The sequence below is a fragment of the Candidatus Schmidhempelia bombi str. Bimp genome (assembly GCF_000471645.3).
Taxonomy (GTDB): Bacteria; Pseudomonadota; Gammaproteobacteria; order Enterobacterales; family Orbaceae; genus Utexia; species Utexia bombi.
Window position 1 is genome coordinate 1 of record NZ_AWGA01000006.1, and the last position, 57,671, is coordinate 57,671.

Annotated in this window: 46 protein-coding genes (1 of these 46 running past the window's edge); 21 read left to right on the forward strand and 25 right to left on the reverse strand. The window is 37.1% G+C overall.

Features of this window, described 5'->3' with window-relative positions:
- The 3 genes from O970_RS00110 to fdhF all read left to right on the forward strand — a co-directional run.
- Positions 1-1,604: FAD-dependent oxidoreductase (locus tag O970_RS00110; RefSeq protein WP_024495163.1), on the forward strand; the 1,604-nt coding region annotated here is incomplete at its 5' end.
- Positions 1,601-2,152, forward strand: a complete 552-nt coding sequence (locus tag O970_RS00115; RefSeq protein ID WP_024495164.1) for a 4Fe-4S binding protein — start codon at positions 1,601-1,603, stop codon at positions 2,150-2,152. The genes O970_RS00110 and O970_RS00115, both read left to right, overlap by 4 nt.
- A 46-nt stretch (positions 2,153-2,198) precedes the next feature.
- Positions 2,199-4,346, forward strand: a complete 2,148-nt coding sequence (gene fdhF, locus O970_RS00120) for a formate dehydrogenase subunit alpha (protein WP_024495165.1) — start codon at positions 2,199-2,201, stop codon at positions 4,344-4,346.
- 377 nt (positions 4,347-4,723) lie between these two features.
- Here the strand turns inward: fdhF and O970_RS00125 are convergent, their stop codons facing one another.
- From O970_RS00125 to hutW, 5 genes are all read right to left on the reverse strand, one after another.
- Positions 4,724-5,494, reverse strand: a complete 771-nt coding sequence (locus O970_RS00125; RefSeq protein WP_024495166.1) for a heme ABC transporter ATP-binding protein — start codon at positions 5,492-5,494, stop codon at positions 4,724-4,726.
- Entirely contained in the window at positions 5,488-6,498 is a 1,011-nt protein-coding gene (locus O970_RS00130) for a FecCD family ABC transporter permease (RefSeq protein ID WP_024495167.1), read from the reverse strand. The genes O970_RS00125 and O970_RS00130 overlap by 7 nt, the downstream gene beginning before the upstream one ends.
- A 36-nt stretch (positions 6,499-6,534) precedes the next feature.
- Positions 6,535-7,164, reverse strand: a complete 630-nt coding sequence (locus tag O970_RS00135; protein ID WP_024495168.1) for an SDR family oxidoreductase — start codon at positions 7,162-7,164, stop codon at positions 6,535-6,537.
- On the reverse strand, positions 7,164-7,664 hold the full coding sequence (gene hutX / locus O970_RS00140) for a heme utilization cystosolic carrier protein HutX (protein ID WP_024495169.1): 501 nt from the start codon (positions 7,662-7,664) through the stop codon (positions 7,164-7,166). Before hutX ends, O970_RS00135 begins: the two co-directional genes overlap by 1 nt.
- An 84-nt stretch (positions 7,665-7,748) precedes the next feature.
- Positions 7,749-9,110: a heme anaerobic degradation radical SAM methyltransferase ChuW/HutW gene (gene hutW, locus O970_RS00145; protein ID WP_024495170.1), complete on the reverse strand. Its 1,362-nt coding sequence runs from the start codon at positions 9,108-9,110 to the stop codon at positions 7,749-7,751.
- A gap of 216 nt (positions 9,111-9,326) precedes the next feature.
- On the opposite strand from hutW, the gene O970_RS00150 reads away from it, so the two are divergent.
- From O970_RS00150 to O970_RS00180, 8 genes are all read left to right on the forward strand, one after another.
- Complete coding sequence (locus tag O970_RS00150) at positions 9,327-11,471, forward strand: TonB-dependent receptor (protein WP_024495171.1); 2,145 nt, start codon at positions 9,327-9,329, stop codon at positions 11,469-11,471.
- 16 nt (positions 11,472-11,487) lie between these two features.
- Positions 11,488-12,345: a heme/hemin ABC transporter substrate-binding protein gene (locus tag O970_RS00155; protein WP_024495172.1), complete on the forward strand. Its 858-nt coding sequence runs from the start codon at positions 11,488-11,490 to the stop codon at positions 12,343-12,345.
- Between the two features lie 525 nt (positions 12,346-12,870).
- Entirely contained in the window at positions 12,871-16,158 is a 3,288-nt protein-coding gene (locus O970_RS00160; RefSeq protein WP_024495173.1) for an N-acetylmuramoyl-L-alanine amidase, read from the forward strand.
- A 362-nt stretch (positions 16,159-16,520) separates the two neighbouring features.
- Complete coding sequence (locus O970_RS00165) at positions 16,521-17,579, forward strand: SEL1-like repeat protein (protein WP_024495174.1); 1,059 nt, start codon at positions 16,521-16,523, stop codon at positions 17,577-17,579.
- A gap of 181 nt (positions 17,580-17,760) precedes the next feature.
- Positions 17,761-17,895: a hypothetical protein gene (locus O970_RS10180; protein WP_275054995.1), complete on the forward strand. Its 135-nt coding sequence runs from the start codon at positions 17,761-17,763 to the stop codon at positions 17,893-17,895.
- A gap of 268 nt (positions 17,896-18,163) precedes the next feature.
- Positions 18,164-19,618, forward strand: coding sequence for a hypothetical protein (locus O970_RS00170; protein WP_024495176.1), 1,455 nt, complete (start codon positions 18,164-18,166; stop codon positions 19,616-19,618).
- A 467-nt stretch (positions 19,619-20,085) separates the two neighbouring features.
- A complete protein-coding gene (locus O970_RS00175) occupies positions 20,086-20,544 on the forward strand; it encodes a hypothetical protein (protein ID WP_024495177.1) in 459 nt (152 codons plus the stop codon).
- Entirely contained in the window at positions 20,477-21,214 is a 738-nt protein-coding gene (locus O970_RS00180) for a hypothetical protein (protein ID WP_024495178.1), read from the forward strand. Before O970_RS00175 ends, O970_RS00180 begins: the two co-directional genes overlap by 68 nt.
- 834 nt (positions 21,215-22,048) lie before the next feature.
- Here O970_RS00180 and hemB read toward each other — a convergent pair.
- Positions 22,049-23,062 carry a porphobilinogen synthase gene (hemB, locus tag O970_RS00185; RefSeq protein WP_036562053.1) on the reverse strand — a complete coding sequence of 338 codons (1,014 nt, stop codon included), beginning with the start codon at positions 23,060-23,062 and terminating at the stop codon, positions 22,049-22,051.
- 511 nt (positions 23,063-23,573) lie between these two features.
- Here hemB and rpsU point away from each other — a divergent pair.
- The 6 genes from rpsU (at position 23,574) to uspA (ending at position 30,965) form a co-directional block, all read left to right on the forward strand.
- Complete coding sequence (rpsU, locus tag O970_RS00190) at positions 23,574-23,789, forward strand: 30S ribosomal protein S21 (protein WP_024495180.1); 216 nt, start codon at positions 23,574-23,576, stop codon at positions 23,787-23,789.
- 112 nt (positions 23,790-23,901) lie between these two features.
- Complete coding sequence (gene dnaG, locus O970_RS00195) at positions 23,902-25,683, forward strand: DNA primase (RefSeq protein WP_024495181.1); 1,782 nt, start codon at positions 23,902-23,904, stop codon at positions 25,681-25,683.
- A 210-nt stretch (positions 25,684-25,893) separates the two neighbouring features.
- On the forward strand, positions 25,894-27,741 hold the full coding sequence (gene rpoD, locus O970_RS00200) for an RNA polymerase sigma factor RpoD (RefSeq protein ID WP_024495182.1): 1,848 nt from the start codon (positions 25,894-25,896) through the stop codon (positions 27,739-27,741).
- A gap of 162 nt (positions 27,742-27,903) precedes the next feature.
- Positions 27,904-28,896, forward strand: coding sequence for a bile acid:sodium symporter family protein (locus O970_RS00205; RefSeq protein ID WP_024495183.1), 993 nt, complete (start codon positions 27,904-27,906; stop codon positions 28,894-28,896).
- Between the two features lie 82 nt (positions 28,897-28,978).
- Positions 28,979-30,472, forward strand: coding sequence for an inorganic phosphate transporter PitA (gene pitA, locus O970_RS00210; RefSeq protein ID WP_024495184.1), 1,494 nt, complete (start codon positions 28,979-28,981; stop codon positions 30,470-30,472).
- Between the two features lie 46 nt (positions 30,473-30,518).
- Positions 30,519-30,965 (forward strand): universal stress protein UspA, encoded by a 447-nt coding sequence (gene uspA / locus O970_RS00215; RefSeq protein WP_024495185.1) that lies wholly within the window; start codon positions 30,519-30,521, stop codon positions 30,963-30,965.
- 131 nt (positions 30,966-31,096) lie between these two features.
- Here uspA and ptrA read toward each other — a convergent pair whose 3' ends face one another.
- The 7 genes from ptrA to nadK all read right to left on the reverse strand — a co-directional run bounded on the left by ptrA (position 31,097) and on the right by nadK (position 42,381).
- Positions 31,097-33,985 carry a pitrilysin gene (gene ptrA, locus O970_RS00220; protein ID WP_036562056.1) on the reverse strand — a complete coding sequence of 963 codons (2,889 nt, stop codon included), beginning with the start codon at positions 33,983-33,985 and terminating at the stop codon, positions 31,097-31,099.
- 271 nt (positions 33,986-34,256) lie between these two features.
- Positions 34,257-35,849, reverse strand: a complete 1,593-nt coding sequence (gene prfC, locus O970_RS00225; RefSeq protein WP_024495187.1) for a peptide chain release factor 3 — start codon at positions 35,847-35,849, stop codon at positions 34,257-34,259.
- Positions 35,850-35,992: 143 nt separating this feature from the next.
- Positions 35,993-36,964: a tRNA dihydrouridine(20/20a) synthase DusA gene (dusA, locus tag O970_RS00230; RefSeq protein ID WP_024495188.1), complete on the reverse strand. Its 972-nt coding sequence runs from the start codon at positions 36,962-36,964 to the stop codon at positions 35,993-35,995.
- A 464-nt stretch (positions 36,965-37,428) separates the two neighbouring features.
- On the reverse strand, positions 37,429-38,682 hold the full coding sequence (locus O970_RS00235; protein ID WP_024495189.1) for a mechanosensitive ion channel family protein: 1,254 nt from the start codon (positions 38,680-38,682) through the stop codon (positions 37,429-37,431).
- 572 nt (positions 38,683-39,254) lie between these two features.
- A complete protein-coding gene (gene bamE, locus O970_RS00240; RefSeq protein ID WP_024495190.1) occupies positions 39,255-39,593 on the reverse strand; it encodes an outer membrane protein assembly factor BamE in 339 nt (112 codons plus the stop codon).
- A gap of 71 nt (positions 39,594-39,664) precedes the next feature.
- Entirely contained in the window at positions 39,665-41,335 is a 1,671-nt protein-coding gene (gene recN / locus O970_RS00245; protein WP_024495191.1) for a DNA repair protein RecN, read from the reverse strand.
- 167 nt (positions 41,336-41,502) lie between these two features.
- A complete protein-coding gene (gene nadK / locus O970_RS00250) occupies positions 41,503-42,381 on the reverse strand; it encodes an NAD(+) kinase (RefSeq protein ID WP_024495192.1) in 879 nt (292 codons plus the stop codon).
- Between the two features lie 247 nt (positions 42,382-42,628).
- Here nadK and grpE point away from each other — a divergent pair, with 247 nt between their 5' ends.
- The gene (grpE, locus tag O970_RS00255; protein WP_024495193.1) at positions 42,629-43,222 is read left to right on the forward strand and encodes a nucleotide exchange factor GrpE; all 594 of its coding nucleotides are present in this window, start codon (positions 42,629-42,631) and stop codon (positions 43,220-43,222) included.
- A 226-nt stretch (positions 43,223-43,448) separates the two neighbouring features.
- On the opposite strand, the gene adk is transcribed toward grpE, so the two are convergent.
- The 11 genes from adk to putP form a co-directional block, all read right to left on the reverse strand.
- A complete protein-coding gene (gene adk / locus O970_RS00260) occupies positions 43,449-44,093 on the reverse strand; it encodes an adenylate kinase (RefSeq protein ID WP_024495194.1) in 645 nt (214 codons plus the stop codon).
- A 23-nt stretch (positions 44,094-44,116) separates the two neighbouring features.
- Positions 44,117-44,362, reverse strand: a complete 246-nt coding sequence (locus O970_RS00265) for a YfgJ family double zinc ribbon protein (RefSeq protein ID WP_081685211.1) — start codon at positions 44,360-44,362, stop codon at positions 44,117-44,119.
- 3 nt (positions 44,363-44,365) lie between these two features.
- The gene (der, locus tag O970_RS00270) at positions 44,366-45,835 is read right to left on the reverse strand and encodes a ribosome biogenesis GTPase Der (protein ID WP_024495195.1); all 1,470 of its coding nucleotides are present in this window, start codon (positions 45,833-45,835) and stop codon (positions 44,366-44,368) included.
- A 19-nt stretch (positions 45,836-45,854) separates the two neighbouring features.
- Complete coding sequence (gene bamB / locus O970_RS00275) at positions 45,855-47,030, reverse strand: outer membrane protein assembly factor BamB (protein ID WP_024495196.1); 1,176 nt, start codon at positions 47,028-47,030, stop codon at positions 45,855-45,857.
- Positions 47,031-47,099: 69 nt separating this feature from the next.
- Positions 47,100-47,831 carry a YfgM family protein gene (locus O970_RS00280; RefSeq protein WP_036562061.1) on the reverse strand — a complete coding sequence of 244 codons (732 nt, stop codon included), beginning with the start codon at positions 47,829-47,831 and terminating at the stop codon, positions 47,100-47,102.
- A 2-nt stretch (positions 47,832-47,833) separates the two neighbouring features.
- A complete protein-coding gene (gene hisS / locus O970_RS00285; RefSeq protein ID WP_024495198.1) occupies positions 47,834-49,153 on the reverse strand; it encodes a histidine--tRNA ligase in 1,320 nt (439 codons plus the stop codon).
- Positions 49,154-49,162: 9 nt separating this feature from the next.
- Positions 49,163-50,275 carry a flavodoxin-dependent (E)-4-hydroxy-3-methylbut-2-enyl-diphosphate synthase gene (gene ispG / locus O970_RS00290; protein ID WP_024495199.1) on the reverse strand — a complete coding sequence of 371 codons (1,113 nt, stop codon included), beginning with the start codon at positions 50,273-50,275 and terminating at the stop codon, positions 49,163-49,165.
- A 183-nt stretch (positions 50,276-50,458) separates the two neighbouring features.
- Positions 50,459-50,923: a helix-turn-helix domain-containing protein gene (locus tag O970_RS00295; RefSeq protein ID WP_024495200.1), complete on the reverse strand. Its 465-nt coding sequence runs from the start codon at positions 50,921-50,923 to the stop codon at positions 50,459-50,461.
- A gap of 31 nt (positions 50,924-50,954) precedes the next feature.
- Positions 50,955-51,821, reverse strand: coding sequence for a pyridoxal kinase PdxY (pdxY, locus tag O970_RS00300; RefSeq protein ID WP_024495201.1), 867 nt, complete (start codon positions 51,819-51,821; stop codon positions 50,955-50,957).
- A 25-nt stretch (positions 51,822-51,846) separates the two neighbouring features.
- Positions 51,847-53,118, reverse strand: a complete 1,272-nt coding sequence (gene tyrS, locus O970_RS00305; protein WP_036562073.1) for a tyrosine--tRNA ligase — start codon at positions 53,116-53,118, stop codon at positions 51,847-51,849.
- A gap of 50 nt (positions 53,119-53,168) precedes the next feature.
- On the reverse strand, positions 53,169-54,659 hold the full coding sequence (gene putP / locus O970_RS00310) for a sodium/proline symporter PutP (protein WP_024495203.1): 1,491 nt from the start codon (positions 54,657-54,659) through the stop codon (positions 53,169-53,171).
- Positions 54,660-54,957: 298 nt separating this feature from the next.
- Between putP and nth the strand changes: the two genes are divergently transcribed.
- On the forward strand, positions 54,958-55,596 hold the full coding sequence (gene nth, locus O970_RS00315; protein WP_024495204.1) for an endonuclease III: 639 nt from the start codon (positions 54,958-54,960) through the stop codon (positions 55,594-55,596).
- Between the two features lie 3 nt (positions 55,597-55,599).
- The gene (gene smrB, locus O970_RS00320) at positions 55,600-56,151 is read left to right on the forward strand and encodes an endonuclease SmrB (RefSeq protein WP_024495205.1); all 552 of its coding nucleotides are present in this window, start codon (positions 55,600-55,602) and stop codon (positions 56,149-56,151) included.
- A gap of 334 nt (positions 56,152-56,485) precedes the next feature.
- On the opposite strand, the gene greA is transcribed toward smrB, so the two are convergent.
- Positions 56,486-56,962, reverse strand: a complete 477-nt coding sequence (gene greA / locus O970_RS00325; RefSeq protein ID WP_024495206.1) for a transcription elongation factor GreA — start codon at positions 56,960-56,962, stop codon at positions 56,486-56,488.
- A 197-nt stretch (positions 56,963-57,159) separates the two neighbouring features.
- On the opposite strand from greA, the gene O970_RS00330 reads away from it, so the two are divergent.
- Positions 57,160-57,671, forward strand: partial view of a hypothetical protein gene (locus O970_RS00330; RefSeq protein WP_130575700.1) — the start only. 1,222 nt of this gene lie beyond the right edge of the window; 512 of the gene's 1,734 nt are visible here — the first part of the coding sequence; its start codon is at positions 57,160-57,162; its stop codon lies beyond the right edge, outside the window.

Sequence of the window (57,671 nt, forward strand, 5' to 3'; positions counted from 1 at the left end):
GTGTGGCGGCTTGTCCAACCCAATCGCTGACATTAATCGATCAAGATACGCTCATACAACAGCAACGACAAAAACAGCAAAAAACGGCATTTTGTGCGACGGCTGATCGCACTATGCTTATGGAGCCCCCCCCTCAGATATCTGTTTCTCCTTTTGTTAATTTGCAACAGATGCCACGGCAAAATGCAACTAAAATAGCACTAGAACAGCGTAAAACCACCTTTACCGAGATCTATAACGGCTTTACATCGATGCAAACTGAGCAGCAAGCGCAACGTTGTTTTAGCTGTGGTCCTCATTCAGTATGTGAATGGCGCTGTCCATTACACAACCGTATTCCACACTGGATAAAACTGGCTAAAGAAGGGCGTATTTTAGAAGCGGTTGAACTTTCCCATTATACGAATAGTCTCCCAGAGATAACCGGACGCGTCTGTCCACAAGATCGCCTATGTGAAGGAAGTTGCACATTAAAAAATGAAACCGATGCGGTCACCATCGGCAATATCGAACGTTATATTACCGATAATGCCTTCGCCATGGGGTGGCGACCCGATCTTAGCTATGTCAAACCCACAGGAAAAAAAGTGGCGATTATTGGCGCCGGTCCTGCTGGCTTAGCCTGCGCTGATATTTTAGTTCGAAACGGCATTTCACCAGTCGTATTCGATCGTCATCCAGAAATTGGCGGTATGTTAACGTTTGGTATTCCTTCTTTCAAATTAGATAAAGAGGTCCTCATAAGACGACGTGAAATATTTACCGATATGGGGATTGAATTCCAACTTAACACCGATGTTGGTAAAGATGTAAGCATAACAGCATTAATTGATGAATATGATGCCTTATTTGTGGGCGTGGGGACCTATCGCTCCATGCAAGCGCGATTAGAAAATGAAGATGCAAATGGTGTTTATAAGGCCTTATCTTACTTAACAGCTAATACCAAACAACTTATGGGACTACCAGAGCTTGCTCACCAACCTTATATCAATCTACAAGGTAAACGTGTTGTAGTATTAGGCGGTGGTGATACGGCAATGGATTGTGTCCGCACAGCAATACGCCAAGGAGCAATTGAAGTCACCTGCGCCTATCGCCGTGATGAGTCGAATATGCCTGGCTCAAAAAAAGAAGTCAATAATGCGCGTGAAGAAGGGGCAAATTTCTTATTTATGATGCAACCAATCAAGATTGAAGTGAATGACCAAGGCAATGTAATTGGAATACGTATGTTAAAAACCAAACTTGGCGATCCGGATCTGACTGGTCGCCGTGTTGCTCAACCCATCCCTGATTCCGAATTTTTGTTAGAGGCGGATGCCGTCATTATTGCCTTTGGCTTTAACGCTCATAATTTAGAATGGTTACAAGCGCAAGGCGTAACGCTTAACCGCTGGGGGACGATTATTGCACCGCCTGTTAATCATGAAAAATTGGCTTGCCAAACAACGCACCCTAAAATTTTTGCGGGTGGTGATATTGTCCGTGGCGCTGATCTGGTCGTAACCGCGATCGCTGATGGGCGTATGGCTGCCAACAGTATTCTGCAATACCTTGGTCTTGAATCACAAATACCTCAATGTATGGAGAGCGGATTATGACCCACTGTTTTATTGCTGCCGATGCCAACAAATGTATCGGTTGCCGTACCTGTGAAATCGCCTGCGTTATGTCGCATGCAGATGATATAAATATATCAACGCAGCACTTCCAGCCACGTTTAAAAGTGATAAAAGGCATGACTATCACTACCCCCGTAACCTGTAAACAGTGTGAAAATGCGCCTTGTGCGCAGAGTTGTCCCACTGGTGCCATCGTGCAAAAAAATAACTGTTTACAAGTGATTCAATCGCGTTGTATTGGTTGTAAAACCTGTGTGCTGGCCTGCCCATTTGGTGCCATGACAGTGGTGACAACGCCGTTAGATGCCCCAGAGACCACTAGCCCAAATAAACAATATCAAACACAAGCCATTAAATGTGACCTATGTAGTGATCATGCACAAGGTCCCGCTTGTGTTACTGTTTGTCCAACGCAGGCATTACGTTTGGTTGAGCCGCGCTCATTAACGCAACTTATCCAAGATAAACAACAGCGTACGGCTCATGAGCTATTAACCACGTTAACTCGATATCACTCCTCCGAGTAACGCGGTAACCGAACGCCCATTATTGAAAAATTACGAGAAAACGATGATGAAAAAAGTATTAACCGTCTGCCCCTACTGTGCTTCTGGTTGTAAAATTAATTTAGTCGTTAATGATAATAAAATTATTGCCGCAGAAGGTGCCAATGGCTTAACCAATCAAGGTGAACTCTGCTTAAAAGGCTACTATGGTTGGGACTTCTTAAACGATACTAAAATCCTTACCCCACGTCTAACCGAACCATTAATTCGCCGCCAACGTGGGGGCGAATTTGAAGCAGTCAGTTGGGATGAGGCCATTGATTATGTCAGCCAACGCCTAGCTCAAATCAAACAAAATCACGGTGCTGACGCCATTATGTTAACTGGCTCATCACGTGGTCCAGGTAACGAAACCAATTATTTAATGCAAAAATTTGCACGCGCAGTCATTGGCACCAATAATATTGACTGTTGTGCGCGGGTGTGTCATGGCCCATCGGTAGCGGCATTACAACAAACATTAGGCAATGGCGCCATGAGTAACTCTATTGCGGATTTAGAAGATACTGAATGTATTCTAGTATTTGGCTATAATGCGGCTGACTCACACCCGATCGTCGCTCGCCGTATTCTAAAAGCCAAACAAAAAGGCGCCAAAATTATTGTTTGTGATCCACGTTTTATTGAAACGGCGCGTATTGCTGATCTGTGGTTACCACTTAAAAATGGCAGCAATATGGCTCTAGTCAATGCCTTCTTAAACGTCCTAATTACCGATAAATTATATAATCAACACTACGTCGATAGCTATACTGAAGGATTTGCCGATCTCAATGCGATTGTGTCCAAATATACGCCTGAGTATGTCGAAGCGATCACTGGATTATCCGCCAAATTGATCCGAGAGGCCGCCTATATGTATGCATCGGTTTCATCAGCCACTATTTTGTGGGGGATGGGCGTCACCCAGTGGGGGCAAAGTACCGATGTGATTAAAGGACTATCCAGCATGGCGCTTTTAACTGGCAATTTAGGCCGACCGGCGGTTGGCGTGGGTCCTGTTCGAGGTCAAAATAATGTACAAGGCGCCTGCGATATGGGAGCAACGCCTAAAGACTATCCTGGTTACCAAAAAGTGGCCGATCCTAAGGTGCGTGCTAAATTTGCCAAAGCGTGGGGAGTTGAATCACTACCAGAAACAGCGGGCTGTACCATTACGGAGGTCCCCCACCGTATTCTAGCCGATCAACTTAAAGCCTACTATATTATGGGCGAAGATCCACTACAAACCGATCCGGATCTCGCTGGGATGCGCGCAGCATTAGAAAAATTAGATCTACTGATCGTACAAGATATCTTTATGACAAAAACCGCCGCCGCGGCAGATGTGATCCTTCCCGCCACCTCATGGGGAGAACATGAAGGAATTTATACCAGTGCCGATCGCGGTTTTCAGCATTTTGAAAAAGCGATTGAACCCACGGGTAATGTAAAAGTAGACTGGCAAATTATCAGTTTAATTGCGTCAAAGATGGGCTATCCAATGCATTATCACAATGCGCAACAAATTTGGGATGAAATGCGACAGCTATGTGATCTATTTAAAGGTGCCACTTATGCCAAAATGGCCAAATTCGGTTATATACAATGGCCATGCCCTACCGACGAGCATAACGGCACACCTTATTTATACCAAGGAAATCGTTTTGATCGACCAAATGGTAAAGGACTATTAACGTGTGCAGAATGGATACCTCCTAAAGAAACAATTGACGATCAATATCCACTGGTTTTGTGTACTGTACGTGAAGTAGGACATTACTCTTGTCGCTCAATGACCGGCAACTGTCGTCCATTACAAACCCTCGCCGATGAACCGGGCTATGTACAAATTAATCCGGCCGATGCACAGCAACTTCATATTCAAGATCAATCATTAGTTTGGGTTGAATCACGCCGCGGTAAAGTCATCACCCGTGCCAATGTGACGCCACGCGCCAATAAAGGGGCGGTTTATATGACTTATCAGTGGTGGATTGGAGCGTGTAACGAGTTAACCCTTGATCATCTTGATCCCGTTTCCCGTACACCAGAATATAAACATTCAGCAGTTAGAGTATCAGCCATTACTGATCAACATTGGGCGGAACAAGAAATTGATCGACAATATCATCAGTTAAAACAACAATTAAGGGAACTGGCACACGCCGTTTAGACTTATCAACAATTTTCACAGTAAAATCAATAAGCTATAATTGATTTTACTGTTGATTTTTTAAATCAACGCTCTTTTCTATTAATCGGAACAAGGTGTTAGATAAGCATTAGAATAACTAATTTTATTGCTATAGAGTATGTCAATAAAATGCTAAAAAATATCGATTAATAAGTTTACTAAAATAGTAATTTTTCACTCAATAAACCCATCAAAAATAGACAATAAAGTTAATTATCCTCATTGAACCATCATATTCTCTATCAAGGATATTGTTCTTATCATCTAGCTCAATCCTTACTTCTGTAAAATGCTGCCATACAAGATCAAAAACCAATAAAGCAGTACCATTTATTTGGGTTAATTTATAAAAACCGTTATCTCATTAAAGAAACTTGCGGCAAGGCGTAATGTGGATGGGATCGCACCACCAAGTCAGCTTGATACCAACTCATTAGACTATGTTGGGTAAGCACTTGATTTGGCGAACCTTGAGCAATTAATTGTCCATTAGAGAGCAATAAAATACGATCAGCATAGAGTGCGGCTAAATTAAGATCATGTAAAATACAACAAATACTTATCGATTGTTGATGAGTTAGATCGCGTAACAGCCGTAACATCTGCTGCTGATGATAAAGATCAAGAGCTGATGTCGGTTCATCCAAAAACAGTAACCGTGGTGAGGGCTGTGGTTGCCATAACTGGGCTAGGACTCTGGCTAACTGTACACGCTGCTGTTCCCCCCCAGACAAAGATCGATAATCTTTATGCAACAGATATTGACAATGGGTCTGTTCAATCACGGTGTCTAACGCTTGATGAAAATAGGTTTTGCCATGTGGTGCTCGCCCCATGGCAATCACCTCTTTAGCAGTAAAAGCAAAATTGATTTGACAATGTTGTCGCATGACGGTTCTTTTTTTAGCCAGCGCGTTCTGATCCCACTTTGCTAACGGTTTGCCAAGAAAAATACACTCTCCTTGCGTCGGTGTTAAAAACCCCGTTAACAACCGTAACAATGTTGACTTCCCCGCGCCATTGGCACCAATAATGATATTAAGCTGATTTGGTTGAATATCAAGATTCACTTGTTTAATTAGCGGTTGAGAACCGATTTGATAACATAAATCAATGGCCGTTAGCATAGGTGTTTACCCCGTTTACGTAAAATTAGCCAGAGAAAATAAGGACCACCAATTAAACTCGTAAATAAACCAACAGGAATTTCATTTGGGGCGGCTACAGTCCTAGCTAAGGTATCCGCGATTAATAACAAGCTTCCCCCCGCCAAAATGGTGGCGGGAACTAACCAACGATGATCCGTTCCAATTTTCAAGCGTAGCATATGTGGCACAGCAAGCCCAATAAAACTGATAACGCCACTGACAGCAACGGACGTGCCAATCAGCAACGACGTGATAATAATTAATTGTCGTTTAGTTCGTTGTACATTTACGCCCAGATAATGTGCATCTTCATCGCCAAGTTGTAAAAGATTAAGGCGATGACTGATCGCTAAAGCAGCCCATAACGCCGGAATAATTAAGCTGGCAGCAATCAACACCAAATCCCATTGCCCTTTACCTAAATAACCCATTGACCATAGCGACAATTGCCGTAATTGTTGATCATCACTGATATAACTCAGTATCCCCATCATCGAAGCGGTAATGGCATTAATCGCGATACCCGCTAATAACAGTAAAGCAGTTCCATGTGAAGTATGACTTAAGCTATAAATAATCAGACAAATCACAATCCCACCGATAAAAGCGGCCGTGATTTGTCCATAAACGAGCAAGAAACTAGGTAAAGTGATAGGTAAAACGATTAATAATCCTACACATAATGCAGCACCACTACTAATACCAAGTAATCCCGCATCAGCCAAAGGATTACGAAATACCCCTTGCATAACCACACCCGATGTGGCTAATGCCATACCGACTAATACCGCCAGCATAACTCTTGGTAAACGAATGTGTAACCAAATCTGCCACATGGGATCCTTAAAAGGCAGTGCTAGCAGTTGTTTAAACGATAACGGCAATGCTCCCTGATTGACAGCAATGAATATCGTAATAAGTAAAATAGTCAACAAACCCATTATTAAATATCGTTGCTGGCATGGGGCAATTCGCATGGTCATTGGTAACAACTTACTCCACTAATGAGATAAATGTGATTAACGATCGACCACTAAAAAGGGATCAACCACCGCATAGATTTGTTTATTCAAACTACGCTGATTTACTTGCTCAAGTATCAATAAGGCAAGATCCTGACGTCGAATATAACCATGCACCTCTTTGCCTTGAACGTACTCGGCATTGTGTGTTGGCTCCCCATCTAACAGACCTCCTGGACGCAAAATAGCGTAATCGAGTGAGCTAGTTTGCAACCAAACTTCCGATAACGTTTTTTCACGTACAGCAAAACCAAACGCAGCTTTAGCCCGCTCTGATAGCGTTGGCCAACTGTCCCCACAGCCTAAAGAGGTCACTAAAATCATTCGTTTAATCCCACTCTTTTCAGCCTGATTAATAATATTTATTTGCGCTTGATAATTTGCTTTTTCTCCGCCTAACGTCGAAATAATAGTACACCCCACACCCGCCGCCTGACAGGCTCGCTCAACAATAATCGGATCGTTAGCATCACCAACAAAGGTGGTCACACCAAGCGCTGTTAATTTCGCCGCAGTGACTAAGTTACGAACCACTGCATAACAATGGTAACCCTGAATTAGCGCCTGTTTCGTTAAAGCCTCACCGGTACCACGACTCGCCCCAAAAATTAATAAAGATGTGGTCATTACTGTTTTACCTTTGTCTTAAGTTGCGTTGCTAATTGACGATAAGCAGCGAGTTGATCCGCGTGTAACTGGCGGTGCGAATCGCGCCCAACAAAAATTTTAAACATCGCTTGCCCTGCGGTATTTAAAAATAAAATAGACGCAGTTGCCATCCCCATAAATGGACGTTCAACAAAAGCAATGTGTTGACAATGCTCAGCCTTAATATGCCCACTTAAATTGGTTTTACCTCTTAAATTAAAATAGCCGTGGCGATGAAAACCACTTGGTAACTGACCATGATATTCAAAAATAATATCTGATGTATTCACCAGTAAGGTGATCTCTCCCCATGTAGTGACTTCATCCCAAATTTGATCAAAACGGTCTCCAGCAACCACTGTATTAGCTGGCATTGCTTGAATCACATCAAATAAAGAAACTTGGTAACGTTTGGCAATCTCTTCTAAGGTCCCATCGGGATTGGTCGCCATCAATTCGGCTAATGTAAGCTCAGGCATAGTGCTTTCCTTATAAAAAATCAGTTAGTGTTCATTATTTTTCATTGAGTGTAATGGTTTTATCTGTTCAGTCATGATACGAGCTTACCTCGTTTTCAACGAAGAGCGATCCATGCGATCAGCTATTGAGGTAGGCGTCGTGGTCGTTGACTCATTCAGCTGCATTAATAGATGTTGTAGAGCTGAAAGTAAATTGCTCGCATAATAGCGACCATCAATGGTCAGTTTAGTACATCGTTCATCGCTTGTCAGTAGCCCAACCTGATACCATTGTTTAATTAACGGCATAAGCTGTTGTGAGTGTGGAGTTAATAGGGCTAAATCAAGACGCCCAGCTTCAATCATACCTTGTAATTGGTGTAACCACTGCAACGGTTTTGCCGCTTGGAACATCATCATTATGGGTTTTTGCTGTTGATCTAACTGTTGATAATAATGCGCTAAATTGCGATCAATCATAAATGATTGTCCATTTAACTTACCGCCAGCACACGATCCAAAAGCTAAATAATCTGCCCCCTGTTTAATCAATAAATTATAGCAATTACGTTCACGGGTTGTGCGCCCAAAATGGCTGTTACTCAGCTGGATCCAGCCCGCTTTATCTAAAGTTTCGACCCCGATTCGATATAATGCCCCTTTTTGACTAACGTCAGGTAATTGGATACGTCCATTTTCAACGCCTTTAAACAGTGGCGTTGTGGGTAATAAGTTCAATGCGTATAAATCAACACCATCTAAAGGCAGATCACGCACAATCTCGAGATCTTCTTGCCATGTTTTTACTGTTTGACGGGGTAAACCAAAAATAAGATCACAGACGACGGCTGCTTGATCATACTCCGCAAGTTGACGGATAAAGTTAATCGCCTGCTGTTTATCCGAGGTTCTGGCTAAGCGTTGGCGAATTTCAGTATTAAAAGTTTGAATACCAATCGAAAACCGATTGGCGCCTGCTTCAATACAAGCCGCTATCTTTTCTGAATCAAATCCCAGTATTCGACCTTCAATCGTGATTTCGCAATCACCTGCTAGCGGATAAAGGCGCTTAATCGTGGTAATGATACGATGTAATTCGGTGGAACGTAATGCGGTAGGCGTTCCCCCCCCAAAATACACGGCATGTATCGGGGCAGATTGGCTAAGTGGGGTCTGGGCATCCATACTTAATTCTTGGATCAAATATTCGGTATAGATTGCCGTATCATGCTGCTTTAACGGATTTTGATAAAAACCACAAAATTGACAATGGGTCGCGCAGAAAGGGATATGAATATATAGCAGACGTTTATTTTTGGGTAATACCGTTTGTTGCAGTGATTGCCATGCCCGTTGCACTTGTGTTTTGTCGATGGGAATATTGCCGCGAAAAGGCATGACTGCCCAACGATCAGTAAAAGGAATACCGTCAGTTTTAGCATAAAAAGGCGTCAAATCTAACGTCATAGCTTATCTCTATTTTCGTTATTTTTTAGATACTAAATTAAACAATAATTATTATCATTTATCAATTTATTATTTTTTAACCGCTTAAATTTTAGCATTTGCTTGATTTAATATAATTTTATTATTTTTTTATCAAAAGCTACAGATTATATTTACTTCCTAAACATTAATGATTATCATTTACATAAAATTATCTAAACAGCGTAGACTAGTAATATGACCTTATCGAAGAAAATTGTTATTACCTCTGTGTGTTTACCTTTACTCATCGGCAATGTTTTATGTTTACCTATCGCGATGGCAAATGATAAAAAATTGAATACAACACAAGAAACAATGATCGTCACCGCAGATCGCAGTGAACAATCAATTTGGGATAGTTCGGTAACGGTTGCAGCAATCGACCGTGATCAATTAGATCAGCAAAATGGCGATTCGATTATAGAAGCACTACGTGATATACCTGGTGTCGATATCAGTGATAATGGGCTTGCAGGACGCAAACAAATCATGATTCGCGGTGAATCCTCATCCCGTATTTTAGTGTTAATTGACGGACAAGAAGTCAGTTATCATCGTTCTGGTCACAATTCAGGCGCGGGGATATTAATTGATACCGAATCGGTTGAACGTATTGAAATAATCAAAGGTCCTTATTCGGTGTTATATGGATCGCAAGCCATCGGCGGTGTGATTAATTTTATTACTCGCAAAGGCAGTGCTGATAATACAGCGCTCAACGGGCATGCTAAATTTATCTACACTGGCGCGACCAATGGCTTAACCGAAATGGGATCACTTTATGGATCAATAAACGGTATCTTCGATTACCGCATTAGTGGTACTTACTCAGAACAGAACGATCGCAAAACACCTAAAGGCCGGCTGAAAAATACCGATTTTGATAATAATAGCGTGAGCGCTTGGTTTGGTCTCAAGCAAGACCAACAAAAATGGGGACTATCGCTAGAACATTATCAGTTACAAACGCAAACTTATGCTGACCAAGATCAACTTGATGGACTTAATTCATTTGTAGTTAAGCTGCCAAAACTCAAACGCCAAAAAATAGGGTTATTTTATGATGTGACCATTGATAAAGGTCTGATCCGTACCCTACATATTGATGGTTATTACCAAAAATTAGCACGTGATTTTGTGAATAAAATCAATGCATCTAACCCAGATATGGATGTCCATAGCACAACCAACGATCAACAAAAAACCACCGGTATTAATCTACAAACCGATTTGCAACCGTATGATAATTTACGATTGATTATCGGCGCACAATATCTACAAGATAATGTTGATCAAATAGCCAATAAACAGGTAGCAATGTCTTATCCCCCTAGTATTGATTACACCAAATATACCGACGGTAATAATGATTGGAAACAACAACATTTATCCTTATTTACACAAGGTGATCTTGCTATCAATGACAATTGGAATTGGAATCTTGGCTTACGCCAGTATTGGGTAAAATCTCAGCTTAATTCAGGAGAACAAAAAATAACTTGTGAGAATCGAACGGCTTCGTCAAGATTTTGTCAACCATCCCAACGAGTAGATACCCCCACAAAAGATCGGGATCATACATTAGTGATGTCTAGCGGATTAACTTATGAGGGGATAGCAAATACCATTTTACGTGGATCGTTCGCACAAGGTTATGTTTACCCAACCTTAACCCATCTCTATGCCATTACCAATGCTCATACCGATACCATCTACGGCAATTCCGATTTAGAGGCGGAAAAATCAAATAATTATGAGTTAGGTTTACGTTACTATAATGGTGACTTTTTAGTGGATACAGCCGTTTACTATATGACCGCTAAAAATTATATCACAACCCAACCTTGTAATGGCAATCAGGCGTGTTATGGCAATCGTGGGGCAAATAATAGCGTCTACATCAATGCCAATCATGCTAAAAGTTTTGGTTTAGAGTTATCGGTGGAATATTTAAAGGCGGAGATTATCCCTTATCTACAAGGCACCTTATTACGTCGCAAAATTGAAACCGCAAGTTATCAAACGTATGAGACAGGAAATCCATTATTTACGGGTACGGCTGGCATTAAACATAATATCAATTTTGCTGAGCTAGATATTGATAGCCATCTCTTTGTACGCTTTGCTAGCAACACCAATAAATACAGTCCACAAAAAACTTATCACTATGGCGGATATTCTACGCTAAATCTTGCCTTAAGCAGTCACTTTGGTCCTAAAAGATCCTACCAATTGGATCTAGCACTCAATAACTTGACCAATAAAAGTTATACCACATCCCATGAATCGATACCCGCCGCTAAATTTAATGCGGTACTTGCGGTAAGTATGAAATTCTAATAAAAGGACGCGCTCAATGAGAACAGTAAATTATTTTCGCGTCATAGCCATATGGTTATTGATAACATTAAGCTATCATAGCCCGCTTGAAGCTCAGGAACGCCTTATCACGGCTGGTGGCTCGATTACTGAAATTATCGCTGCTTTAGGTGTGCAAGATCAATTAGTTGGAGTTGATATGAGCAGCACTTACCCAGAAACGATCAAACAGTTGCCGCAAATAGGTTATTGGAAACAATTAAATATAGAAGGCATTTTATCACTTAAACCCACACTATTGATAACTTGGCAAGACGCAGAGCCTAAGCGCATTTTTGAACAATTAACACAAGCCAATGTCAAGGTTTTACGTTTACAACGACTACCAATGAGCTTAACGCTATTAAAGCAAAATATTCAATTAATAGGAGAGGCACTAAATCAACCCTTAGCTGCCACTCAGTTGATAGATAACATTAATCAACAATTGGCAAAAATGCAACAATTTATTGCTTCTTATCACACCCGACCGAAAGTGCTATTTCTATTTAACCTCTCTGGAGCAATACAAGTTGCTGGTAAAAATACCGTCGCGGAGAGTATTATTACCTTAGCCGGCGGGACTAATATGGCTAAACACGAAAACTATAAAAATTACAGTGCTGAAGCATTGATTACTATTAATCCTGATGTGATTATTGTCACCGCTCAAGCCTTAGCGGCGATTGGCGGTACAGATAAATTAGCCGCCATTCCTGGTCTCATACATACATCTGCTTGGCAAAATAAGCGAATTATTGCGATTGATCAGGCATTAATTTTAGGAATGGGACCACGTATTGGTGAAGCTGTCACACAACTTTTACACGGTTTCTACCCACAACCAGCACAGTAACTAACTTATTATTGATAAGCGATATATATGGGGTAAATCGCTTAATCTTCATTAATGGTTATTCTCAATATCCATAACTAAGTTACGCCCCTTTTTACCCCATAATGAGTTTTGTTGCCATTGTCGCAATTGATATTATTCTTGAGGAAGCGTTGTATGCAGTATCCATTTTTAAATCATATAGAAACGATCTCCAATCATCATCTTAAATCCAAATCAACCCGATTTCCTAACTACGCCCAACAGTTACTGTGGCAAACCATATAATCGAGTGACTAAAAACTGTGGACATAATACAAAAAATGCACTTTAATAACACAAAACAGATTATCTCTTTAAATTAATCTAGATAACAATTAATCATAAATTTAATAAGCAATAATGGATTGAATAAATAAAAGCAGTAAAGAATGATTTAACCTTCAAGTTGACTAACAATAATTCAGAACCCAAGCTATTATTAAAAAAGTAGGCATCATTCAATTCAAGAAGGCTTTTCAGCATAAATTTGCAAGAGAATACCCAATGACAATAAAAAAAATTACTGATTTTAACTTTCCAGTTGGTAAAACACAGCTTAGTCAAGACGCCTATTATAGAGCCTTATCAGCGGTAGATAGTGGATTTTATCCGTTTAGTGAAAATGGATTATGGCATGGTGGTATCCATATTAATGGCGCAGTATTAAAAAAAATTAATGGCGATGATAAACTGCGCTGTATGGCAAATGGTGAAGTGATCGCTTATCGAGTTAATGATGTTTACCCAAAGATTGTATACGACGACATTAAACCGACAATACTTTCTGATATATTGCAAGAGGTAGTTTATTTTTCAAGTGGGTTTACTTTAGTTAGGCACTATTTAAGCATGCCCGAGATAGAAGATTCAACAGAAGTGCCACCGTCAATAACGCTATACAGTTTATATATGCATCAGCTTGATTGGTACGGTTATCAACAAAGGAAACAAAATAATAATGTTAATGTTGAACACCCTGCTTATTGGCAAATCGATAAAGGAGAAGTCAATACAGAAACATCCGAAACCATTAAAGGCACAGCGATACGAGAAAATGGCAGCAATACAACAGTTATTGGATTATTACTAAAAGGGAGTAAAGTTCGTTTAGGTGAACAACATAAGAAAATGCTTGGTTGGTATAAAATTGTATCAATAACAGAAGGAACGCTGGTAACTTTAAACGAATTTAAAACGCAACTGGGCAATATTACAGGTTATGTTTGGCGTGGAGATATCGGGAATAAACCGACAGGAAAAAATGCAGAAGTCGATAAAGATTATGAAATCTGTAAAGAAGATAATGAAAAGATTGGTGAACAGGAAGTAGAAGTAAAAGGCATAGCCGTTTATAGCACAGCAAGTGAAACAACGAAATTAACTTATTTACCCCAGAGTGCTACGTTTGAATTTGATGGGCAAGAAAATGGCTACGCTAAAATTCGAAAGATTAGCAATTGTGAAGTGCCTGCCACATTGGTTATGGAAAATGGCAGTGATAATGCGCCTCATAAAGGATATATCAAATTAACAGCCTTAAATTTAACCGAGTTTAAGCCTGAAAAGTTAGATAAAATTGTGGTATTAAAAAAACCGTTTCCCATAAACGTAGGCGATTTTATTGGCTATATTGGACATAATGTTAGTCAATCTAAATGCATTGACGACCAAAAGGAGTTTCCTTTATCTAACATGAAACGAAAGTTAGATAGCCAATTACCGCAATTGGCACACATAGAACTCTTTACCTGTGATGATTTACCCGTATTTATCAATAAAACTCGAGCATTAGCGGATAAATTACCAAAAACAAAAAAGACAATTTTGTTAGTTGAAAAAGGTGCAAGGCTAATTCAATCACCTAAACCAACTGGTTTTTTACCTGTAAGAGTAGGGATAAAGTTTATCAGTGATAAAAGTCATTATTACGTTAAAGTCAAACTAGAATATACGCTGTTATTATTATCAAGCACTTCACCAAGCATTTCCTTTGATACGACCAAGATAACAATCAATGGGATAAATGACAACACCCAAAATAAGAGTGATGAAATGTCAAAACATCGTTTAATATTTGACGATAAAAATTACTTGGTTAACCAATATAAAAAGGATTTTCCAGAATTAACGATTACTGATATACCAGATGAAGTTGAATTGGTTAATAACAATAATACACTACTCTCGAATACTACATTAACAATCCGTTTTGTGGTTGAAAACAAACATTATTGGATAGCGTCAAAAGATGTTTTACATCTAAACGAACAAGATGGACTGCTTACCTCACAAATTCAATATTGGAATAAGTTTCCATTAGCCTTAGATAATTTACCAGTAGCAACTGAATATAATATCGTCGACTACCCTCGAACAGTATTACTTAATAGTGAAAGTTTTACAGCGGTTGATGATAATGTGCCTGATTCGATATGGCGTTACGTTGAAACAGTTAACAAAAAAAACCAACCGATACAGGGGTGGGTAAACACGAAAACCGGTGTACAAGAACATATTAAACTGGTTACCCCATGGCATTGGCCGATATTCAAAACAGTAGAAGAGACCGCAACCCTTAGCGAATTATCGAACAAAATTGACGAAAATAAAATAGGACAATTAGCACTAGCTGGCTATACCCCTGTGATGAAAGAGTTACACGACATTATAAAAAATTCATTTCTGTATTTAGGTAATAGTAATAAATCACCGCTTCCGCCATTTACTAATGCGTATTTAAAATCGGTATTAAATACAAGTTGGACAGCAGAGCTGCTAGGACACTTATTAATAAAATATGAAAGTGAGTGGTATGCTGACGAAAGCTTAAGTAAATGGGATGAGATGAATGGGCGATTTGATGACGAAAAACAACAGAAAAAAGATAAAATTGAAAAAGAACTGATTAAAAAGAACTTAACCCAGCCTTATCAAAGAGATTTTGCCATGCAAAAAGTGGATGAAGCCCACGAATATATCAAAACAAACTGTCAACTTGAAAAAGAGCAACGCATAAAACCATCATTATGGTGGAAAAAAGTAGCCGAAGCACAAAGCGCCAACACTAATCAGACGGATGCTAATACAAATACACCTAAACTTTCTAATTTATCAACGGATGGCAAGGCATGGTTTATTCATCCTGTGGCAATGCAAATGTTTAAATCTACAAATGAGCTTTTAACTATTGTCATTGATCCGGGTCATGGATATTTACACGGAGATACTGGTTCTGCCGCAAGACGATATAGTTATAAAATTAAAAATAAAGAATTTCATTCTGTAAATATCGAAGAATTACCACAACTAGTCATTGATAATACAAAATTAATTACAAAATCTGAAGAAGATCGGGATAGAAATGAAAGAGAAATTGAAGGAGGGATAGATGGCGTTGAGACTAGGCAAGCTAGAGTTGAATTAGCTAATAAGTGTAATGCTGATTATTTTATCTCCATACATGCTGATGGTACTGTAGGTTATACTGCTTCTGGCGCACATGTAATCTATCCTAAAACGCAAAATCAGGAAGTTACTACGCTTAGTAAGGAATTAGCAAAGGATATACTTAATTATTATAAGGTAGTCCCAGTTCAATTAGATTCACCGAAAGAAGATATAAGAAATCTTCGAGTAATAAGGGATGATTTAAACCAAACCAAACGTAAAATTCTCGTTGAGTTAGGATTTATTAGCTCACCTAAAGATGCCAAAGCTTTATTTTCAAATATTGATCTAATTGCCCAACAACTCTATAAAGGGTTAATGAAAAACATTCAAAAATATTATTAAAAGGTCGGTAATAAAAAAAATTTATTTTATCGTTCTTATCTCAGTTTACTGTTTGCCACCCTGTTTGTTAGGTCAATGACTCACTGAAATCTTGTTTTTGTTATTCATTGTGTGTCGGCTATTATCCAAATGGTCAAAGAAAATAAAAAGGAGGTCAGAAAATTATAATAGCAACGGCTATTCAGGTAAGGACCTAGGATAAGTATGATTTTTCAGGGAAGCATGTTCGTTTTATTTATTATCCTCCCGATGAGGATGGTACAGCTTATAAAATGGTTATTACCCACGATAAAAACGGTAAGATTTTAACTAAAAAATATTTAATCATAATGGTTTATCTGAAACAGATGAGGAGGAGCTGAATGAAACACCTAAATAAAAAACTTGCATTGGCAATAATGTTATTTTTTATGCTATCCAACGTAAATAGTGTAATAGCCGATAGCAACAAAGATGATTTAATTAAACTAGCCGAAAATGGCGATAAAGTTGCCCAATATTCCTTAGCTAATCTGCTGTTAGCCCAGCATATTGATAAAAATAATAAAATTAAAAAATATGATAATGAGGTTGTCTATTGGTATCAACAATCAGCGGAACAAGGATATCCAGAAGCTCAATTTGCTTTAGCAATGATTTATATACAACAAAAAAATAATGAGCTATTTATTAATTGGTTAAAAAAAGCAGCGGAACAAAATCATGCACAAGCTCAATACTATTTAGGGTTCCATTATCTGTTTGTTCCAGATCATCCTAAATCATTATATTGGCTAACAAAAGCTGCTAAACAAGGTTATACACCAACTCAAGTTGAATTAGGTAATCTATATTTGACTAGTCATTTAGCTGAAGCTGATGATAACATAGCTTATAAAAAAGCGATTTATTGGTATAAAAAAGCCGCTGAAGCCAATAACCCTTATGCGCAATTTAACTTAGGTTTAATTGAAAAAGCAAATTCAAATCATAAACAAGCACTATATTGGTTTAAACAGGCCTGTAAACATAATTTTAATGATGCTTGTCATTTAGCTTCTACCATTAAGGTGAAAAAAGATAACCACGCTGTTACTGATTCTGTAAAGGAAAATATTGATCTTTATGCTGTCAACGCAACAACTCAGGGATATCCTTTTTGTTATTTCTTGTTTGTCGACTATTATCCAAATGGTCGAATAAAAGAAGAAGGTTGTCAAGGGCATTATAATGGAGGAGGTATTCAGGTAGGGAATTGGTATGAGTATGATTTTTCAGGAAAACTTGTTCGTTCTATTTATTATCATCCTGATGAGTATGGTAAAGATTATAAGATTGTTATTACCTACGATAAAAACGGTGGGATTTTAACTAAAAAAATATTTAATCATGATGATTTATATGGAACAGTGGAAGAGGAACTAAATGAAATACCTAAATAAAAAACTTGCATTGGTCATCTACTTACCTCACAAATCCAATATTGGAATAAGTTTGCATTAGCCTTAGATCATTTATCAGCAGCAACTAAATATAATACCGTCGACTACCCTCGAACGGTATTACTTAATAGTGAATATTTTACAGTGGTTGATGATGCGCCTGATTCGATATGGTGTTACGTTGAAACAGGTAATAAAAAAACCAACCGATACAGGGGTGGGTAAACACCAAAGCAGACGCACAAAAACATATCAAACAGGTTACCCCATGGCATTGACCGATATTCAAAACAGTAGAAGAGAGCGCAACACTTAGCGAATTATCAAATAAAATTGACAAAAATAAACAAAATTGCTCTAGAGAATAGTAGAACAAGATATGATAAGACTATTGGTTTAGGTACTCAAATTGCTGATGTATGGGTTCATTATGACGTACGAACATTTGAATTACCATATTTAAAGGATAATTACTTTGTAAAAACAGTACAAGAAGTAAATGGTAAATATATGTTGGAATTATTATAAATAACAATGAGTATTTAATTTTTCTATTAAGATATCAAAAGATAAGGCAAATTTAAATGATAAATAAATTAACGGTAGTGATAGACAAATTAAGAATAATAAAATTAGCTTGTTTCATAACCTTGCTTTCTAATAGTTTCTTTATCTATGCTAAAGATATTGAATTACCCTATTGGATTTTGGATAGATATATTCAATATTCAGATGCGGTGGAATCAGATAAAAACAATTATTTAAAGGATTTTCGTATTAAATTAGATAATGATAATATTTACCTGAATAATAATAAATATACCGTTATAAAGAATAAAGTAAATGATCTTTCTTTATTACTATCAAATGATATCTTAAAATCGTCTTCACGTAAATTTGACCTTAAACCATTTATATACCCTGATGGAAGTATAAATTATTTACAATTTAAAACACCTGTAGAGTCTGATTTTGCTAAACTTCTGCTACCTAAGTCTAGAGTTATATATAAAGACAATAAATTACTATTAATTAATAAAGGGTTAACACTTTCCTTCTTAAAACCTGCTAATAGTGAAGAATTTAAAGCATTCAGTAATAAATTTCCAATATCTAATTTACCTATAAATAACAATATAATATTTGACTATACTGTAAATGCTGATGTATCAATTAATACATCTCGTAGGTTTCTAAATCATTTAAGGTTATTTAATAATGATAATATATATACTCAATTAAATAATTATATAACTAATATTTCAGGAATAAGACTCCCTACTTTTAATGAAAATATTAATCCAATGATTATATATGGTTATGATGAAAACGGAGAAACAATTGCTTATTTTTATTTATTCTCTGATACGTTCAATTTTCTCGATAAAATAATATTAAAAAATTATTACGGTGCAACAAGAGAGCAGGCAACAAATATGTATCCAATAGGTTTTTTTCAACCTAATATAGATAAAAATTATCATATTGAACGCCAACAACGCTTTAGAAATGAAACAATAGAAATACAACACTTTCAAATTACAAAAGAAGGAAAACTTCAAGAAGTACCAGTTACTTCTAATTGCTATAGTAAATTTGCTATTAAAGATCAAAATAAACATTCAGCCATAAGCCTTTTGTTAACAAGCAAACAAGCTAATAATTATTTACGTTTTGATGGTGGTAAAGTAGAAGAGCTTGATAGTATGACATTAACTTTAAATTCTAATGAAAAAAAATTCTGTGTTAATTATCAACAAGCTTATTCGATAAGCTTTGGTAAGGCTAATTCAAAACAATTTTTTGGTAATAAAAAAGTATATCAACAGCAAGTAGAAAATTTTAAAAAATATAACATTGATATCAGTAACGAATTAGAATATATCACATTTGAAAATGTTGATAAAACACCTCTAAATAAATTTTTATTAAATGGCAATCAAGCAATTTATATGAACAATACATTATTTATTGTAGGTAAAGATTATTTTGTGGCTTACAGACAACCAACAAAAGAGGAATTAGTCTATACACAATAACTCAAAGGTATTAATGATTTACCATGAAAAGAGCATTAGCAGATAAATTACCATAAAGTGAATGGTATGCTGACAAAAACTTAAGTAAATGGAATGAGACAGACAAATTATTGGAGAAAGAAAAAGATACTCCTCAAAAGTATTTAATCGAATTTGGTGCGAAGTTTACACCTCTTTGGAGTGATTACTTAGAATCAATAATAAAATAAGCATATACAAACGCCAAAGAAAACTGTCAACTTGAAAAAGAGCAACGTATAAAACCATCATTATGGTGGAAAAAAGTAGCCGAAGCACAAAGCACCAACACTAATCAGACCGATACTAATACAAATAAACCTAAACGTTCTAATTTATCAACGGATAGCAAGGCATGGTTTATACATCCTGTGGCAATGGTGGGTTATTTCCCTAAAAAGATGAAAGTCATTTAATCAAGAATTCTCTATTGGAATTAGTATCATTAGATGAATAAGATTGATGAAATTTATAGGGGAAATATGAAAATAATAAAACAAATATCTTCATTTTTAATCTTAATACTTTTATTTATTAGTCATAATTTTGTTATGGCTGATTTGAATAAAAATTCTCAAAATATAAGAGAAACGCCTTTACCTTTTGATTTTAAATTATGGGATAAAGCAGAAAGAGGAATCAGCAATGAAGGGGATTTTTTTGATCACGCTAAGACAGATTATGAATTCACTGATAATATTAAATTATTCACTTACCTTGTCAAAGATAATTCCGTTTTATCAAGTTATTACAAAGAAAAAGATCTGTATTTAAATAACGCTATTTACATTAAGTTAGACACGCAAAAACCATTTGATACATTTATTATTAAATCATTGAATGATTTTATTAAATATCTCCAAAGAAGGGAAAATATTATCCAATCAAAAAATTGCGACTATTCTTAATGATAATCAATGGCGTACTTTTACGGTTGATAAATCATTAAAAATCAAAAGTACCAGTGAAATTGTTAGGTATAGTGAAATCAATGCCATGTATTTAAGAAATCGAAAGTTGACAGAACAGGTATTCCAACTTTTAGATAATGGAAAAATTCAATTAATCAGTGATAAACAATTCCCTCTTATTGATACCGATTATAATCCTGCTATTTCTGATAATTGTTTCCAAAAAATAGCTTTTTTGCCTGATGATAGGGTTGAATTAGATTCATTTTTAGAATTACCTATTAATAGTAACGATTTTGATTATATTACCGATAGTTTTGAACCTGAAGGTAAAGGAAGTGCAACTTATTGCCAGACACTAGCAGGAAATTATGTTCGTTTACCCGATGTTAATCAAAATTATGTTTATTTTTTTACCGGTCATGATGACATTGGTTGGCAGGCTAATGAAAATTCAACTAGCTATTATGGCATAGGCTATTTAGTGACAATTAAAGATCATCAAGTAAAAGATATGTTACCTATTTATTATCATTCTCCAAATAACAAACAGAAGATTGAATTTGTGGTTGATAAAAATATGACTATTGAATTATCGATGACCGAAAATTCGGGTAAAAAAATTAAGCATCATTTTTCGATTAATGAAAATGGCGAATTTGAGTGATCCTAAAAAATAAATTTACAATAATATTTTTTGTTATGAAATTATTAAGATTAAACGGGTTACCGATATAAAGGAAAGAGAGGTGAGTTATTCAAGTGGATTTGGTGTTGCTAATTTGCTTAAAAAATGGCGGTAGATGTAAAACTAGATTATTTAGGTTACCTGATATCTCCAACTGGGCACTGAATTCACAAGAAAAAATTAATACGGTATATATATCGAAAGTTAGGTTACCAGATAAAGTTTATCCAGACACCTTAACCTTCTTTAAAGGTAAAGATAGCCAACTTTATCAAAACGTTTTATCTTATAAGTTATTAAGAGTTCAGTTATAAAACAATAATGTATCGCTGATGACGGCCGCCTAGCACCGCTCATTTTTTGCCAGATGAATAGGCGACAGAATAAAATCATAATATAAGCTAGCAGAGCTGTAGTTTTGGGAGAAAATAGCTAATCTTATTATTCGTGAGGCATTCGGCAATACACGAGTAATAACTTATCTTTTACCAAACAAACTGTACTTTATTTGTACCGAACAATTAACTATAACTAGATTAACGTTATTATTATCAATAGTAATTGTGCCAGCATAGCCCATATTGACCCCTAATCTATTGCCATCTTTTATGTTTATTTTGTTGGATATGATATCAGCTATTTTTAGCTATATTATATCCAACAAAGGTGCCACTAAATAGAATATAGTGATGAATAGCCCTATCACTTGATGTATAGACTCAATTAAATTATCTATATTAGTCATAGGACTAGGTATACGATTACTTTTATCCGCTAAATGTGACTTAAGGTTGTCTGTCACACAGCTTCTTTCTAATCAGTTTCGTTAAGCCACTGTGCGACTTGTTTGGCAAAATAGGTCAATATACCGTCAGCACCGGCGCGTTTAAAACAGAGAAGTGACTCCAATACTGCTGGCTTTTGTTGTAGCCATCCTTGCTGAATAGCTGCCATATGCATTGCATATTCGCCTGAAACTTGATAAGCGAATGTAGGCACGGCAAATGTCTCTTTTACACGCCTTACAATATCGAGATATGGCATACCCGGTTTAACCATAACCATATCCGCGCCTTCTAATAGATCTTGATAAATTTCATGTAAAGCTTCATCACTATTCGCCGGATCTAACTGATAAGTTTTTTTATTGCCGCCTTTAATATTATTTGCCGAGCCAACTGCATCACGGAAAGGACCATAATAAGTAGAAGCATATTTAGCCGAATATGCCATAATCTGTTTATTAACCATACCACATTGTTCTAACGCGGAACGAATAGCCCCGATACGACCATCCATCATATCACTAGGCGCTATAATATCCGCACCCGCTTGTGCGTGTGATAATGCTTGTTTAACCAAACTATCCACCGTTATATCATTGGTAACGTAGCCATTTTTATCAACAATGCCATCCTGCCCGTGGCTAGTATAGGGATCGAGTGCAACATCGGTTAGGATGCCTAATTCTGGTATCTCCGCTTTTAATGCGCGAATGGCACGTTGTACTAATCCATTTTCGTGATACGCTTCTTCTGCCAATAACGTTTTTTTGTCATTCTCTATGGCAGGAAATAACGATAACACAGGAATACCTAATTTAGCCACTTGCTCCGCTTCTTTAAGTAATATATCAATGCTCATACGATTCACATTAGGCATAGAAGTAACAGATTGCGATATCCCTTGCCCCTCAACAATAAATACTGGATAAATTAAATCATTCACCGTCAATTGATTTTCTGCGACTAAACGTCGACTAAAATCATTGGTACGTAAACGACGTAAACGACGTTGGGGGAATTGCCCATTTAGTACTGGGGACATAGTCCTATCTCCTACTTAATTAGTTTTCCTTTAACCATAAAAAACCGATACCGTCTTAATGCCAGCACCGGTAATGTTATAAATTAACAGAGAATAAATTTTCTATTGGTTATTGGATATTATCTGTCGGTAAGGTTTGATAATCAAATTTATTTAGTTGGGTATCTATTACGTTAATTTTGGCCCTTGGTTTGAAATTATCAGATAATACTGAATGAGTATTCACTTCATCTACTTTTCGAATACCTAACCAATCATAAATTAAATCGTCGTACTATGACATTTTATTTATGGGTTACTATTTCTAATAGTAAATGAGATTTGCCTAGAGAGAGCAGAGACTAAAACTTTTATAGATAGGCGATGTTATACCAAAATAACAATCAAGGTTTAATTGCCATATCTTTGATAAAAAGCTTTACAACACGTATTCATTCGCTGTAAAATTCGGCACTATATTTTTCAAATGCCAGTAATCTGGTACATCATTTATCTTTGAGGTGAGAGGCACATGCCAGTAATTAAAGTACGTGAAAATGAACCTTTTGACGTTGCATTACGTCGTTTCAAACGTTCTTGTGAAAAAGCAGGAATCTTAGCAGAAGTTCGTAACCGTGAATTTTACGAAAAACCAACCACCATTCGTAAACGCGCTAAAGCTGCTGCTGTGAAACGTCATGCTAAAAAATTAGAAAGAGAAAACGCACGCCGTACTCGTCTATACTAATTTATTTTGCCTAACTATTCGTGATCACTTGAATAGTGTTAAGCGTTAGACAGAATTTAAACAAGCCGTACATTGTTACGGCTTGTTGCTCTTCTAAAAGGACACTATTTATATGAAATATATTCCTAAAGATTTTATTTTTGATTTAGTTGCTCGCACTAATATTGTCGATGTGATCTCGCAGCGCGTTAAAATAAAAAAGAAAGGAAACAATTATTTCGGTTGCTGTCCATTCCATAATGAAAAAACCGCCTCGTTTTCGGTTAGTGATAAAAAACAGATCTTTTATTGTTTCGGTTGTGGTGCTTCAGGTTCAGTGATTGATTTTATAATGGAATTTGATCGTCTCTCCTTTGTCGAAACCATAGAAGAGTTAGCCAATCTCCATGCATTGACTGTTCCCTATGCTAATGGCTCCTCGGATAAAAACAAAACCTTATCAGCGAATAATATTCGTGCTGATCTTTATTCGTTATTAAATAGTGTTGCCAATTTTTATCACCAAAAACTGTATACCCCCGAAGCGGCGGGTGCACGAGAATATTTAAAAAAGCGTGGACTCGATCAAGCTATTATTCAACGTTTTAATCTTGGTTATTCGCCAGATAGTTGGAATGAAACTCATAAAACATTAGCTAATAATCCCACTTTACTTCAACTGTATGATCAAGCTGGGATGTTGGTGACTAATGATAATCAAAAACAGTATGACCGTTTCCGTGGTCGTATTATGTTTCCGATTCGAGATAGACGTGGCAATGTCATTGCATTTGGCGGACGAACAATTAAAGCCGATGATAATGTTAAATACCTTAATTCGCCTGAAACCAATTTATTTCATAAAGGACGACAATTATATGGACTTTATGAGGCTTTAGAAAAACAACGTAATCCAACTCGGTTGTTAGTCGTTGAAGGCTATATGGATGTTGTGGCCTTAGCCCAGTATGGCATTGATTATGCCGTAGCCGCATTAGGCACAGCAACGACCGATGAACATATTAAACTGCTATTTAGAACCACGGATAATATTATCTTTTGCTATGATGGTGATAATGCGGGGCGACGCGCAGCGTGGCGAGCTTTAAATACATTACTACCGTCAATGATGGATGGTAAGCAAATTAATTTTGTGTTTTTACCGGAAGGTGAAGATCCCGATAGCATGGTGCGTAAAGAAGGGAAAGTCGCTTTTGAGCAACGGTTAGCTGACGCGCAACCACTCTCTAATTTCCTATTTGAAGGTTTACTTAAACAGGCCGATATCAGTACCTTAGAAGGGAAAGCCAAATTAAGTAATATTGCCATACCAATGATTAATTTAGTCCAAGCTGAAAATTTTAATCAATCATTACGGCGTAGATTAGGCGACTATTTAGGACTATTAGACTCGATCCAGATTAATGGGCTATTTTCCCAATCGCCAAGAAATACATCAGATCAACCTTCCATTGCGACACAGCAACCTATGGAGCTAAAGCTCACCACTATGCGAATTCTGATTGGCTTACTGCTTCAATACCCTGAATTAGCAAAGACCATTACTGATAAACAAAGTATTGGTTATTCAACATTACCTGGCACCGATATTTTTCTTAAGTTACTTGCTATTTGCGATCATTACCCCGATATCACTACTGCACAGCTATTATCCGAATTTGATCAAGCAGAAAATAAAGTGGTATTACAGCACTTAAAAACCTTAGCAGTATGGGAACATCGTTATGATGAGCACGATATTGCGATGATTTTTACGGATACTTTGAAGGCATTATATGATAATATACTTGCCCAACGGCAAGAGGCATTAATCGCCAAAGCACGAATAACAGGCCTAAATGAGCAAGAGAAAAAAGAACTGAGTACCTTACTTGTTTTATTAAAAAAAGGCTAAATATATAAAATACAGATTACGTGAATTAGACTTAAAATCTAAACCTAAATTTGTAAATTGAATTGAGCAGCTTAAGTGCTGAATAGAAACCTAAATAAGTGCCTCTCAACGAATGTAAAAGAGCACATGAAATTGCCAAATACAGGCCACACAGATATTAACCGGATTATAATCCGATATACTCAATAACTTTAAAGTGGATATCTTTTTATGGAGCAAAACTCAAAGTCACAGCTTAAACTTCTTATTTCTCGTGGTAAAGAGTTAGGATATTTAACTTATGCTGATTTGAACGATCATCTTCCCGAAGAAATTATTGATTCAGATCAGATAGAAGATATTATCCAGATGATCAATGATATGGGCATTCAGGTACTCGAAGAAGCACCTGAAGATACCGACGATCTATTGTTAAATGGCGAAGTCGCTGATGAAGATGCTGTCGAGGCGGCCACAGCATTAGTCCTCTCCAATGTTGAATCTGAGATTGGTCGTACGACTGACCCTGTTCGAATGTATATGCGAGAAATGGGGGCAGTAGAACTGCTTACTCGTGAAGGCGAAATCGATATTGCAAAACGTATTGAAGAAGGGATCAATCAAGTTCAAAGCTCAGTCTCTGAATATCCAGAAGCAATTACCTATCTATTAGAACAGTATGATTTAGTCGAAAAAGATGAATTACGCCTGTCTGATATTATTACTGGTTTTGTTGATCCGAATATCGACGAAGCATTGTCTGATGCACCTGAAGAACCAATTAAAGAAGCGGAAATCTCACTTGATGACAGTGATGATGAAGATGAAGAAAACGAAGACAGTAGCGCCACTGAAGAAGATAGTACGATTGATCCAGAATTAGCACGTCAGAAATTTGTTCAACTCCGTGAACAGCACGAAAAAACGTCTGCTGCGATTAAAAAATATGGACGCGGTAATAAGAAAGCACAGCAAGAAATTGAAAATCTTTCTGAGATCTTTAAACAATTCCGTCTAGTTGGCAGACAATTTGATATTTTAGTCAATAATATGCGACAAATGATGGATCGCGTACGTACCCATGAACGCGTCATTATGCGCCTAGCGGTTGATCAAAGTAAAATGCCGAAAAAGTTATTTATGACGCTATTTGCGGGTAATGAAAATAACTTAAGTTGGTTTGAAAAAGCTATCAAATCTAAAGCGGCATATGTGCCAAAATTAGAAACATTCCATGATGAAATTACCCAGCAAATTACGCTGTTGCAAGCTATTGAAGTGGAAACTAATTTATCTATTGAACAAATTAAAGATATTAATCGTCGTATGTCTATCGGTGAAGCAAAAGCACGCCGAGCAAAGAAAGAGATGGTTGAGGCAAACTTACGTTTAGTTATTTCTATTGCCAAGAAATACACTAACCGTGGTTTACAGTTCCTCGATTTAATTCAGGAAGGTAATATCGGTTTGATGAAGGCGGTTGATAAATTTGAATACCGTCGTGGTTATAAATTTTCAACTTATGCGACGTGGTGGATCCGTCAGGCAATTACGCGTTCCATTGCCGATCAAGCACGTACGATTCGTATTCCAGTGCATATGATTGAAACCATTAATAAGCTGAATCGTATCTCTCGTCAAATGTTGCAAGAAATTGGGCGTGAACCAACGCCAGAAGAGTTATCTGAACGCATGCAAATGCCAGAAGATAAAATTCGCAAAGTGTTGAAAATTGCTAAAGAACCGATTTCGATGGAAACACCGGTTGGTGATGATGAAGATTCGCATTTAGGTGACTTTATTGAAGATACCTCAATGGAATTACCGCTTGATGCCGCGACGTCTGAAAGCCTACGTTTAGCAACCAGCGAAATCTTAGAGGGTTTAACCCCAAGAGAAGCCAAAGTGTTACGTATGCGTTTTGGTATCGATATGAATACCGATCATACATTGGAAGAAGTTGGAAAACAATTTGATGTGACTCGTGAACGTATCCGTCAAATTGAGGCAAAAGCACTACGTAAATTGCGACATCCAAGTCGCTCAGATGTGTTACGCAGTTTTCTTGATGAGCAATAAGCAATACGATAAAAGCGCACTTCTAATGGTGCGCTTTTTTGATGGTTTAAGGAAAAGTGATCGCTATATGTTTCTTTATAACACCACCGAGTGATCAGATAACACGATTACTATTTCTTGTTCACAATATTGCTAACAAAGTTATGTAAAAGGTAAATCATTGTGCAATGGTTAACGCGTTTAAAAATTGATTCTTTCCTAATCACTTTAATGACTGTTGTCATGATTGCAACCTTATTTCCGTGTGAGGGTCGTTATAAGATTTTCTTTGAACACGTGAGTACCTTTGCCATTGCCCTCTTATTCTTTATGCATGGCGCTAAATTATCTTTACAGTCGATAATGGATGGTTTTCGTCACTGGCGCTTACACTTACTGATTTTTAGTATTACCTTTGTGGTTTTCCCGTTATTTGGGATAGGATTACGAATAGTTGTCCCATCTTTATTATCGCAGCAGCTTTATATCGGTTTTCTCTACTTATGTGCGTTGCCGGCTACCGTACAATCGGCAATTGCTTTTACCTCAATTGCGAAAGGCAACGTCGCCGCCGCAATTTGTAGCGCTTCTGCCTCCACCTTATTAGGGGTGTTTCTTTCCCCACTATTAGTAGGTTTATTGATCGATATACCATCTGCACATCATCATAATACCTCGTCAGCGATAACCGCCATCTTAATCAAATTGATGCTACCTTTTATCATAGGTCATCTATGTCGACCTTGGCTGATAAATTGGATTGAAAAACACCGTACTGTCATTAATAAAACCGATCGCACATCGATCTTACTCGTGGTCTATGTCGCCTTTAGTGAAGCAGTGAGCAATGGTATCTGGCATCAAGTCAATGGTTGGTCATTATTGAGTATTATTTTTTGCTCGTTGTTACTACTAGCAATGGTTCTATCGATAAGTACTTACGCAGCTCGATTATTTGGATTTAACCAGCAAGATGAGATAACGATAGTCTTTTGCGGATCCAAAAAGAGTTTAGCTAGTGGTATCCCTATGGCAAGTGTCCTGTTTCCTACCGCGACTATCGGCATTACGGTATTACCATTAATGATTTTCCATCAGATTCAATTGATGATTTGTGCCATTATTGCCGCACATTATGCAAGCAGATCAGGGAGTAATGTACCTAAAAATCAGTAAATTAATAAAAAATTTTCTTCCCACGATCTCTATTCTTTAGGATAATAGCTACGCCTATAAGCAAACAAAATAAGAAGACTATATGTTTCATTTATTCACAGATTTAGACTTTACAACAATTATATTTTTAGTATTAGCACTGTGCTTTGTTCTTTTTTATGAAGCAATCAATGGTTTTCATGATACAGCGAACGCGGTAGCAACCGTCATTTATACCAGAGCATTAAAAGAACAAATAGCCGTTATTATGGCCGGCTTATTTAACTTTTTAGGTGTATTATTTGGTGGTCTTAGTGTGGCCTATGCCATTGTGCATTTATTGCCGACCGATCTATTGCTGAACATGAATTCTGCTCATGGCTTAGCTATGGTATTTTCCATTTTATTATCTGCCATTCTTTGGAATCTAGGAACGTGGTATTTTGGTATACCTGCATCTAGCTCACATACATTAATCGGCGCGATTATTGGTGTTGCCCTTGCTAATGCGTACTTTACCGATACTTCAATCATAGAAGCATTAAATATTCCTAAAATGGTGTCGATATTACTTTCTTTAATTCTTTCCCCTTTAGTTGGTTTAATTATCGCTGGTTTTGTTATTTTTGTATTACGTAAAATCTGGAAAGGCACTAAAAAGAAAGAACGAATATTTATGACACCGACTGAACGTGAAAAAGTCGATGGTAAGCGAAAGCCACCTTTTTGGATTCGTATTATGTTAATTGGTACCGCCGCGGGGGTTAGCTTTTCACATGGTGCCAATGATGGACAGAAAGGTATCGGCTTATTAATGCTGGTATTAATGGGTATTGCTCCAGCAGGCTTTATTGTTAATATGAATGCCTCTACTTATGATATCACCAGAACACGTGATTCTATCCGCCATATTGAAGAGTATTTTATTCAACATCATCAAAGCTTAAACCATATTATTGGAAAACAGCACGTTATTAATGAATCACTACCTGTTACCGATTTAAATAAATATCATTGTGTTTATTCACAATCTTTCATGACATTAAATATGGCAAAATCGATGTTTAATACATTAAATTCATTTGATGAATTAAGCGTTGAAGAACGAACTCAAGCTCGCCGAATTTTACTTTGTTTATCCGATACGGTAGCAACGATTGCTAAACAACCTGAAATATCCGCAGGAGATAAACGTTATCTTAATCAATTAAAAGAGAACGTCTTAACAACCGTTGAATATGCTCCATTATGGATTATCATTGCGATTGCAACTGCATTAGCAGTAGGAACGATGATTGGTTGGCGACGTGTCGTGATTACAATCGGGGAAAAAATTGGTAAAAAAGGTATGACTTATGCGCAAGGTTTTGCAGCGCAATTAACTACCGCGGTATCAATCGGTATTGCCAGTTTTACGGGTATGCCAGTATCGACCACCCAAGTTTTATCATCATCCGTCGCAGGAACAATGCTTGTCGATGGTGGTGGTGTGCAGACTAAAACCATTAAAAATATTGCCTTAACATGGATTTTAACATTACCTGCGGCAATTTTATTATCTGCGTCACTTTTTGGGCTTGCTAGAATCTTGATTTAGTAGTAAAAATAAGTGATTAAACTTTGTGGACAATGAGGAGTAAATAATGGCTTATAAACATATATTAGTTGCAGTTGATTTATCACCTGAAAGCAATATCCTCGTAGAGAAAGCGGTATCAATGGCTAAACCCTATAATGCCGAGGTTTCTCTTATTCATGTTGGTATTAACTACTCAGATCTCTATACTGGTCTTATTGATATTAATATGAGTGATATGAAAGAACGTATTAGTGAAGATGCCCATACTGCCCTTAAGAAATTAGCACAAGAAGCAAATTATCCAATCGCCCATACCCTATCGGGTAATGGTGAATTTGGACAAGTATTGATCGATGCCATTCAGCATTATCACGTTGATTTAGTGGTATGTGGACATCATCAAGATTTCTGGAGTAAATTGATGTCGTCAGCGCGTCAATTGATTAATACTACCCATATTGATACGCTCATTGTACCACTGAAAGATGATGATGAAAAAAAGCAGGAATAAAACAGTAACACGGTTTTAACATGTGTTTTATTATTTTCATTCAATCATCAACATGATCACAGTAAATTACCCTTGGAAAAGTTAGTCCCTTATTTAAATAAGGGACTTTTTTATTTTACCGAAAAATGGAATTATTTTTCATCAGTTAATAACGCTTGCTGTAAACTAGAAGCATTAGCATAGTGCATAAAATCAGCCAAAGATTGAGTCTCATGAACATCCTTATCTTTACCAATGATACTCGAGGCTAATACTAAGCCGTCTTTGTCAAGTACAGTATCTTGATAGAATTGAATTAATTGTGCTGGTGTTACACGTTTTAGCTGTTTAATTAATTTTTGCCTTGAATCAAAACTAAATGTTGATTTCATAAAGTCAACTAAATAGCGTTCCATTTCTTCATCTAACGTTTGAGGCGGCTGTTGCAATTCACTAATCAGCCCTTGTTTATATTGTTCAAATTCAGTTTCATTTAAGGCTTTTAATCGCGCTAATGCGGTAGGATAAAAAGCGGTATAACGTTGATATAAATAGCTAGGATCATATTGGTTACTTTGAATTAGAAAAGCGAGCCCATACGATTGCCCAATATTGACTGAGAAGTTAAATACCGCATAGCCTAGTTGTTCCTCACTACGCAACTGTTGATAAAACCATGGCGCAATAATTTTTGCTAGTAGGGTACTGTTCGCTTTGCTGATCATCTCATCATTTTCGCGGGATAAATAGATCATCGCTAAGGCATTATCGGTACTTGCCGCCTGTTGCTCAAGTTGAGCTTGACGCTGTTTGGTTATCTGTATTGGTTTAATTGGTGTAAAAGTATAATGCTGTTCACCTTGTGGTTTAACGCTAGTATATAAATCAGCTAACGTTTTCTTACTGACATTACCAATAGCCAATAAATACGGTACGGCATGATTTAATAAACGGTTACGATATTGCAAAATATCCTCAGCCGTAATGGCAGATAGATATTGACGACGTGTTGCTCTTTCACTATAAGGTATCTGATTAAGTGCTTGTAATGGCTGTATCGCTAATGAATAACTGTTAACGTTGTCTGCTGAACTTAGTTGCTGTAAATACCATGATTTAGCTAATACGACATCCTCATCAGTAATGGTTAAAGTTTGATAGATTTTAAACATTGCTATCAACATATCAGGTAAGTGTTGACTAAACCCCACCGCACTTAACGTTAATCCGTCATTTAAACCGCTATTTAAATTGATACCCGCGACACCCGCTTGAAAACTAAGCTGTGCCATGGCTCGCCCCGCTAAATAGTTTAATAAATGCGCATTAACCTTATCTTTAGCCTCCTCTAAAATATGATTTTGGCGTAATGATAATACTATTCCTGCCTTTGGCTCATTAGCAAAATAACGGCTAGCAAACTGGATAATATTTCCTTGTGGATTAAATGGCGGTATATCTGAACTGATTTGCGAAGAATCGAGCAAAGAGAAATCATCAGCAATAAAAGGATTGGTCACAGGTAGATGAAATTGCCAGCTATCGTCATGTTGCCAACGCTGTTTTTGTTGTGACGTAAAATCACTAATCTGATAAGGTGCCTGAATGAAATACGCTTCCTTATCATAATGTTGATTTGGCGTAATAACCCAAATTCTGGCGTTATCAGGGACTAGTTGACTTAATCGATCCTGAATGGCTTTTTTATCAAATTGATTAGCAATATAATCGGCATTTAAGATATGATTAAGAGGATAAGTTAACATTTGATCAACTAACCATTCAACATAGCTCATATCTCTTGAAACGTTCTGGTATTTAAAATCTAACGCAAGAACGCGTTTAATTTCATCGTAATACTCCGATTTAATCCCTTGTTGCTGTAATAGCCGAATGTAGTTAAATACGGCGGAGACCACTTCATCCTTCTTAACTAAACCTTGTTCCGTTAAATCGATAGCAATTGTGAATAATCCACTATTACCATAGCGGTTAGGATGAGTAAAACTAGTGATACTATCAATTAAACCTTGTTTTTGCAAAGTATCCGCTAAAGTACCTTGGCTACGATGACTGATTAGGTAACTAATATACTCATCACTTTTTTTAGCAAACTGATCCAAATTATTTTCTATGGGAAATTGTAAATACAATAACCGTTTTGGTTGTGCTGGCTCCAGACGAATCAACTTACCGGTTTCATTTGCGGTAATTGCTGGTTCATTTATCGGGTCAACCGAGGCGTGATGGTTAGTAATCCGACCAAAGGAGGCCACGGCCATATCCGCTAATTCCGTCAGTGATAATTGTCCATAAATCACACCTACCATTAAATTAGCTGAATAGTAGCGTTGATAAAAAGTAACGAGTGCATCGTGTAACAGACTATCAGGCTTATTACTTAACGTTTCTAGGTTGCCACCAAAAAATTTAGCCGATGGGTGGTTCTGATTGATCGTTTCTGAGTCAACCTGACTGATTCGAAATCCATCACGAGAACGCGCTAAGGTCATTTCCGCATTGACGGCGTTACGTTCTTTATCCGCATAATGCGCATCAAGTAGCGGAAAAGCAATCGCATCGGATAAACGATCTAACGCTTCGGATAAAGCACTATTTTCTATTTCAAAATAGAAGGCGGTACGATAGGCAGCGGTGCTGGCATTATATTTTCCCGCATGTTTACTAAGAAATTCTGAAAATCCATCAGGCTCAGGAAAATGGGTTGATCCCATTAGTACCATATGTTCGGTATAATGGGCTAATCCCTGTTGATTAATAGGGTCTTGTAATGACCCCGCAGGCAATCCTAATGCGCCTAATGATTTGACCGCCTCTGGATCAGAAACCAATAAGACCGTCATTTGATTAGCTAATTTTATTGCTTGATATTGTCGCTGATCGCGTTCACTTTTTGATATCGTATCTGGTAGCATCTGATAGCTTAGTCCTTTTGCGTTTACTGATGAAACAAAAAAGGCCATTACCTGTGCAATCATCCATAATAGCCACATTCCTTTTATTCTTGGTAGGGTTATCATATTTACGTTCCTTTTAACTATTATCTTGCCAGCCATATTATATGGCGAATCCTCTACAATCATAATAGTACATGATGGGATTTACGCAACGTAATTGATTATCTATCCATCCCAAAAAAGGCTTTAGACATTATGCGATTAAAAAACATTTTAGTAACGCGTTTTAGTCATAAGAAAATATTAAGAAAGGTAAAATTTATACCTAGTTAGAAAAACATAACGACCTCCTTTTTTGACAAAAAAAAGTAAGGTCGTCAGCATTAATCACTCATTAGTGTTCACGTGTTTTTCTAAACATAACGTCAGGATAACGTTCTTGGGTAAGATTTAAATTAACCATACTTGGCGCAATATAAGAGAGATTATCGCCGCCATCCAGTGCTAAATTTTGTTCACATTTACGTTTAAATTCTTCAAATTTTTTCACGTCGTCACATTCGACCCAACGCGCAGTCGTAACATTAACTGGCTCGTATACAGCTTCTACATTGTATTCCGTTTTTAATCTAGCTACGACGACATCAAATTGGAGTACACCCACCGCACCAACAATAAGATCATTGTTAATCAATGGTCTGAATACTTGTACTGCGCCTTCTTCTGATAACTGTACTAAGCCTTTTAGTAATTGCTTCTGTTTTAAAGGATCGCGTAAACGAATACGACGGAAAAGTTCGGGGGCAAAGTTAGGAATACCCGTAAACTTCATCTCTTCGCCTTGAGTAAAAGTATCGCCGATTTGAATGGTACCGTGATTATGTAAACCAATAATATCACCCGCGTAGGCTTGCTCAACATGTTCACGATCACCAGCCATAAAGGTTAATGCATCGGCAATGGCGACATCTTTACCAATCCTAACATGACGTAATTTCATCCCTTTGTCATATTTCCCAGAAACAATACGCATAAAGGCGACACGGTCACGATGTTTCGGATCCATATTAGCTTGGATTTTGAAAACAAATCCACTAAATTTTTCTTCGTTAGCGGTCACTTCTCGCTTATCTGTCATTCGTGGCTGTGGTGCAGGCGCCCATTCCACAAGCCCATCTAACATATGATCCACACCAAAGTTACCCAATGCCGTACCAAAGAAAACGGGAGTTAATTCACCAGATAAAAACGCATCTAGGTCAAATTCTGTTGAGGCACCATTTACCAATTCAAGCTCATCACGTAGTTGCTGAGCAAGATCTTCACCAATTGCGACATCTAAATCAGGGTTATGTAAACCTTGGATAACCCGTACTTCCTGAATAGTATGGCCTTTCCCTGATTGATAAAGATAGGTTTCATCCTTATAAATATGGTAAACCCCCTTAAATAACTTACCACAACCGATCGGCCACGTAATTGGTGCACATAAAATATTTAGCTCACTTTCGACTTCATCCAACAATTCCATTGGATCGCGAATATCACGGTCTAACTTATTCATAAAGGTAAGAATCGGGGTATCACGTAAACGGGTAACTTCCATTAATTTACGTGTTCTATCCTCAACCCCTTTAGCGGCATCAATCACCATTAAACAGCAATCAACCGCCGTTAAAGTACGGTAGGTGTCTTCCGAGAAATCCTCATGCCCTGGGGTATCGAGTAAATTAACTAGACAATTACCATAAGGAAACTGCATGACTGAGGTAGTGATAGAAATACCACGTTGTTTTTCCATTTCCATCCAGTCAGACTTCGCGTGCTGCGCATTAGCACCACGGCCTTTCACCGTCCCAGCAGTTTGGATGGCTTGTCCAAACAGCAACACTTTTTCTGTAATGGTGGTTTTACCTGCATCGGGGTGGGAAATAATAGCAAACGTGCGGCGTGTGGCAACTTCAGCTAAATAATGTTGATCTGTCATAATAAGTAAGTGTCATAATAAATCAAAATAATGGTTAATTTTAACAGATAATTGGTTAAATAGATATGTTAAAAATAGGCATCATTTTAATTTCTATAAATAAATCAAATGGTTATAATTTATTGATTTATTTATAGAATTTTTCAATTTTCTCTACTTACATAGTGTAAAGCGGTTTCAACCACATCAATACCGGCCCCTGGTTTATGCGCGTTTTCACTTAAATAACGACGCCACTGCTTGGCCCCTTTACGCCCATTAAAAAGCCCTAACGTATGACGCATAATATGATTCAATTGCGTACCTTGTGTTAATTCTTGTTCAATATAAGGATAGAGTTGCCTAATCGCCGCAACCGGATCAATAATTGACGTATTCGCACCAAAAATGTGCTGATCAATTTGAGTGACTAAAAACGGATTTTGATAAGCTTCACGCCCAACCATCACCCCATCGACATAATTTAAATGCGTTTTAATTTCCTCTATGGTTTTTATGCCACCATTAATCGCTACGGTTAATTGTGGATAATCTTTTTTTATTTGATAAACTCGAGGGTAATCAAGCGGCGGAATATCACGATTCTCTTTTGGACTTAATCCAGATAACCAAGCTTTGCGTGCATGAATCACAAATGTTTGTGTATATGGGAGCACCGTTTCGATAAATTGACATAAAAATTCATAGCTATCCTCATTATCAATACCAATACGTGTTTTCACGGTAACAGGAATATCCACCACCTCACGCATAGCTGCAATGCTACGGGCCACCAATTCTGCATTTGCCATTAAACAAGCACCAAACATACCATTTTGTACACGATCGGAAGGGCATCCAACATTAAGGTTAATCTCATCATAGCCACGCTGCATTGCCAGTTTTGCACATTTCGCTAAAGCCACAGGATCACTTCCCCCTAACTGCAAACAGACTGGATGCTCTTGCTCATTAAAGGCTAAATAATCCCCTTTCCCATATAAGATGGCACCTGTCGTTACCATTTCGGTGTAAAGTAAGGCTTGCTGGCTTAATAGACGATGAAAATAGCGACAATGCCGATCGGTCCAATCAAGCATAGGAGCAACGGAAAATTTATTAAGGGTTGAATTCATTGATACACCGGTGTTTATAAGGATTGCTGTTGAATTTAGATAAATAGTATTTTTGCTTAATCTTTTGCTACTTTGATATATTTTTTATTATCAGGTTCCCAAGCATATCGGACAAAACCAAATAAGGTAAAAATCTATGACTGATTATATCATAGAGAAACAAGTTCGTGCAGATGTGGTATGTCCACACTTTTTAGTACTAAAAAGATAAGGTCATAGATTCATTTTATATTCAATGGATGATTCTTGCCATATTTTAAACTTTTGCTCGTTATTATTTTATATTTTATCTCTAATCAAAAATTCATCAGTAACAATCTTATTTATAGCCAACAAATATTGTTTGTTGGCTATTTAATCAGCCATTCTTAAAAAGTTAGTTACTGGTTATCTATCACTACCATATAGTAACTGTACTACACTATAGGTAGTGATATCCGATCTATTATTGATAATTATTTATCCTATTTCGATAAGGATAAACCTAACGATCTTACATCATCACCACTCGGTGCTTGGTAAATACGTAAGTCAAATTCAGAAATAATCGCAAAAATATGGTCAAAAATATCTGATTGGGTATTTTCATAGGCAGTCCATACCGTGGTATTGGTAAAACAATAAATTTCTAATGGAATACCGCTACTGGTAGACGGTCGCTGACGAACCATTAATGTCATTTGTGGATTAATACCAGGATGGATACGCAAATACGATTCAAGATACGCTCTAAAGGTCCCTAGGTTGGTTAAGCGTCGACCATTTATAGGGTGAGATAAATCAATATTGTGTGTTTGATTATAAGCAGTGACTTCTTCTACTTTCTTTTCAATATATGGTGTTAATAGGTACGCTTGTTGTAAGCTAGCTTGTTGTTGTTCTGTTAAAAAATGAACACTGGTACTATCAACATAAATACAACGTTTAATTCGCCGCCCACCAGATTCTCGCATCCCTTGCCAGTTGATAAATGAATCAGAAATTAACGCATAGGCAGGAATAGATGTAATGGTCTTATCCCAATTTTGAACTTTTACCGTAGTCAATGAAATATCAATAACATCACCATCCGCCCCATATTTTGGCATTTCTAACCAATCACCAATACTTAGCATATCATTCGTTGATAATTGAATCCCCGCAGCAAGACCTAATAAGGAATCTTTGAATACTAACATGAGAACCGCGGTCATTGCTCCCAGTCCACTGATCAGTAATGTTGGCGATTCATCAATTAATAAGGAGATAATAATAATTGTACCAAAAATAGCGGTAATAATTTTTAAACTCTGATGAAATCCTCGTATAGGTAATCGTTTAACAATACCATTTTTTTTACACGCTTCTAGCCAAACATCCAATAAGGCAAAGAAAGTTAACATGGCAAATATAATAATTAAAATATAACTACCGACTTTAAGAATATGGCTATAAATGGAATCAGAATTAAGCATCAATTTTTCTAAAAGAAAGATTAACAAACCTTGTAACATTAATACCACTTTTTTGAATATCTTATGTTCCATAAAAATAGGTAGCCAGCCATAAGTAAAGTGTTGTTGGCAATAATTGGTTAAGTTTCTTAATAAAAATCGATGAATCAAAAGATGTATACTAAAAGCGATACCAATAATGAACAAAAAGATAATAATGGTTGCCAACAAATTGGCCGATGGAATACCAGAACTTAAGAACAGCTGCGTAAGATAATCTTGCATTTTTATTTCCCAACTATTGATTATTATTCTACTAGGATAAGCAAACAGCAGATAATGATAACTTATTGATGATACTGTTTTTCAAATCAGCATTTAACGTTATTAATCATTAAATGCTATAACATTATCCTGATAAAAATGTTCATTTTAACATAATGAAATAACGTTTTTTTAACACTTTTTATGGGTTAAGTTAAATAGCAAAGCGCTTTAATTTTAACTGTGGTTAAAGAGAGAAAAAACCAATTTAGTTGGTATGATTTGGGGCAATTAAGCCAAAGTATTGGGTAAGTAAAACCTAATTTTAAACCAAAAGATTATAGATATGCTAACTTTTTTAGCTTAATTACCCGTACTCATTTAGTTGTGTTTAATCAATGCAATGATCAGGGAAAACTAAGCATAACAAATAACATTAAGGGGTAAAACTATCCTACTAAAATCGTCTATAATCCTATTAATCCAATAAAATTCGACCATCGAGCAATAAGCAAAATAAGTATGAATTCATCGCTTACTTTACTTATTACTCTAGTCTCTATATCCAAATAACCTTATCTAGATTCTTTTAATTAGTTATGTGGAAGGGTATCGGATTTGATATCAATCAATACATCCGAGTTATTAAAGGTTAAGGTATATGTCGTTTGATTTACATGTCCATGGTGTGGATTTTCACGAAGAACGTAGTACCAAACATTATCGCCAAATGCCGATTTTAACATCGGGGTTCCCATAATGTATAGAACTTGCTGTTTTGTTTGACCTACCTGTAATTTACTGGTTTCTGTTTCGGTCATATAATTGCCTTGATTAATATCAGGTCGATAAATAATATACTCAAAAAATGAACATCCACTCAGAAAGACAGTTGTTAAAGTTGCAACTATAAGGTATTTACTAAAACGCATATATTTAATCCATTTTCATTATATTAAAATGTATTAGTTTATTATCGCTGATATTTACATTATTCGCTAGCTTAAAAAGCAATATCAACAAATAACTCTTTCGCATTAGCTAGGGTATTATCGGTAATTTTATTCCCACCTAATAATCTAGCGAGTTCTGCTACTCGTCCCTCCTTATCAAGTGGGCACATAGTGGTGGTGGTTTGTTGATCATCACTATGTTTTGCGACAAAGAAGTGTTGATTGGCATTACCGGCAACTTGTGGCAGATGAGTAACGGTAATAACTTGCGTCGACTGACCCAATTCACGCAATAAATTACCCACTTTAGCCGCGGTTGGACCGCTGATCCCAACATCAATTTCATCAAAGATAAGGACTGGCATTTCAATTTTTTTAGCCGTTAATACTTGAATTGCCAAAGCAATACGAGAGAGTTCACCACCGGAAGCTATTTTAGCAATTGGTTGTAATGGTTGTCCTGGATTCGTCGTTACCATAAAAATAACACTATCCCCCCCATCTTCATGAAGATTTTGTTCGTCATAAACAATATCAATGTTAAATTGACCATGTGTCATTGATAATTCACGCATGCTTTGCGTAATTGCTTTTGCTAATGTTTTAGCTGTTTTAATGCGTTTTTCATGTAATTTTTTAGCTAAGATCAATGCCTGTTGGTAGCTGGTATCAATATTCATTTGTAATTGGCTACTTTGTTGATCGAAATGTTGGTAGTTGGATAACTCTGCCAATTTTTCTTGATAAAATGCCGGTAATTGTTGGGGAGCAATATTATGCTTACGTGCTAATGCGATCTGTTTTGATAGTCTTTTTTCCAGTGCGGCAATATAAGCCGGATCAAGTTCCCTATTTTCGGCATAATGACGTAGTTCATGACTCGCTTCAGCAATTTGAATTGCCGCTTCATCTAACATGGTGAATACATCAACAAAATGAGGATCTAACGCGATTAAATCTTGTACTCGATTTTTGGCTTGATTTAAGGTCGACAGAACATTGTATTCATCTTGCTCTGCGAGTAACATAGCCGTTTGTTGGCTTAAGGTAATTAATTGCTCACTATTCGATAAACGACGATACTCTTCGTCAATCTTCTCAAATTCGCCTTCTTGAGGCGCGAATTCATTTAACTCTTTTAATTGATACTGTAGTAGTTGTAAATATGATTCACGTTCCTGTCGTTGTTTTTCATGCAATGCAAAGGTTTGACAAGCAGCTTTCCAACGTTGATATTGGAGGCGCATATCGCGCAATAGGCTTGTTTCCCCCATGTAATGATTTAATAAAGCCTGTTGATGTTCAGATTTCATTAATAGTTGGTGTTCATGTTGTCCGTGGATCTGAATCAGTTTTTGACCTAATTCGCGTAATTGCGCTATCGGTACCGCACTGCCATTGATAAACGCTCGGGATCGCCCATCACTATTAATGACTCGACGTAAAATACATTCATTGCCATCATTTAATTGATTTTCACGTAACCAAGCGGAGGCGGTCGGTGTGTCATTCAATAAAAAATGAGCCGTAATGTCAGCACGCTCAGCACCGAAACGAACCACAGTTGAATCTGCTCGTAATCCTAGACATAAACCTAACGCATCAATAGCAATTGATTTACCTGCGCCAGTTTCTCCCGTTATAGCGGTCATACCTTGCGCAAATTCGATGGTTAGTTTATCAACAATAGCAAAATTATTAATCGTTAATTGCGTTATCATACTGATTACCTATCTATTTTTTGCTCATTATAAGTTAACACTGTAAATAAATACAGTGTTAAATGGCAAAATTATGGTTATTTGTAATGAGTGCAAATGGGGATTAGTTTGGGCACAAAGTAAGAAATTCGTCGTTTATAATCTATCTCATTAGAGCAAACTATTGGTTAATACATTTTTTGCGACCATCCTAATTTGCAGGATAAATTACAAAAATAGTCATATTCTCGGCTATGAATAAGATTAAAAGTATAAGGTGCGCGCTTTATTACTACTTCATCTTTTGCTTTTACCGGTAAGCTTAATTGGCTATCACAAGTTACTTCTAATGGATTATTAGTCGTAGGAAAAGTTAATTTAATTTCATTATCACTTTTTATCACTAATGGTCTGACAGATAATGAATGGGGGAACATGGGCGTAATGATAAAGGCATCTAGCTCTGGTGCAATAATTGGTCCCCCTGCTGACAGTGAGTACGCTGTGGAGCCGGTAGGCGTAGCAATAATTAATCCATCCGCACGTTGTGAAAAGGCACTGCGACCATTTATATAAGCTTGATAATCGACCATATGTGCAACTTTAGTCGGATGAATCACTACTTCGTTAACCGCAATACCTTGATGAATAGGCTTTCCTTTACTATAAACAGTGGCTTCAAGTAGAAATCTTGGATCAGTGATATATTGCCCTGTGAGGACTTCAGCTATGGTTTCAATGGCGTTGTCCGGTGCAATATCGGTTAAGAAGCCTAAATTACCGCGGTTAATACCAATAATTTTAATGGGGTAAGCGGATAATGCTTTTGCGGCGCGTAACATATTACCATCCCCACCAATAACGATAGCAAGTTGTGCCTGAATTCCGATCTTTTCTAATGAGGTAAAATAGGTTTTATCATAAGGTAGATGAGCGGCTAACGCGTCTTCTAATAAAACGTGGTAACCGTCGGATGTTAACCATTCAAATAATATACGATGGGTTTCTATCGCTTCATGATGGCGAGGTAATCCAACTAGTCCAATACATTTAACTTGATGTTGCATAGGTAGATATCATCCTTCCGTTTTCCCAATTTTTATTATACGCTAAATATATGACAGGCTTCTATGTGGGTTTAACAATTAATTAGGCAATTTTTAATGTAATTGTTAATTTTTATCTAATTAATTTTTGTAATCACTTAACCAATTAAAATATCACGATTATTTAATGGTTAAAAACCTTGTATTACATTTTTTCATCCCCATAATAAAAGCATTGGATGTTATTTATATCAATTTGGAGTACTTTATGACTGAGCAAGAAAAAAATAATACTGATATCCCTGAAACATCTGAAGTGACGAAAGAAACAACCGAACAGCAAGCAGATACTGAAGGTAGTGAAACTGAGTTGCTGAAAAAGAAACTTCATGATCAAGAAGCACATATTGCAGAATTAACCAAAGAGTTACAGACGGCTAAAAAAAATGAGAGTGAAGCGATGATTCGCGCTCGTGCCGAAGTGGACAATATTCGTCGTCGCGTAGAACAAGATATTGAGAAAGCTCATAAATTTGCATTAGAAAAGTTTTCCAATGAATTGTTACCTGTTATTGATAATTTAGAGCGTGCACTTGAATCAACAGATAGAAATAACCCTGATCTTAAAGCAACCATTGAAGGGCTTGAGTTAACGCTAAAATCGTTTTTAGATGCAGTGAAAAAATTTGGTATTGAGCAAATTAAAGCTGAAAACGAACCGCTGAACCCTGAATTGCATCAAGCTATCTCTGTGATCGAATCACCAGAACATCAATCAGGTCATGTTATTAATGCTATTCAAACAGGTTATAGCTTAAATGGTCGTTTATTGAGACCAGCAATGGTAATTGTAGCTAAATAATTTATTCTATTCTTCCCCATACCCTCATTGCGTTTTGATGAGGGTTTTTTTTATGCTTTTTTGCCTGTTTATCATGTCCATATTATACAAAATAGCCAATTCCTTATCGGGGTCGTTCGATATATAACGAAATAATGATTACAAGAGTAGAGCAGAATAAGAATGAGGGGATAAATAGGGATATAGCTGCTTAACGCAGCTATATCGGCTTTAACAACTAACCAAACTAACCAAGAATTTTTTCAAGTGCTTGTGATACGGTATCAACTGGCTGAGTACCCTCAATTCGGTAGAATTTAGTATGACCAGCTTCTGCCTCTGCTTTATAATAACCAATTAATGGTTTAGTTAATTGATGATATTCAGTTAGACGTTTACGCACAATGCTTTCTTCATCATCTTTACGAATGGTTAACTCTTCACCCGTTACGTCATCTAATCCCTCTTGTTTTGGTGGATTATGTTTAATATGATAAACGCGTCCAGAAGGGGCATGAATACGACGTCCACTCATTCGGTCAATAATTACTTCATCTGGTACATCAAATTCTAAAACATAATCAATTGCAATACCCGCCTCTTTCATTGCATCCGCTTGTGGCACCGTTCTTGGGAAGCCATCAAGTAAAAAGCCATTTTTGCAATCATCTTGTGCAATTCTTTCTTTAACCAATGCAATCACTAGTTCATCTGTCACTAGTTTACCCGCATCCATTAATGCTTTTGCTTGTAAACCTAATGGTGATTGTGCTTTTACTGCCGCACGTAACATATCACCCGTAGAAATTTGTGGGATATGATATTTCTTCATGATAAATTGCGCCTGAGTACCTTTACCTGCCCCTGGTGCACCTAAGAAAATAATTCGCATACTAACCTCGTTAATAATATTCTTTAATCGGCTTTTAAATAATGATATTCAATGTTATGTTTCGATATTAATCCATGCTGTCGACATAAATAATTAACTGCACCACAACCTTTTATGCAATCAACCATTTTCTGACAGTGAGGGCAACATCGTTGTTCAATAAAACGCTGTTGGCAAGAGGGACAATCACAATAGTGACTTTCTGCCCTAATCAGTCTTACTTTACACTCTGGACATTGTCCCTTCACTTCCGTTGCCAAATGCTGCATTATTTACCGACGCCCTTTGATATGTTGTAACAATCTTTTACGTTTACGTAATTGGGTTGGGGTTAAGGTATTCTTACGCCCCTCAAATGGATTTTCCCCTTCTTTAAACTGTATACGAATAGGCGTACCCATAATTTTCAAAGAACGGCGATAATAATTCATTAAATAACGTTTGTATGAATCGGGTAACTCTTTAACCTGATTACCATGAATCACCACAATAGGGGGATTATAGCCTCCCGCGTGGGCATATTTCAGTTTGACCCGACGTCCGCGGACGAGCGGTGGCTGGTGATCATCTTGGGCCATGTGCATGATCTTAGTGAGTAACGAAGTACTTACTCGTTTGGTTGCACAATCATAGGCCTCTATGATGGATTCAAATAGATTACCGACACCACTACCATGAAGTGCTGAGATAAAATGAATACGGGCAAAATCAACAAAATCTAACCGTTCATCTAAGACTGATTTCACATTTTCTTTCACTTCAAGCGAGAGACCGTCCCACTTATTAACCACGACGACTAATGAGCGTCCGCTGTTAATAATAAAACCAAGCAAAGATAGATCTTGATCAGATAATCCTTCACGGGCATCAATAACCAATAATACAACGTTGGCATCTTCAATCGCTTGTAATGTTTTAATCACTGAGAATTTTTCTACCGTCTCCGTGACTTTACCACGTTTACGTACGCCCGCCGTATCAATTAACACATATTCACGTTCATCACGCTCCATCGGAATATAGATACTATCACGTGTTGTGCCAGGCATATCATAAACCACAACCCGATCTTCACCTAAAATACGGTTAGTTAATGTTGATTTACCGACATTTGGGCGACCAACAATAGCGACTTTAATCGGTAAATCAGCTAATGCTTGCTGTTCTTCTGCTAAGGCTTCATCAGATGGTTGAACATATACTCCGTCATATAACGTATCCGTGATTTGCTCATCATCAACGCGATCTAAACCAAAAATAGGGGTTAAGACATGATCGATTAACGCAGTGACACCGCGCCCATGACTCGCAGCAATGGGATAAACCTCACCCAAGCCCAGTTCATAAAACTCACCTGTTACGGAGTCCGCATCAAGACCATCGGTTTTATTTGCCACTAAGAAAGTAGGCTTTTGCCGTGAACGTAGGTGCTGAGCAATCGCATAATCTGCGGGTAAAAGCCCTGCTCTTGCATCAACCATAAATAAAACAATATCGGCTTCTTCAATTGCTAATAGCGATTGTTCCGCCATATGGTTTTCAACACCTTCTTCTGAACCATCAATACCGCCGGTATCAATAACAATATATTCATGACCTTGAATATGCGCTTTACCATATTTACGATCCCGAGTTAAACCGGGAAAATCGGCTACCAGCGCATCTCTGGTTTTAGTTAATCGATTAAAAAGCGTCGATTTTCCAACATTTGGTCGACCAACTAATGCTATAACAGGTATCATTTTATTTTAACTATCCTTTTTAGTGCTCGTAAGCATAGATATCGCCATTACGAGCCTGTACAACCAGTTTATTACCTGCAACCATCGGTGTAGCTAATAACCCACTACTATTTACTTGCATTTTCGACACGAAATCACCCGTCTGCTTATCAAGTAAATAGAGATAACCTTCATAATCGCCTACCACAATATAATTTTGATAAATAACAGGGTTGGTTAAACGACGGTTACTCATTTCATTCTGGATCCATAATTCGGTTCCACTATCCACAGAGATAGCCTGAATAGTATCATTTTGGTCCACCACCACAATACGTTGCGTATCCATCGTGAAGGTATGTGTCGAACCTAGTTTGCGATGCCATAAAGGTTGCCCTGTATTAATATCTAAACTCACTATATTGCCATTATAGGCAATCGCATAAATCGCACCATTAACAACGATAGGAGTCACATCAACATCGTTTAACTTAGCAATTTCATTGGAGCCACCCGGTTGGGAAATACGTTGTTGCCAAAGCAATACACCATTTTTTAAGGTCATTGCATTAATATGACCATTATCATCGCCAACGATAACTATATCCGATGTTACAGCTGGAGAGGATTGACCACGTAATGATAGCAGGGGTACATCTAAATCGACTTTCCACACTAATTCACCATTATCGGCATTAAACGCTTGTAACATACCATTGGTGGTATGTACTAATACTAATCCCTCTGCTGATACTGGGCTGGCGATAATTTCACCTGCCGAATTTTGTTGCCATAGGATCTCCCCTGTTAAACGATTTAGCGCATAAATAACTGCTCGTTCGCTGCCCACATATACTCTTTCACTATCGACAGCTACCCCGCCAGATAATAGTGATGACTGATGACTGAAGAAAGAACCTCTAGCTACATCCGTCACCCATAACGTTGAACCGTTTTCGAGATTAATTGCTTTGATTTTACCTTCTCGATCGGCAACATAGACCGTATCTGCATAGTATGCTGGCGACAATAATGAATAAATTTTGGTATTACCGCGGATACTATTTTTCCAGCTCTGGCTTAAATGAATCTGATTATCTACTAATGGCGAAGGTGCCACAGTAATATTTTCTACTTCTCCCAGTGAGCAACCACTTATGTTCATTAGCATAAGCAGCATCAACGAGCTAGAAAAAAGATGTTTTAGTAACTTCATTTATATTCCTTCAATTTATTAGTCAGTAATTCATGATGAGGATGAAACCGTAACATGATCCAAGACTATCTATTGTGTATCATTCTGTATTGTTACTTTATCATCATTAGCATTGGTTTCTGATGTCGCTTGATCAACTTTCGTTGCCGATTTAGTCTCATCTTGTTTCGCGATTAAATAATGCGTTTGGTTTAATTTCATCTGAATATTGGTTTCTAATGCTGACGCGGGTTGTGAGGCTAATGCCATATTGTAAGCTTGAATAGCGTCATTATAACGTGCCAATTTAACATAGATATCGCCACGAATATCATTCGCTATTGCCGCCCAGCCATTTGATTTGATTTTATCTAAGGTTTGTAAACTGTCTTCAAATAATGCTTGTTGATATTGTAAACGAGCAATACGAGTATAAAGTGTATCTAGCATAACTTCGTCTTTAGTCTTGGTGACCGCTGATTCAAGTACAGTTTGTGCTGCTGCATAATCTTTTGCATTATCAACATAAAACTTAGCGGCATCAAATGCGGCAAGCACACCATAGGTGTTATGTTCTGATTCAGAAAAGGCAACAAGTCCTTTGACAGAATCAAGCTGTTTACTATCTAATTTTGTCAGTAAATGATCATAGTTGTTAGACGCTTCTTCTAAACTTTGATGGGTATGGGATTGCCAATATTTCCATGCCAAAACAGTGATTAAACCAATAATTAGCACCGCTAAAATAAGTTTCCATGTTTTTTTAAGAAAGCTCTTTAATTCATTTAGTTGTTCTTCTTCCGTTGTAGAATGATGAGCCACCACTATTCTCCTTTAACGTTATTTAAAATAGATAAGCAGGTTTGTGCAATATCAGACTGTGCTACGTCGAATTGTTCACCTGTTCGTAAATTTTTAATTATCGCTCTATTTGCTTGTGCTTCGTTTTCACCAACCACAATAGCAAGTTTAGCGCCCCATTTATCTGCTCGACTAAACTGTTTTTTAAAGTTACCGCCACCATAGTTGGTCATAACACGCAGTGTTGGTACTTGTTCACGTAAAGTATCGGCTAAGCGCTGAGTGACCGCTACAACACTCGTACCATTGGTCAATTGACCTGATGCAATCATATAAATATCAATCTGATTACTACAGGTAAATTCTGGATTAACGGTTTGTACTAATAATACCAACCGTTCAACCCCCATCGCAAAACCAACAGCAGGGGTTGGTTGTCCACCTAATTGTGCAACTAAACCATCATAACGACCACCGCCGCATACGGTCCCCTGTGCACCAAGGCTAGTTGTTACCCATTCAAACACAGTACGGTTATAGTAATCAAGACCGCGTACTAAACGCTGATTAATACGATAACTAATTCCCGCAAAATCGAGTAATTTACATAAACCATCAAAATGCGTTTTTGATTCGTCATCCAGATAATCAAATAATTGTGGTGCATTATTTAATAGCTCTTGAACTTGTGGATTTTTAGAATCAAGGACGCGTAATGGATTAGTATACATGCGGCGTAAACAATCTTCATCTAACAATGCTTTGTGCTGTTCCAAAAATGCCACTAACGCCTGACGATAATTGGCCCTAGCTTGTAACGAACCAATTGAGTTAAGTTCAAGGGTAACATGTTGTTCAACACCCAACGCTCGCCAAAAGCGAGCTGTCATTAGAATTAATTCTGCATCAATATCTGGTCCTTCCAATCCAAAAACTTCTACGCCAAATTGATGAAATTGACGATATCGCCCTTTTTGTGGACGTTCATAACGAAATGCAGGTCCTAAATACCATAGACGTTGTTCCTGATTATATAATAAACCATGCTCAATACCCGCACGTACGCAGCCTGCCGTAAGTTCTGGGCGTAAGGTGAGACTTTCCTCATTGCGATCGAGAAACGTATACATTTCTTTTTCAACGATATCTGTCACTTCGCCTACGGCACGCTTAAATAATCCTGTGGCTTCAACGATTGGTGTTCGAATTTCATTATAGCCATAACTATTTAAAATCTGTTTTAAAAGATTTTCAATACGCCGCCAAGTTGCACTTTCGGTTGGTAATAAGTCATTCATGCCTCTAATGGCTTGAATTTTTTTGCCTTTAATTTGTTCTGCCATTTTGATTCTTCACACTATTTCTTTAGTTGTAATTCGGTTGGTTAGTAATGCCGCTTTAGCTCTAATTTTTGCTTCTAATTCATCGATCATTTTATCATTATCGATACGGCCAATGCGTGTTCCATCTTCATAAAAACCACTTTTATTATGACCCCCAGCTACCCCCATCGTCGAGGATAAAGCTTCACCAGGACCATTAACTACACAGCCTATAATTGAAACATCCATTGGAGTAATAATATCTTCTAAACGCTGTTCAAGTGCATTCACGGTGCCAATGACATCAAATTCTTGTCTTGAACAGGTAGGGCAAGCAACGAAATTGATGCCACGCGAACGAATACGCAACGACTTAAGAATATCAAAACCGACTTTCACTTCTTCGGTCGGATCGGCAGCTAGTGAAATACGAAGTGTATCACCAATCCCTTCAGCTAAAAGCATACCTAAGCCGATCGCTGATTTAATCGCCCCACTACGCACGCCACCAGCCTCAGTAATGCCTAGATGTAGGGGTTGCTTGATCTGTTGTGCTAATAAACGATAAGCACCGATAGCAGTAAAAACATCCGATGCTTTAACGCTGACTTTAAACTGATCAAAGTTTAAATTATCCAAAATTTCCACATGCCGTAATGCAGATTCAACAATCGCTTTTGGTGTTGGTTCACCATATTTTTCTTGAATATCTTTTTCTAGTGATCCCGCATTAACCCCTATGCGAATAGGTATATTGTGATCTTTGGCGCAATCGACAACCGCTTGAATACGTCTTTGATTACCAATATTACCTGGATTAATACGCAAACAGTCAACACCATATTCTGCCACTTTCAACGCAATACGATAATCAAAATGAATATCTGCAATAAGTGGCACAGAAACTTGCTGTTTAATCAATTTAAATGCCTCAGCAGCATCCATCGTAGGTATAGAAATACGCACTAAATCAACGCCAACACGTTCCAGTGCTTTAATTTGATTAACGGTTTGTTCTACGTCCGTTGTGCGTGTATTAGTCATAGATTGCACGGCTATTGGTGCACCGTCACCAATAGGTACATTACCAACATAAATACGTGTCGATTGACGACGTACAATTGTAGGCTCTTGATTACTCATAAACAACTCATCGAAGCGAATAAAGATAATTAATCGCTAATATTAGCAAAAAGCAACTAGAATGTCTGTATTAGAAGAATAAAGAATCGAGAATATTTTCTCTGTTACCACTGAACAGAATGGCGCCTTGCATCAATTTAATTAACAAATCATGTAAGTGAACCATTCTATTTAACTAGCTATTTAGCCATTATCCAATTCTTGCATAATTCGTTGTGATGACGAATAATGAGTCGTATTCGTTTGCTCACTTTTATATTCTTGCCAAAAGAAAAAACCAGAAATACCTAGAATAATCACTAAAATAACAATACTACAAATCAATAAACGTGTACCATGACGTTTTTGCATATCATTTTGTGAATAATTTTTCATCAAAATTGGACGTGGCTCTGAGTTATTAATTAGATTAAGATAATCAGCTAATTCATTCGCTGGCATGTCCACAAGATCGGCATAACCTTTAATATAACCACGTAGAAAGACCGTCGGAATATTATCAATTTTATCGGCCTCGATATCCAAAATAATTGAGCGACGGATATGTAATTCTTCGGCTACTTCTTCAGGAGATAAGCCCGCTTTTTCCCTTAATTCAACTAATCGATTACCATATGATACTTTTATTTCGAGGTTATTTTCACTCATAACTCTTATTTCCAATATGTTATATTGATCTTTAGTCGATTTTATTTGCTTTAAACCAATGGGTTGGTTCAACAATCTCATTTTGAGCTGCAACAAGTTGTAACTCATATTGATGATCCTTTAGTGTTGCAAGCATAACTTCATAAACTGCTGACGTTGTATGCTCAAATGACGCTACTAAAGATTTATTTAGCAATTGATCGGCCAAAAATATACCACTGGTCATATCGCCGACACCAACAGGCTGACAGGAACCAAAATCAACCAGCGGTCGCTGAATATGCCATGCTTCATCAGCAGTAACAAGTAGCATCTCAAAACAATCGTTTCGATAACCTGCACGACTTAAATGTTTAACCAGAACTTGTTTAGGACCTCGTTGACATAATTCGCGACAAGCTAAAATAGCCTCGTCCACGTTGTTAATTCGCTTTTTATTATTGAGCTCTTCGAGTTCAAGCAAATTAGGCGCAATGATGTCACTTATCGGTAATGCGATATCACATAAAAATTCAGCTACACCAGGAGCGACAAAACACCCTTTTTCTGGATGTCCCATCACAGGATCACAAAAATAGAGGGCGTTGGGATTGGCTTTTTTAACCTGTTTTACAATTTCAATAATGGCATTACCTTGTTCAGGTGATCCCATATAACCGCTTAAGATGGCATCACAATGCTTTAGCTTATCAATATCAGCAATTCCTTCTACAACCTCCATTAAATGGGAAGCGGGCATAACAGCACCTTTCCATTGACGATATTGGGTATGATTAGAAAATTGTACAGTATTTAAAGGCCATACATTCACGCCAAGTCGCCGAATAGGAAACTCTGCTGCGCTGTTACCTGCATGTCCAAATACTACATGCGATTGAATAGCAAGTATATTTTTCATTGTGATACCTGATTTCAGAGGTTAATTACTGCCAAATGAGTAAACTGTAATGTTTTTTACCACGACGCAGCAGACTATATTGACCAAATAATTTATCATTATCTGTAAATTTATAATCTGCTACCGTAATCTTTGTACCATTGATCGCAATAGCATTGGATTCAATCAACGTACGTGCTTGTCCACGTGATGGTGCTAACCCTGCATTAACAAGTGCTTGTTGTAAATCCGCATCATGAGGCAATACCACCGCTGGCATACCATCTTGAGCAAGCTGCTTAAAGTCATCAGCCGTTAGATCCGTTAAGCTACCTGAAAACAAGCTCTGTGTAATACGTTTCGCTGCTGCAAAGCCTGCTTCACCATGTACTAACTTAGTGACTTCTTCGGCCAATACATATTGTGCACGTGGTGCTACGCCACTATTTCTATCTTCTTCTTCCAGAGCGTTGATCGATTCAAGTGACATAAAAGTAAAGAATTTAAGGAAACGATAAACATCTGCATCAGCGGTATTAATCCAAAATTGATAAAATTTATAAGGACTCGTTTTCTTGGCATCTAACCAAACGGCACCACTTTCTGTTTTACCAAACTTAGTTCCATCCGATTTGGTAATAAGTGGTACCGTTAAACCATACACTTGTTTTTGATGTAAACGGCGGGTTAAATCAATCCCAGAGGTAATATTCCCCCACTGATCAGACCCACCAATTTGTAGTTCTACATTATGTGCCGAATTGAGTGAAGCAAAATCATAGGATTGTAATAAATTATAGGAGAATTCTGTATAAGAAATACCGGCATCATCACGGTTAATACGCTGTTTGACTGCTTCTTTATTAATCATGGCATTAACAGAAAAATATTTACCAATATCACGTAAAAATGTTAATACATTCATGCCACCAAACCAATCATAGTTATTCGCCACTATGGCTGAATTTTCACCACAATTGAAATCTAAAAATGGCGAGACTTGGGCTTTAATTTTATTTGCCCAATCAACAACGGTATCTTCTGTATTTAATTTACGTTCTGTTGCTTTAAAACTTGGATCACCAATTAAACCCGTTGCCCCGCCAACTAGCGCTATCGGTTTATGTCCAGCTAGTTGGAAACGTTTTAAACAGAGTAAAGGAACCAAATGACCTAAATGTAAACTATCCGCCGTTGGATCAAAACCACAATACAATGTTACTGGTCCTTGAGCTAAACGTTCAGTTAAAGCTTGCTCATCGGTAAGTTGGGCAATTAACCCTCTTTCCTGTAACTGTTTGATCACATTAATTGTCATAGTAATACCTGTTATTTTTTCTAATTTTAAAATCATTAAGCATCGGTTAATCACGCTTTATCGTGATAAAGTCGATTTGCCTTATTAAAGTGTTCTACAATATCATCAGATGGCTTGTTATCCAATAGGCTAACTACAACAATCGCTAATGATGAGAAAATAAATCCTGGGATCAATGAATAGAGATCAAACCAGTTATAATTTATCCATAGTAATACCGTGACAGCACCAACAACCATTCCGGCTAATGCCCCATTGCGCGTGATACGTTGCCAGAAGACAGAGAAGATCACCACAGGTCCAAATGCCGCACCAAATCCTGCCCAAGCATAACTAACTAAACCCAGCACACTATTATCAGGATTGATAGCTAATAAAATAGCGATAATAGCAACTAAAAGTACCATTGCGCGACCAATCCAAACTAATTCAGATTGTGAGGCGGTTGGTCTGATAAATGCTCGATAAAAATCTTCGGTAATAGCACTTGAACTGACTAATAATTGGCAACTTAATGAACTCATCACTGCCGCTAGGATAGCCGATAATAAGATGCCAGCTATCCATGGATTAAAGAGCAATTTAGATAATTCAATAAAGACGTTTTCGTTTTTTCGGCCCTCAACCGTCACTAAATGAAGGTACTCAGTATGCAGAGAGAAATAAGCAATAGCAAAGAAACCAACCGCAATAGCACCACTTAAACATAATACCATCCACGTCATACTAATACGTCTAGCATTTTTCATTACTTTATGTGAATCGGCAGCCATAAAACGGGCAAGAATATGAGGCTGACCAAAATAGCCTAATCCCCACCCCAATAACGAAATAATGGCAATGACATTCATGCCAGAAAAAAGATTTACATATTCGGGGCTTTTAGCTTCAATAGCAAGCATAGCATCATTTAAGCCACCCGCATTAACAATGACCATAATAGGCGTAAGAATTAAAGCAAACATCATTAACGTTGCTTGGATGGTATCGGTCCAACTCACGGCTAAAAAACCACCGACTAAGGTATAAAGAATAGTGGCACTTGCCCCAGCCAACATAGCCCAACTATAACTCATCCCAAAGGTGCTTTCAAATAGACGAGCGCCAGCAACGACGCCAGAAGCACAATAAATAGTGAAGAAGATTAAAATAATTAATGCAGAAAATAGACGTAATAAACGACTATGATCGTTAAAACGACGAGTAAAGTAATCAGGTAACGTTAACGCATTATGATTGACTTCGGTAAAAACACGCAATCTTCCAGCAATTAACAACCAATTAAGATAAGCACCAATAATTAAACCAATAGCAATCCAACTTTGCGATATACCATAAACTAAAATAGCACCCGGTAATCCCATTAACAACCAACCGCTCATATCTGAAGCACCGGCTGAAAGTGCAGTCACAACACTACCAATTTTTCTTCCACCTAAAATATAGTCACCGAAGTTTCGGGTTGATCTAAAGGCGATAAAACCAATGATGATCATTCCGCTAATATAAATAACGAAAGTCACGAGCATAGGTAAAGTCATGTGTTCCTCTTTTTTATTTTTGAATCACGTTTTTTAATTTCTTAAATAATCATAGGAGGATACCATAAAAACATAGTGTCTACAAAGTAATCTACACCTTTTTATATCAATATTTATTCGATATTATTATTATTGAATTATCAACTAATTATGTTAACCATTTTACTGACTAATTTGGCCTTTAGGTTAGCCGGTGTAATTTAACAAATAATAAAATGACCGTGATAGCAAATCTTTTTCTTTTTCAGAATATTGTTATACTAAACACCCGTTAGTTAGCATAATAATAAAGTCGATAATGAATAGAGCAATCCGAATTGAAATATTGCAACGTCTACAAGCTCATATTGAAAATCCCAAAACCGAATTAGTGTATCAAACCCCATTTGAATTATTGATTGCGGTCATGTTATCGGCGCAGGCGACCGATGTGAGTGTCAATAAAGCAACGAAACCCTTATATGCCGTCGCGAATACGCCAGAAACTATTTTGGCACTGGGTATCGATAAACTGAAAGACTATATTCGTACAATTGGCCTTTATAATAGTAAAGCTGAAAATATTATTAAAACCTGCCAGCTTTTAATTGAAAAACATCATAGCCAAGTTCCTGAAGATTTTAATGCGTTAATTGCTTTACCAGGTGTCGGGAGAAAAACAGCAAATGTGGTGTTAAATACTGCCTTTGGTTGGCCTACGATTGCTGTCGATACCCATATATTTCGAGTCTGTAATCGTACGCATTTTGCGCCAGGTAAAACAGTTGAAGCAGTAGAAGAAAAATTATTAAACGTGGTGCCTAATCAATATAAATTGGATTGCCATCACTTATTTATTTTACATGGTCGTTATACATGTATTGCTCGTAAACCACGTTGCGGAGCTTGTGTTATTGAAGATTTGTGTGAATTTAAAGATAAAATTTATCCGGAGTAAAATATGTCGAAGAATGCGAAACCCTCTGCCGAAGACATTGCTTTATTTAAAGCTGCCATCGGCGCTGTAAAACGGATCAAACAGGATACTGTTGTCCACTCTCCACGAAAAATACCCAATAAAAATAAGAATGAGATCAAACGCCAATATCAACAACATGATGATACATTCTATTTTTCTGACCATTATCAACCATTACTGCAAGAAGATCCTATTCGCTATTGTCGTCCAGACTGTGATACTTATCAACTTAAAAAGCTAAGACGAGGAGACTATATCCCCGATTTCTTTCTTGATTTACATGGCTTAACTCAGCAACAAGCAAAGCAAGAAATTGCGGCACTAATAACAGCCTGCTTAAATGAACATGTTGATTGTGCTTGTATTATGTACGGACATGGTAAACATATTTTGAAAAAACAAACGCCTATGTGGTTAGCCCAGCATCCAAATGTTCTCTGTTTTCATCAAGCAACCAAAGAATATGGTGGCAACGCAGCGCTACTGCTACTTATTGATATTGATTGTGATGATAAGGTGAATAAGATTGAATAGAAACCTTTCTCACTTTCCACCCATATTAAAAATATGTACCTGTATTTGTTATCAGGGTAGTAATGACCTTAAATCACAATTATTTTATTAAAATTAAGTTTAGATTTTAGCAAGATGATTTGTATTTTAAATACTCGTCACATTCCACAGTGATAATCATAATTAAACGACCAATAAACTAAGAAAGTATCATTGTATACATAATTTATTTAAAACGAACTATTGAAGTGATCTGATGTATGCTGATTTACTCACGGAATATATAGACTGACATGGACAAAAAACCCGCACCTTCATAAGGAATAAGGCCGGATTTTTTAACCATAATGATGAACTAGATATAGGCTACCTTGATGATATCAAATTCGACTTCCCCACCAGGGGTAACAATGCGAGCCGTATCATCTTGCTCTTTACCAATTAGTCCACGTGCAATAGGTGAATTAACCGAAATCAGATTTTGTTTAAAATCAGCCTCATCATCGCCAACGATACGATAAGTAATTTCTTCATCAGTATCAACATTAACGACGGTAACGGTAGCACCAAAGATAATACGACCATTATTTACCATTTTAGTGATATCAATCACTTGTGCATTGGATAATTTACTTTCAATCTCTTTAATCCGACCTTCGCAAAAACCTTGCTGCTCTCTCGCCGCGTGATATTCTGCGTTTTCTTTTAAATCACCATGAGCTCGTGCTTCAGCTATTGCATTAATAATCTTTGGTCGCTGAACTGTTTTTAACTCTTCCAATTCGGCACGTAAAAGTTCAACACCTCTTACTGTCATTGGGATTTGTTTCATCGCTCGTTTTTCTCCCTGTTAAAACAAATTATAATGATTTAAGTCATTATAATAAAAAAATAAAAACTACCTTTTACAAAGGTATTATAAAATGATGATAACAATAAATTTCACACTTTAGTTTTTTTTAAAACCTATGATATGCTAAATGCTAATAGGCGACATCCAATACTATTTATAAAATAAATAACAAAAATATGAATAAATTCACACACCGCTTAATACGGTTATTAATGCTACTTCTTTGGATTATGTGGGCAATAGTCATTATCGCTATTTTATCCATAAAAACGGATTTTGGTGCCAAGATATTAGTTCGTTATATATCAGATAATAATAACATATTTTCACTAAAAATAGGTAATGTTAGCCATTCATTCAATAAACCCTACGAATTTATCATTAACGATTTTTGTTTAAATGATAAATCGACAGGAAAAACGATCATTCAAAACGCACAACTGACCTTGGCGCTAGATATGTCAACACTATTTCACCATCCTATTTGGCAATATGTCATCATTAATCATGGTCAGCTGAATTTATCGTTAGATCAACTACAACAATCGCCATTGCAACATTATTTCCCAACTAAACATTTACAATTGATTGATGTCACCGCTTATCTACACAACACCCAAGGACTAGAGAGTCATATCACTGGCTTAACTGGAGGCGTCAAACCTTGGTTACCCCATAAATTAGCAAC

Bases quoted from the DNA above. Each gene is read 5' to 3' on its own strand.
- grpE (WP_024495193.1), top strand. From the start codon at position 42,629: ATGACTGAGCAAGAAAAAAATAATACTGATATCCCTGAAACATCTGAA.
- O970_RS00180 (WP_024495178.1), top strand. From the start codon at position 20,477: ATGATTTTATTAAATATCTCCAAAGAAGGGAAAATATTATCCAATCAA.
- rpsU (WP_024495180.1), top strand. From the start codon at position 23,574: ATGCCAGTAATTAAAGTACGTGAAAATGAACCTTTTGACGTTGCATTA.
- hutX (WP_024495169.1), bottom strand. From the start codon at position 7,664: ATGCCTGAGCTTACATTAGCCGAATTGATGGCGACCAATCCCGATGGG.
- bamB (WP_024495196.1), bottom strand. From the start codon at position 47,030: ATGAAGTTACTAAAACATCTTTTTTCTAGCTCGTTGATGCTGCTTATG.
- ispG (WP_024495199.1), bottom strand. From the start codon at position 50,275: ATGAGTAATCAAGAGCCTACAATTGTACGTCGTCAATCGACACGTATT.
- greA (WP_024495206.1), bottom strand. From the start codon at position 56,962: ATGAAACAAATCCCAATGACAGTAAGAGGTGTTGAACTTTTACGTGCC.
- O970_RS00135 (WP_024495168.1), bottom strand. From the start codon at position 7,164: ATGACCACATCTTTATTAATTTTTGGGGCGAGTCGTGGTACCGGTGAG.
- prfC (WP_024495187.1), bottom strand. From the start codon at position 35,849: ATGACAGATCAACATTATTTAGCTGAAGTTGCCACACGCCGCACGTTT.
- nth (WP_024495204.1), top strand. From the start codon at position 54,958: ATGAATAGAGCAATCCGAATTGAAATATTGCAACGTCTACAAGCTCAT.
- hisS (WP_024495198.1), bottom strand. From the start codon at position 49,153: ATGGCAGAACAAATTAAAGGCAAAAAAATTCAAGCCATTAGAGGCATG.
- bamE (WP_024495190.1), bottom strand. From the start codon at position 39,593: ATGCGTTTTAGTAAATACCTTATAGTTGCAACTTTAACAACTGTCTTT.
- ptrA (WP_036562056.1), bottom strand. From the start codon at position 33,985: ATGATAACCCTACCAAGAATAAAAGGAATGTGGCTATTATGGATGATT.
- der (WP_024495195.1), bottom strand. From the start codon at position 45,835: ATGATACCTGTTATAGCATTAGTTGGTCGACCAAATGTTGGAAAATCG.
- hemB (WP_036562053.1), bottom strand. From the start codon at position 23,062: ATGTCCCCAGTACTAAATGGGCAATTCCCCCAACGTCGTTTACGTCGT.
- O970_RS00125 (WP_024495166.1), bottom strand. From the start codon at position 5,494: ATGCTAACGGCCATTGATTTATGTTATCAAATCGGTTCTCAACCGCTA.
- O970_RS00175 (WP_024495177.1), top strand. From the start codon at position 20,086: ATGAATAAGATTGATGAAATTTATAGGGGAAATATGAAAATAATAAAA.
- pitA (WP_024495184.1), top strand. From the start codon at position 28,979: ATGTTTCATTTATTCACAGATTTAGACTTTACAACAATTATATTTTTA.
- O970_RS00265 (WP_081685211.1), bottom strand. From the start codon at position 44,362: ATGCAGCATTTGGCAACGGAAGTGAAGGGACAATGTCCAGAGTGTAAA.
- fdhF (WP_024495165.1), top strand. From the start codon at position 2,199: ATGAAAAAAGTATTAACCGTCTGCCCCTACTGTGCTTCTGGTTGTAAA.
- O970_RS00295 (WP_024495200.1), bottom strand. From the start codon at position 50,923: ATGAGTGAAAATAACCTCGAAATAAAAGTATCATATGGTAATCGATTA.
- O970_RS00170 (WP_024495176.1), top strand. From the start codon at position 18,164: ATGATAAATAAATTAACGGTAGTGATAGACAAATTAAGAATAATAAAA.
- nadK (WP_024495192.1), bottom strand. From the start codon at position 42,381: ATGCAACATCAAGTTAAATGTATTGGACTAGTTGGATTACCTCGCCAT.
- dusA (WP_024495188.1), bottom strand. From the start codon at position 36,964: ATGAATTCAACCCTTAATAAATTTTCCGTTGCTCCTATGCTTGATTGG.
- rpoD (WP_024495182.1), top strand. From the start codon at position 25,894: ATGGAGCAAAACTCAAAGTCACAGCTTAAACTTCTTATTTCTCGTGGT.
- pdxY (WP_024495201.1), bottom strand. From the start codon at position 51,821: ATGAAAAATATACTTGCTATTCAATCGCATGTAGTATTTGGACATGCA.
- O970_RS00130 (WP_024495167.1), bottom strand. From the start codon at position 6,498: ATGACCATGCGAATTGCCCCATGCCAGCAACGATATTTAATAATGGGT.
- O970_RS00165 (WP_024495174.1), top strand. From the start codon at position 16,521: ATGAAACACCTAAATAAAAAACTTGCATTGGCAATAATGTTATTTTTT.
- O970_RS00155 (WP_024495172.1), top strand. From the start codon at position 11,488: ATGAGAACAGTAAATTATTTTCGCGTCATAGCCATATGGTTATTGATA.
- hutW (WP_024495170.1), bottom strand. From the start codon at position 9,110: ATGACGTTAGATTTGACGCCTTTTTATGCTAAAACTGACGGTATTCCT.
- tyrS (WP_036562073.1), bottom strand. From the start codon at position 53,118: ATGACAATTAATGTGATCAAACAGTTACAGGAAAGAGGGTTAATTGCC.
- O970_RS00160 (WP_024495173.1), top strand. From the start codon at position 12,871: ATGACAATAAAAAAAATTACTGATTTTAACTTTCCAGTTGGTAAAACA.
- O970_RS00235 (WP_024495189.1), bottom strand. From the start codon at position 38,682: ATGCAAGATTATCTTACGCAGCTGTTCTTAAGTTCTGGTATTCCATCG.
- O970_RS00115 (WP_024495164.1), top strand. From the start codon at position 1,601: ATGACCCACTGTTTTATTGCTGCCGATGCCAACAAATGTATCGGTTGC.
- putP (WP_024495203.1), bottom strand. From the start codon at position 54,659: ATGACTTTACCTATGCTCGTGACTTTCGTTATTTATATTAGCGGAATG.
- dnaG (WP_024495181.1), top strand. From the start codon at position 23,902: ATGAAATATATTCCTAAAGATTTTATTTTTGATTTAGTTGCTCGCACT.
- adk (WP_024495194.1), bottom strand. From the start codon at position 44,093: ATGCGAATTATTTTCTTAGGTGCACCAGGGGCAGGTAAAGGTACTCAG.
- O970_RS00150 (WP_024495171.1), top strand. From the start codon at position 9,327: ATGACCTTATCGAAGAAAATTGTTATTACCTCTGTGTGTTTACCTTTA.
- recN (WP_024495191.1), bottom strand. From the start codon at position 41,335: ATGATAACGCAATTAACGATTAATAATTTTGCTATTGTTGATAAACTA.
- uspA (WP_024495185.1), top strand. From the start codon at position 30,519: ATGGCTTATAAACATATATTAGTTGCAGTTGATTTATCACCTGAAAGC.
- smrB (WP_024495205.1), top strand. From the start codon at position 55,600: ATGTCGAAGAATGCGAAACCCTCTGCCGAAGACATTGCTTTATTTAAA.